60 protein-coding genes, 1 other RNA gene and 2 pseudogenes (2 of these 63 running past the window's edge) are annotated in these 56,930 nt (G+C 40.2%); 39 read left to right on the top strand and 24 right to left on the bottom strand.

Annotation, left to right across the window (positions count from 1 at the left end; genetic code table 11):
* Positions 1–728: the 5' portion of a D-2-hydroxyacid dehydrogenase gene (locus AOC35_RS07100; RefSeq protein ID WP_108646423.1), read on the bottom strand. 238 nt of this gene lie to the left of the window's left edge; the window shows 728 of its 966 coding nt (coding positions 1–728); the start codon lies at positions 726–728; its stop codon lies off the left edge, out of view.
* A 196-nt stretch (positions 729–924) separates the two neighbouring features.
* On the opposite strand from AOC35_RS07100, the gene AOC35_RS07095 reads away from it, so the two are divergent.
* Both AOC35_RS07095 and AOC35_RS07090 read left to right on the top strand, forming a co-directional pair.
* A complete protein-coding gene (locus AOC35_RS07095; protein WP_108646422.1) occupies positions 925–1,164 on the top strand; it encodes a helix-turn-helix domain-containing protein in 240 nt (79 codons plus the stop codon).
* Complete coding sequence (locus AOC35_RS07090) at positions 1,157–1,381, top strand: hypothetical protein (RefSeq protein ID WP_108646421.1); 225 nt, start codon at positions 1,157–1,159, stop codon at positions 1,379–1,381. Before AOC35_RS07095 ends, AOC35_RS07090 begins: the two co-directional genes overlap by 8 nt.
* A gap of 82 nt (positions 1,382–1,463) precedes the next feature.
* Here the strand turns inward: AOC35_RS07090 and AOC35_RS07085 are convergent, their stop codons facing one another.
* Together AOC35_RS07085 and AOC35_RS07080 are read right to left on the bottom strand one after the other, a co-directional pair.
* Entirely contained in the window at positions 1,464–2,417 is a 954-nt protein-coding gene (locus AOC35_RS07085) for a Bug family tripartite tricarboxylate transporter substrate binding protein (RefSeq protein ID WP_159077508.1), read from the bottom strand.
* 32 nt (positions 2,418–2,449) lie between these two features.
* Complete coding sequence (locus AOC35_RS07080) at positions 2,450–2,755, bottom strand: non-heme iron oxygenase ferredoxin subunit (RefSeq protein WP_245898452.1); 306 nt, start codon at positions 2,753–2,755, stop codon at positions 2,450–2,452.
* A gap of 125 nt (positions 2,756–2,880) precedes the next feature.
* Between AOC35_RS07080 and AOC35_RS07075 the strand changes: the two genes are divergently transcribed.
* From AOC35_RS07075 to AOC35_RS07060, 4 genes are read left to right on the top strand one after another with little or no spacing between them, the layout of a single operon-like run.
* A complete protein-coding gene (locus AOC35_RS07075) occupies positions 2,881–4,167 on the top strand; it encodes an aromatic ring-hydroxylating dioxygenase subunit alpha (RefSeq protein ID WP_108646418.1) in 1,287 nt (428 codons plus the stop codon).
* A gap of 3 nt (positions 4,168–4,170) precedes the next feature.
* A complete protein-coding gene (locus tag AOC35_RS07070) occupies positions 4,171–5,292 on the top strand; it encodes a zinc-dependent alcohol dehydrogenase (protein WP_108646417.1) in 1,122 nt (373 codons plus the stop codon).
* 8 nt (positions 5,293–5,300) lie between these two features.
* Positions 5,301–6,293, top strand: coding sequence for a substrate-binding domain-containing protein (locus AOC35_RS07065; RefSeq protein WP_108646416.1), 993 nt, complete (start codon positions 5,301–5,303; stop codon positions 6,291–6,293).
* A 26-nt stretch (positions 6,294–6,319) separates the two neighbouring features.
* Entirely contained in the window at positions 6,320–7,066 is a 747-nt protein-coding gene (locus tag AOC35_RS07060) for an SDR family NAD(P)-dependent oxidoreductase (protein ID WP_108646415.1), read from the top strand.
* On the opposite strand, the gene AOC35_RS07055 is transcribed toward AOC35_RS07060, so the two are convergent.
* A complete protein-coding gene (locus AOC35_RS07055) occupies positions 7,063–8,025 on the bottom strand; it encodes a tripartite tricarboxylate transporter substrate binding protein (RefSeq protein ID WP_108646414.1) in 963 nt (320 codons plus the stop codon). The two genes, AOC35_RS07060 and AOC35_RS07055, sit on opposite strands and share 4 nt — an antisense overlap.
* Before the next feature lie 18 nt (positions 8,026–8,043).
* The gene (locus AOC35_RS07050; RefSeq protein ID WP_108646413.1) at positions 8,044–9,738 is read right to left on the bottom strand and encodes an amidohydrolase; all 1,695 of its coding nucleotides are present in this window, start codon (positions 9,736–9,738) and stop codon (positions 8,044–8,046) included.
* A gap of 336 nt (positions 9,739–10,074) precedes the next feature.
* Here AOC35_RS07050 and AOC35_RS07045 point away from each other — a divergent pair, with 336 nt between their 5' ends.
* Positions 10,075–11,409 (top strand): NAD(P)/FAD-dependent oxidoreductase, encoded by a 1,335-nt coding sequence (locus AOC35_RS07045; protein ID WP_108646412.1) that lies wholly within the window; start codon positions 10,075–10,077, stop codon positions 11,407–11,409.
* A 36-nt stretch (positions 11,410–11,445) separates the two neighbouring features.
* Here the strand turns inward: AOC35_RS07045 and AOC35_RS07040 are convergent, their stop codons facing one another.
* On the bottom strand, positions 11,446–12,447 hold the full coding sequence (locus AOC35_RS07040) for a calcium:cation antiporter (protein WP_108646411.1): 1,002 nt from the start codon (positions 12,445–12,447) through the stop codon (positions 11,446–11,448).
* Positions 12,448–12,611: 164 nt separating this feature from the next.
* On the opposite strand from AOC35_RS07040, the gene AOC35_RS07035 reads away from it, so the two are divergent.
* From AOC35_RS07035 to AOC35_RS07020, 4 genes and pseudogenes are all read left to right on the top strand, one after another.
* Positions 12,612–13,391, top strand: coding sequence for an enoyl-CoA hydratase (locus AOC35_RS07035; RefSeq protein ID WP_108646410.1), 780 nt, complete (start codon positions 12,612–12,614; stop codon positions 13,389–13,391).
* Positions 13,392–13,424: 33 nt separating this feature from the next.
* A pseudogene (locus AOC35_RS07025) lies at positions 13,425–14,485 on the top strand (enoyl-CoA hydratase/isomerase family protein).
* 52 nt (positions 14,486–14,537) lie between these two features.
* Positions 14,538–14,678 carry a hypothetical protein gene (locus tag AOC35_RS15610; RefSeq protein WP_170107034.1) on the top strand — a complete coding sequence of 47 codons (141 nt, stop codon included), beginning with the start codon at positions 14,538–14,540 and terminating at the stop codon, positions 14,676–14,678.
* 2 nt (positions 14,679–14,680) lie between these two features.
* Positions 14,681–15,202, top strand: coding sequence for a hypothetical protein (locus AOC35_RS07020; protein ID WP_159077507.1), 522 nt, complete (start codon positions 14,681–14,683; stop codon positions 15,200–15,202).
* Between the two features lie 96 nt (positions 15,203–15,298).
* On the opposite strand, the gene AOC35_RS15535 is transcribed toward AOC35_RS07020, so the two are convergent.
* Positions 15,299–15,484, bottom strand: a complete 186-nt coding sequence (locus AOC35_RS15535) for a hypothetical protein (RefSeq protein WP_159077506.1) — start codon at positions 15,482–15,484, stop codon at positions 15,299–15,301.
* Between the two features lie 4 nt (positions 15,485–15,488).
* Between AOC35_RS15535 and AOC35_RS07015 the strand changes: the two genes are divergently transcribed.
* The 3 genes from AOC35_RS07015 (at position 15,489) to AOC35_RS07005 (ending at position 17,517) form a co-directional block, all read left to right on the top strand.
* Positions 15,489–15,854 carry a hypothetical protein gene (locus tag AOC35_RS07015; protein ID WP_159077505.1) on the top strand — a complete coding sequence of 122 codons (366 nt, stop codon included), beginning with the start codon at positions 15,489–15,491 and terminating at the stop codon, positions 15,852–15,854.
* Complete coding sequence (locus AOC35_RS07010; protein WP_108646405.1) at positions 15,773–16,258, top strand: transferrin-binding protein-like solute binding protein; 486 nt, start codon at positions 15,773–15,775, stop codon at positions 16,256–16,258. Before AOC35_RS07015 ends, AOC35_RS07010 begins: the two co-directional genes overlap by 82 nt.
* Positions 16,259–16,434: 176 nt before the next feature.
* Complete coding sequence (locus AOC35_RS07005; protein ID WP_159077504.1) at positions 16,435–17,517, top strand: tetratricopeptide repeat protein; 1,083 nt, start codon at positions 16,435–16,437, stop codon at positions 17,515–17,517.
* 7 nt (positions 17,518–17,524) lie between these two features.
* Here the strand turns inward: AOC35_RS07005 and AOC35_RS07000 are convergent, their stop codons facing one another.
* The 5 genes from AOC35_RS07000 to AOC35_RS06980 all read right to left on the bottom strand — a co-directional run bounded on the left by AOC35_RS07000 (position 17,525) and on the right by AOC35_RS06980 (position 21,663).
* On the bottom strand, positions 17,525–18,115 hold the full coding sequence (locus tag AOC35_RS07000; RefSeq protein WP_211307490.1) for a COG3904 family protein: 591 nt from the start codon (positions 18,113–18,115) through the stop codon (positions 17,525–17,527).
* Positions 18,116–18,178: 63 nt separating this feature from the next.
* On the bottom strand, positions 18,179–19,492 hold the full coding sequence (locus AOC35_RS06995) for a type II toxin-antitoxin system HipA family toxin (protein ID WP_108646402.1): 1,314 nt from the start codon (positions 19,490–19,492) through the stop codon (positions 18,179–18,181).
* Complete coding sequence (locus AOC35_RS06990; protein WP_108646401.1) at positions 19,489–19,800, bottom strand: helix-turn-helix domain-containing protein; 312 nt, start codon at positions 19,798–19,800, stop codon at positions 19,489–19,491. Before AOC35_RS06990 ends, AOC35_RS06995 begins: the two co-directional genes overlap by 4 nt.
* A gap of 203 nt (positions 19,801–20,003) precedes the next feature.
* Positions 20,004–21,335 carry a type II toxin-antitoxin system HipA family toxin gene (locus tag AOC35_RS06985; RefSeq protein WP_108646400.1) on the bottom strand — a complete coding sequence of 444 codons (1,332 nt, stop codon included), beginning with the start codon at positions 21,333–21,335 and terminating at the stop codon, positions 20,004–20,006.
* Positions 21,322–21,663 carry a helix-turn-helix transcriptional regulator gene (locus tag AOC35_RS06980; protein WP_245898451.1) on the bottom strand — a complete coding sequence of 114 codons (342 nt, stop codon included), beginning with the start codon at positions 21,661–21,663 and terminating at the stop codon, positions 21,322–21,324. Before AOC35_RS06980 ends, AOC35_RS06985 begins: the two co-directional genes overlap by 14 nt.
* Before the next feature lie 392 nt (positions 21,664–22,055).
* Here AOC35_RS06980 and AOC35_RS06975 point away from each other — a divergent pair, with 392 nt between their 5' ends.
* Entirely contained in the window at positions 22,056–22,562 is a 507-nt protein-coding gene (locus AOC35_RS06975; protein ID WP_245898450.1) for an SRPBCC family protein, read from the top strand.
* A gap of 196 nt (positions 22,563–22,758) precedes the next feature.
* On the opposite strand, the gene AOC35_RS06970 is transcribed toward AOC35_RS06975, so the two are convergent.
* From AOC35_RS06970 to AOC35_RS06955, 4 genes are all read right to left on the bottom strand, one after another.
* Positions 22,759–22,968, bottom strand: coding sequence for a RidA family protein (locus tag AOC35_RS06970; RefSeq protein WP_281259305.1), 210 nt, complete (start codon positions 22,966–22,968; stop codon positions 22,759–22,761).
* 21 nt (positions 22,969–22,989) lie between these two features.
* Positions 22,990–23,142: a hypothetical protein gene (locus AOC35_RS15530; protein WP_159077502.1), complete on the bottom strand. Its 153-nt coding sequence runs from the start codon at positions 23,140–23,142 to the stop codon at positions 22,990–22,992.
* An 85-nt stretch (positions 23,143–23,227) separates the two neighbouring features.
* Positions 23,228–23,542 (bottom strand): helix-turn-helix domain-containing protein, encoded by a 315-nt coding sequence (locus AOC35_RS06960; protein WP_108646397.1) that lies wholly within the window; start codon positions 23,540–23,542, stop codon positions 23,228–23,230.
* Positions 23,526–23,915 carry a type II toxin-antitoxin system RelE/ParE family toxin gene (locus AOC35_RS06955; protein WP_108648756.1) on the bottom strand — a complete coding sequence of 130 codons (390 nt, stop codon included), beginning with the start codon at positions 23,913–23,915 and terminating at the stop codon, positions 23,526–23,528. The genes AOC35_RS06960 and AOC35_RS06955 overlap by 17 nt, the downstream gene beginning before the upstream one ends.
* Positions 23,916–24,193: 278 nt before the next feature.
* Between AOC35_RS06955 and AOC35_RS06950 the strand changes: the two genes are divergently transcribed.
* Positions 24,194–25,657 carry a DUF1254 domain-containing protein gene (locus AOC35_RS06950; protein WP_108646396.1) on the top strand — a complete coding sequence of 488 codons (1,464 nt, stop codon included), beginning with the start codon at positions 24,194–24,196 and terminating at the stop codon, positions 25,655–25,657.
* Between the two features lie 132 nt (positions 25,658–25,789).
* Here AOC35_RS06950 and ssrA read toward each other — a convergent pair.
* From ssrA to ompA, 5 genes and pseudogenes are all read right to left on the bottom strand, one after another.
* Positions 25,790–26,149, bottom strand: a transfer-messenger RNA (tmRNA) gene (gene ssrA, locus AOC35_RS06945).
* Positions 26,150–26,199: 50 nt separating this feature from the next.
* Positions 26,200–26,886 carry an HAD family hydrolase gene (locus tag AOC35_RS06940; protein WP_245898449.1) on the bottom strand — a complete coding sequence of 229 codons (687 nt, stop codon included), beginning with the start codon at positions 26,884–26,886 and terminating at the stop codon, positions 26,200–26,202.
* Positions 26,887–26,923: 37 nt separating this feature from the next.
* Positions 26,924–27,628, bottom strand: a complete 705-nt coding sequence (gene ubiG, locus AOC35_RS06935; protein WP_108646395.1) for a bifunctional 2-polyprenyl-6-hydroxyphenol methylase/3-demethylubiquinol 3-O-methyltransferase UbiG — start codon at positions 27,626–27,628, stop codon at positions 26,924–26,926.
* Positions 27,629–27,764: 136 nt separating this feature from the next.
* Positions 27,765–29,128, bottom strand: a pseudogene (locus AOC35_RS06930) (IS3 family transposase).
* An 84-nt stretch (positions 29,129–29,212) separates the two neighbouring features.
* Entirely contained in the window at positions 29,213–29,848 is a 636-nt protein-coding gene (gene ompA / locus AOC35_RS06925) for an outer membrane protein OmpA (RefSeq protein WP_108646394.1), read from the bottom strand.
* 170 nt (positions 29,849–30,018) lie between these two features.
* On the opposite strand from ompA, the gene gyrA reads away from it, so the two are divergent.
* The 16 genes from gyrA to cysM all read left to right on the top strand — a co-directional run bounded on the left by gyrA (position 30,019) and on the right by cysM (position 47,785).
* The gene (gene gyrA, locus AOC35_RS06920) at positions 30,019–32,730 is read left to right on the top strand and encodes a DNA gyrase subunit A (RefSeq protein WP_108646393.1); all 2,712 of its coding nucleotides are present in this window, start codon (positions 30,019–30,021) and stop codon (positions 32,728–32,730) included.
* A gap of 26 nt (positions 32,731–32,756) precedes the next feature.
* Positions 32,757–33,854, top strand: coding sequence for a 3-phosphoserine/phosphohydroxythreonine transaminase (serC, locus tag AOC35_RS06915; protein WP_108646392.1), 1,098 nt, complete (start codon positions 32,757–32,759; stop codon positions 33,852–33,854).
* On the top strand, positions 33,854–34,966 hold the full coding sequence (pheA, locus tag AOC35_RS06910; protein WP_108646391.1) for a prephenate dehydratase: 1,113 nt from the start codon (positions 33,854–33,856) through the stop codon (positions 34,964–34,966). The genes serC and pheA overlap by 1 nt, the downstream gene beginning before the upstream one ends.
* A gap of 72 nt (positions 34,967–35,038) precedes the next feature.
* A complete protein-coding gene (hisC, locus tag AOC35_RS06905; protein ID WP_108646390.1) occupies positions 35,039–36,166 on the top strand; it encodes a histidinol-phosphate transaminase in 1,128 nt (375 codons plus the stop codon).
* A complete protein-coding gene (locus AOC35_RS06900) occupies positions 36,126–37,079 on the top strand; it encodes a prephenate dehydrogenase (protein ID WP_245898448.1) in 954 nt (317 codons plus the stop codon). Before hisC ends, AOC35_RS06900 begins: the two co-directional genes overlap by 41 nt.
* Positions 37,080–37,083: 4 nt before the next feature.
* The gene (aroA, locus tag AOC35_RS06895; RefSeq protein WP_108646389.1) at positions 37,084–38,421 is read left to right on the top strand and encodes a 3-phosphoshikimate 1-carboxyvinyltransferase; all 1,338 of its coding nucleotides are present in this window, start codon (positions 37,084–37,086) and stop codon (positions 38,419–38,421) included.
* Positions 38,422–38,439: 18 nt separating this feature from the next.
* Positions 38,440–39,123: a (d)CMP kinase gene (gene cmk / locus AOC35_RS06890; RefSeq protein ID WP_108646388.1), complete on the top strand. Its 684-nt coding sequence runs from the start codon at positions 38,440–38,442 to the stop codon at positions 39,121–39,123.
* Positions 39,124–39,262: 139 nt separating this feature from the next.
* Positions 39,263–40,936: a 30S ribosomal protein S1 gene (gene rpsA, locus AOC35_RS06885; RefSeq protein WP_108646387.1), complete on the top strand. Its 1,674-nt coding sequence runs from the start codon at positions 39,263–39,265 to the stop codon at positions 40,934–40,936.
* A 60-nt stretch (positions 40,937–40,996) separates the two neighbouring features.
* Positions 40,997–41,365: an integration host factor subunit beta gene (locus AOC35_RS06880; RefSeq protein WP_108646386.1), complete on the top strand. Its 369-nt coding sequence runs from the start codon at positions 40,997–40,999 to the stop codon at positions 41,363–41,365.
* The gene (locus tag AOC35_RS15920; RefSeq protein ID WP_108646385.1) at positions 41,362–41,595 is read left to right on the top strand and encodes a lipopolysaccharide assembly protein LapA domain-containing protein; all 234 of its coding nucleotides are present in this window, start codon (positions 41,362–41,364) and stop codon (positions 41,593–41,595) included. The genes AOC35_RS06880 and AOC35_RS15920 overlap by 4 nt, the downstream gene beginning before the upstream one ends.
* Positions 41,592–42,794 carry a lipopolysaccharide assembly protein LapB gene (gene lapB, locus AOC35_RS06870; RefSeq protein ID WP_108646384.1) on the top strand — a complete coding sequence of 401 codons (1,203 nt, stop codon included), beginning with the start codon at positions 41,592–41,594 and terminating at the stop codon, positions 42,792–42,794. Before AOC35_RS15920 ends, lapB begins: the two co-directional genes overlap by 4 nt.
* A gap of 74 nt (positions 42,795–42,868) precedes the next feature.
* The gene (locus AOC35_RS06865) at positions 42,869–44,233 is read left to right on the top strand and encodes a UDP-glucose dehydrogenase family protein (protein ID WP_108646383.1); all 1,365 of its coding nucleotides are present in this window, start codon (positions 42,869–42,871) and stop codon (positions 44,231–44,233) included.
* 17 nt (positions 44,234–44,250) lie between these two features.
* Positions 44,251–45,216, top strand: a complete 966-nt coding sequence (rfaE1, locus tag AOC35_RS06860) for a D-glycero-beta-D-manno-heptose-7-phosphate kinase (protein WP_108646382.1) — start codon at positions 44,251–44,253, stop codon at positions 45,214–45,216.
* On the top strand, positions 45,213–46,244 hold the full coding sequence (gene rfaD / locus AOC35_RS06855; RefSeq protein ID WP_108646381.1) for an ADP-glyceromanno-heptose 6-epimerase: 1,032 nt from the start codon (positions 45,213–45,215) through the stop codon (positions 46,242–46,244). Before rfaE1 ends, rfaD begins: the two co-directional genes overlap by 4 nt.
* Before the next feature lie 104 nt (positions 46,245–46,348).
* The gene (locus tag AOC35_RS06850; RefSeq protein ID WP_108646380.1) at positions 46,349–46,747 is read left to right on the top strand and encodes a ComEA family DNA-binding protein; all 399 of its coding nucleotides are present in this window, start codon (positions 46,349–46,351) and stop codon (positions 46,745–46,747) included.
* Positions 46,748–46,837: 90 nt separating this feature from the next.
* Positions 46,838–47,785, top strand: coding sequence for a cysteine synthase CysM (gene cysM / locus AOC35_RS06845; protein WP_108646379.1), 948 nt, complete (start codon positions 46,838–46,840; stop codon positions 47,783–47,785).
* On the opposite strand, the gene AOC35_RS06840 is transcribed toward cysM, so the two are convergent.
* Complete coding sequence (locus AOC35_RS06840) at positions 47,718–48,914, bottom strand: lytic murein transglycosylase (RefSeq protein WP_159077500.1); 1,197 nt, start codon at positions 48,912–48,914, stop codon at positions 47,718–47,720. The genes cysM and AOC35_RS06840 overlap by 68 nt on opposite strands.
* A gap of 110 nt (positions 48,915–49,024) precedes the next feature.
* Here AOC35_RS06840 and AOC35_RS06835 point away from each other — a divergent pair, with 110 nt between their 5' ends.
* The 5 genes from AOC35_RS06835 to AOC35_RS06815 all read left to right on the top strand — a co-directional run bounded on the left by AOC35_RS06835 (position 49,025) and on the right by AOC35_RS06815 (position 55,256).
* Positions 49,025–49,948 (top strand): histone deacetylase family protein, encoded by a 924-nt coding sequence (locus tag AOC35_RS06835; protein ID WP_108646377.1) that lies wholly within the window; start codon positions 49,025–49,027, stop codon positions 49,946–49,948.
* A gap of 37 nt (positions 49,949–49,985) precedes the next feature.
* Positions 49,986–51,647, top strand: coding sequence for an acyl-CoA synthetase (locus tag AOC35_RS06830; protein ID WP_108648753.1), 1,662 nt, complete (start codon positions 49,986–49,988; stop codon positions 51,645–51,647).
* A 76-nt stretch (positions 51,648–51,723) separates the two neighbouring features.
* The gene (locus AOC35_RS06825) at positions 51,724–52,473 is read left to right on the top strand and encodes an electron transfer flavoprotein subunit beta/FixA family protein (RefSeq protein ID WP_108646376.1); all 750 of its coding nucleotides are present in this window, start codon (positions 51,724–51,726) and stop codon (positions 52,471–52,473) included.
* Complete coding sequence (locus AOC35_RS06820) at positions 52,474–53,406, top strand: electron transfer flavoprotein subunit alpha/FixB family protein (protein WP_108646375.1); 933 nt, start codon at positions 52,474–52,476, stop codon at positions 53,404–53,406. It begins immediately after the preceding gene.
* A gap of 62 nt (positions 53,407–53,468) precedes the next feature.
* Positions 53,469–55,256, top strand: a complete 1,788-nt coding sequence (locus AOC35_RS06815) for an acyl-CoA dehydrogenase (RefSeq protein ID WP_108646374.1) — start codon at positions 53,469–53,471, stop codon at positions 55,254–55,256.
* A 19-nt stretch (positions 55,257–55,275) separates the two neighbouring features.
* On the opposite strand, the gene AOC35_RS06810 is transcribed toward AOC35_RS06815, so the two are convergent.
* Both AOC35_RS06810 and AOC35_RS06805 read right to left on the bottom strand, forming a co-directional pair.
* Complete coding sequence (locus AOC35_RS06810) at positions 55,276–55,722, bottom strand: hypothetical protein (protein ID WP_108646373.1); 447 nt, start codon at positions 55,720–55,722, stop codon at positions 55,276–55,278.
* 59 nt (positions 55,723–55,781) lie between these two features.
* Positions 55,782–56,300, bottom strand: coding sequence for an META domain-containing protein (locus tag AOC35_RS06805; RefSeq protein WP_108646372.1), 519 nt, complete (start codon positions 56,298–56,300; stop codon positions 55,782–55,784).
* A 161-nt stretch (positions 56,301–56,461) separates the two neighbouring features.
* Here AOC35_RS06805 and rpsP point away from each other — a divergent pair, with 161 nt between their 5' ends.
* Both rpsP and rimM read left to right on the top strand, forming a co-directional pair.
* Complete coding sequence (rpsP, locus tag AOC35_RS06800; RefSeq protein ID WP_084282568.1) at positions 56,462–56,710, top strand: 30S ribosomal protein S16; 249 nt, start codon at positions 56,462–56,464, stop codon at positions 56,708–56,710.
* 127 nt (positions 56,711–56,837) lie between these two features.
* A protein-coding gene (gene rimM / locus AOC35_RS06795; RefSeq protein ID WP_108646371.1) for a ribosome maturation factor RimM crosses the window boundary here: on the top strand, positions 56,838–56,930 show its beginning. Its footprint extends 456 nt past the window's final position; the window shows 93 of its 549 coding nt (coding positions 1–93); it begins with the start codon at positions 56,838–56,840; its stop codon lies beyond the right edge, outside the window.

Raw genomic sequence — 56,930 nt, 5'->3', positions numbered from 1 at the left:
AGTGCTGCTTCATCCACGACACCACCCCTAGCTAAATTAATTAAAAAGGCACTTTTTTTCATGTTTGTAAGCACCTCTTGGTTGACGAGGTGGTGTGTTTGGGCTGAGTAGGGAGTGAGTAATACCAAATAGTCTGCCGCTTGGACAGCCTGATGTAATTGCTCTTTAGGCAGAATCTGGTTAAACCCCTCAACGGTTCTGACAGCGGAGCTAACCCCAATGACATTCATGCCGAGTGCCTGACATTTCGGTGCTAGTGCACAAGCGATAATGCCTACTCCTAAAATCACTACGGTCTTTCCATGCAGAACACTTGGGGCAATGCTGCGGTTCCATTTTTTCTCAATTTGATTTTTGATACTCCAAGATACATTTCTGGCAAGAGCTAACATCGACATTAAAGCAGCTTCCGATACAGGAACACCGTGGATACCATACATATTGGTGATCAGGACGTCACTTCTTAAGGAAGGACGATCCAAAATACCGTCTACGCCAGATCCTAAGGCTTGAACCCATCTCAGACGCTTGGCATTTTGTAAAACTTCTTCCGACATCATGGGTCCAAAAGTAAGCAGGACTTCTGCTTCCTCGATAAATGGAGTGATTTTCGAGTAATGATCAGCCATCTGAATTTCTAAATTCGGAAAGGCTTCTTGAATGCCAGAAAGATATTGATGCCGAATTTTTTCGGGGAAGGTGAGTAAAAACTGAAGTTTCGTGGACATGAAAGGTATTTAAGCGAGTGCTGTATGTTGTGGAAAAGCGGTGTTGTGCTAGGTCTCTTTTATTGAATCATTTTTATTAGTGAAAGCATAACATTTTAAATATCCCACATCTAATTTATCTATTTTTGAAAATGGTTGCAATTCCTCTAAAAAAGGTATAAATTAATCGATATCGATTAATTTATGATTCAAATCAATGATAATATGCCGCCTTTCAACCATTCTCGGTGCCAAACGCATCAAAGTAGCTGACGTATGTCGTGCAACGGGTATTGCGAGAGCAACTATTGATCGCTATTACTTTGACAAAGTCAATAGTTTCGATCGAGAAGTACTTTCCAAGTTATGTGATTACCTGCGTGTGGAGGTAAGTGATTTGCTTGTCAAAGTCCCTCAGGGAGATTTATTTGAGCATATGGAGCAAATCAATGACTGAGCACGATATGAAGCTATTGATCAGCGCGCAGGCTTTAAAGCGTGTATCCATTCATTATGGCGTAATGTCACAAGGATATATGGTAATTGCTGATGGTCGTGTCTTAGAAACATCCAAAGGGGAAACCCGAGAGTTTAAAACCTTGGACGCTGCCGCCAAACTTTTATTCAAGATGGGTATTGCTGATTTCAGCGTGAAGCTGAAGACATCTGCCTAAGACTAATTAGAACTTTTTCAGAAATTAGGTAATTTTCGCCTCTTTAAAGAGATCGTTGATTTCTTCAACTTGTAATTGCAAGCTATTTAGGTAATACATTGAGTGCGATAGGACCCCAAGTCGTTATTTCATTCTGAAAAAATTTATTAAATTCTGCGGTTGTCATAGGAGTAAATTCCATATCTTCAAACTCCAATTTTTCTTTGGCGGCGGGTGTTTGCATGGATTGATTAATCGCTGTATTTAATTTTTCTACAATACTACTTGGCATTCCTGCTGGTCCTGAGACGCTAAACCAAGTGGTAGAAGTCAGTTTCGGATAACCTAGTTCTTCAAAAGTCGGTATCTTGGGGAAGTTAGCCATTCTTTTTGACGAGGTAACTGCGATTAAGCGAAGCTTGTTTCCCATGACGAGAGTTTTTGCAGAGGTTAGTGTCATGATTCCTGCTGGTAATTGACCTCCCGCAATGTCATTGACGACAGTACCACCGCCCTTGTAACCCACATGAACTAGCGAGATATTATTAATTTCTGCAAAGTATTGACCAATGATATTACCGTGAGTGCCAATTCCCGGAGAGCCATATACCATGCCATTAGGTTGAGTTTTCGCGTAGCTCACAAAACTTTTTAGATCCGTAATAGGTAGGTTTGGATTGACCACCATTGCCAAAGGAGGACCGCCTAAAAAGGCAATATGTGTAAAGTCCTTTATAGGGTCGTATTTATTCGCATATTGAAATGGCGCAATAATATGCGAACCAATTCCGGAGATCACCAGTGTATAACCATCCGGTGCAGATTTTGCCACAAACTCCGATCCAATCGTCCCACCAGCGCCGGGTTTATTTTCAACGATAAAAGTTTGATTGAGTGATTTTGATAGTTGGTTAGCAATAATTCTCGCTAAAGTATCAGAGCTACCGGCTGCTCCATACGGTACGATGATTTTTACAGGCTTATTTGGCCAAGCATTTGGACTCTGTGCAAAGATCGACTGAGTAAAGAAAAGGCATATAAGTAATAAATTTTTCAAATGGATTCTCAAAGTCAAGTTCAGGCTTAAGCTTAGGCCGTGATGCAAACTGAGTTATTCTCAATCGTTACCGGATACGTCTTGAGTCGATCAGTACAGGGGGCAGAAACCACTTCTCCGGTTTTAATATTGAAGGAGCCATTATGAAAGTTACACTCCACAATATCATCCAAAATATAACTCTCTGATAAAGACCCAGGGCCGTGAGTACATAAATCGTCTGTTACAAAAAATTCACCCTCTACATTAAACACAGCAAGCACGAGTCCATTCTTTTCCACTTTGAGGGAATGGCCTATTTCTACGTCTGAAATATTACATAATTCAATTTTATTCAAATGCATCTCACTTCAATATTAAAAAATAAACAAAGCAACAAAAGTATCTAAAAATTATAGTTTAAGATAATGGTTATAAATATTGGGGTAAATATGCATCCCAACGATCATTGACGGAGATAAATTTGTTAAAAAAAGAACAAAACGACTTTCTTACCCAAACAGGTCCTGGCACTCCAATGGGAGATATGTTCAGAAGATATTGGCATCCTGCATTACTTGCTGAAGAGTTGCCTGAGCCAGACTGCCCACCTGTAAGGCTTGAGTTATTGTCAGAGAAAATGTTAGCCTTTCGTGATTCAAGTGGTCGCTTGGGTGTAATTGATGAGTTCTGTGCCCACCGAGGTGTATCTTTGTGGTTTGGTCGAAACGAAGAGAACGGTATTCGTTGTCCTTACCATGGTTGGAAATATGATGTGAATGGTAACTGTATAGAAATTCCGTCTGAACCAGAAGAGAGCAAACTCTGCGACCGCATTAAATTAAAGTCTTATTCACTAGTAGAGCGTGGTGGCGTTATTTGGATCTATATGGGACCTCCTGAGCATCAACCTGAGTTGCCGGAGTATGAATTTGCACTCGCTCCTCCTAAACGTCGATTCATTACTAAGCGGTTGCAAGAAACCAATTGGTTACAAGCTTTAGAAGGCGGCATTGATTCAAGTCACGTCACCTGGCTACATGGTAAAAATTTAAATTCTGATCCACTATTTCAGGGATCGAAAGGCAATCAATATAACTTTGGCGATTTAAAACCAGTTTTTGAAGTGGTTGAATCAGAGGGTGGACTTTATATTGGTGTGCGCAGAAACGCCGAGGATGATCAATACTATTGGCGGATTACGCAGTGGTTACTCCCTGCTTATACGATTATTCCGCCACGTGGGGATCATCCAATCCATGGTCATTTTTGGGTGCCGATTAATGATCATCAAAACTGGGCCTGGAGCTTTGACTATCATCCCAATCGTGATTTGACTGATAAAGAAGTGCAAGCGATGAGCGAAGGGAAGGGCATTCACGTCCGTTATATTCCGGGTACTTATATTCCACTTCAAAATAAATCGAATGATTATTTGATGGACCGGGCTGCTCAAAAAGCTGGTTTAAGCTTTAGTGGGATTGACGGGATTGCGATGCAAGATGCTTCTTTGCAAGAAAGTATGGGCTCTATTCAGGACCGTACCAAAGAAAATTTAACTTCAACAGATAACGGTATCTTGCTAGCGCGAAGACGTTTGTTAAATGCTGGCAAAGCACTACTCGAAAAAGGAGTAGCCCCTCCAGGATCAACGCCGGAATCGCAACGTGTTCGCTCCGCGGCTCTATTGCTGCCTCGTGATCAAAAATTTCAGGAAGCAGCTGCTGATGCTTTGATCGCAGTTCCAGGCAAACCCCACGTGACGGTTTAATCGATGACTACTTTTCAAGCAGCCGTTGCTCTGGCAGCAAACCAGATTGAGATTCAGGAGTTTACAAAACCTGCAATACTTCCTGAGTCAGGATTGCTTAAAGTAGCAGCCACCGGCGTGTGTGGCAGTGATTGGGGTTATTATCAAAATTTACCTGCTAGTCGTGGACCATTGATTTTAGGACATGAAACTGTCGGATATATTGAATCGATGGGCTCTTTAGCAAAAGAAAAATGGCGACTAAAAGAGGGTGATTTAGTGGCTCTCGAAGAGTACATCCCTTGTGGGACTTGTCATGCTTGCCGTAGTGGTGATTTTCGCTTATGTGACGCTACCGATTGGCGACTTGGTGGGATGCGCTACGGTGCTACAGGCCTGAATGTTGCCCCTGGTTTTTGGGGTGGTTATAGTCATTATCAGTACCTGCATCTCAACACTGTTTTTCATCAAGTTCCCGCTGGTTTAAGTGCACGTCATGCAGCATTGGCATTGCCAATTTCGAATGGGATTGAATGGACCTATTTGCAGGGAGGAGCTGGGCCCGGGCAAACTGTCGTTATTCAAGGACCAGGGCAACAGGGTCTCGCTTGCGTAGTTGCGGCGAAGGCGGCAGGAGCAAATCAAATTATCATTACTGGACTAGCTAACGATACGGATCGCAAGCGCTTAGCCCTAGCCAAAAAATTAGGGGCAGATCACACCATTGAACTGGGTGAGACGGATCTTGTCCAAGATGTGAAAGAGCTGACAGGTGGACTGATGGCAGATTTAGTGATTGATTGTGCTTCGGGCGGAACAGACTCTGTGATTTCTGCAGTTGCTTTAGCTAGAAAAAAAGGCATGGTAATCTTAGGTGGTCAAAAAAGAAAAAAGATTCCTGAATTTGATAGTGATCAGATTATTGCTAAATTTTTAACTGTCAAAGGAATGCGTGGTCATAGTTATGAATCAGTAGAGTTAGCTTTGCAACTGATTCATAGTGATAAATACGCGGTCAAAGAAATGAGTACCCATTTACTCGGTTTAAAGGATACTGATTTGGCCCTCAACAGCCTCGTTGGCAACGGCGTTAAAGAACCAATCCATATGGTCATCGACCCCAATCTAGAAACAACCCAATCTTAGGAATAATAATGAATCGTTTGCCTTTAAATTTTGCATGCTGGGATTATGATCGCATGCGTCCCTTAATGGACGGTCGCGTTCAAGTTGACGGTGTTGCTCTCAACTTTTTAAATCTACCAGTTGAAGAAACCTTTTTCAGAATGGCTCGGTATCGGGAGTTTGAAGTATCCGAAATGTCTCTATCTTCTTATTGTATTTCTCTATCGAAGCCAGAAAAACCTTTTATTGCAATCCCAGTTTATCCATCTAGATTTTTTAGACACTCTTGCATTTATGTGAATGCCAATAGTGGGATTAAGACGCCAAAAGACTTGATTGGTAAAAGAATTGCTAGTCCTGAATATCAGATGACAGCCCCGGTCTGGATTCGTGGCATTTTATCCGATCACTACGGTGTTCCTGTCGATGCCCAACCTTATTTATTTGGCGGAGAAGAAGAAACAGGTCGGATTGAGAAAATCAAATTGACCTTGCCAGATAACTTTAAGGTGAGTCCAATTGGCCCAGATCAAACCCTGTCTCAAATGCTGTACGACGGAGAGTTAGATGCCTTGTATACCGCTAGAATGCCTTCGACCTATTTAAAAGGGGATGGTAAAGTTGTGCGTTTATTTGAAAATTATCAAGAAGTAGAGCGTAACTATTTCAATGAAACAGGGATCTTTCCAATCATGCATGTGGTGGTGATTCGTCGTGATGTTTATGAAGCTAATCGTTGGGTTGCTCAGTCACTCATGAAAGCATTTTTGGAAGCCAAAAAGATTGCCTATCATGACTTGTATGAGACAGCCGCCCTCAAAACCATGTTGCCATGGTTAACTGCGCACGTTGAAGATGCAAAAAAACTATTTGGAGATGATTGGTGGTCTTACGGCCTAGAGGGAAATATGAAGGCCTTAGAGACGTTTACGCGCTATCACCATGAGCAAGGTTTGTCGCCAAAAAAACTTGAGGTATCCGATTTATTTGCACCAGAAGCCTTAGAGTTTTTTAAGATCTAAATTGACGAATTGGAAGTTGGGTAAAAATGACAAATTTTTTTGAAGAAAAAGTGGTTTTTATTACGGGTGGTGCTAAAAATTTAGGTCGTGCAATGGCCCTTGAATTTGTAAAGCGAGGTGCACATGTTGCAGTCAACGCTCGAACCCATACTTCTGATTTAGATGAAACTTTAAAAATGATAGAAGACCTTGGGGGTCGCGCCATTGCTTGTGTTGGTGATATCACGAATCGTGTTGAAGTGGATGACATGGTTGAAAAAATCAAGCATGAATATCACCGAATTGATGTATTGATTAATAACGCGGTGACCCATGCGACCCAATCTTTTTTAGATCTTGATTATGCCGAGTGGCAAAGAACGATTTCGGTCACATTAGACGGAAGCTTTCATTGTACGCAAGCCATTGTTCCTTTAATGATTGAGAGCGGTGGCGGTAGTATTATTAATATGGGAGGCATGTTTGGGCATATGCCGGTCCCCAATCGCTCGCCTTCCTCTGCAGCAAAAGCAGGCCTTGCAGGCTTAACGAGAGCCTTAGCCTTAGAGTTTGCGAAATACAATATCAATGTAAATTACTTGGCACCAGGTCCAGCGAATACGGTGAGAGATCCTTCTAAACCTTTTCAGTTTGATTTATCTAGGATTCCGTTTGGTAGGTTTACGGAAGCCTCTGAAGTCGTGAATATGGTGATGCTGTTAAGTGGTAAGGAGGGGCGTTACATTACTGGTCAATCCATGCATGTGAATGGTGGCGTTTTTATGAATAATTAATCAGGTTTGATATTAGCAATTTTCGCAACATTAGCCCATTTTTTTAAGTCTTCTTTTAGGAAGGCTTTTAATTGATTCGGGGTGCCACCCACTGTTTCGATTCCTAGGGCAAGTAACTTCTTTTGTGCATCGCTGGATTCTAATGCCTTATTCATCTCTTGATTGAGTTTGACAATAATTTCATTTGGTGTCCCAGCAGGAACAGCAAAGCCAATCCAAGTATTCACATCAAAGTTTGGAATCACGGTCTCATCTAGCGTTGGTAAATCCGGCAGTAGCGGCGTTCTTTTGGGACCTGCGACGGCAATTGCTTTTAATTTTCCAGATGAGATATGTGGCAATACGGTTGAAGTAATCACAAATAATGAATCAATTTGACCACCAAGCAGGTCTGTTAAAGCTTGAGGCCCTCCTTTATAGGGAACGTGCACAATATTTAAGCCTAACTTACTAACAAATAACTCACCTGCTAAATGGGGTGAGGTCCCAGAGCCACTTGATCCAAAAGTAAGTTTGCCAGGTTTTGACTTTGCTAACTCGACAAATTCGTTAATATTTTTGACGCCTAAGTTTGGGTTAATGACGAGAACATTACTGGCAAAACCAGCTAAGATGATTGGTGAAAAGTCTTTTTCAATATCAAAGGATAGGTTGCTATAAAGGGAAGGGTTAATGGCATTTGCGACGGTCATGACTAGAATGGTGTAACCATCGGCAGGTGACTTGGCAACAGCGCTCGTGCCAATATTCGTGCCGGCTCCAGGTCTGTTTTCGACAATAAATTGTTGGTTCATGGACTCTGATAATTTATTACTGACTACACGTGCTAGGACATCTGCGCCTGAGCCAGGTGTAAATCCTACAATGATTTTTACAGGTTTAATGGGATATTCAATCCCATAGCTGAATGAACTAAAAATGAAGAGTAAAAATAATACGAAGAGTTGATTTTTTTTCATAATCCATTTGATATTCAGTTATTTTTTAAAAGTAAACTTTCCACCTACCATCGTAGCTACTGGATAAAGGTTACGAATTTCATTAAGTGGCACTGTTAAATAATCTTTATTAAGAATTAATAAATCAGCATATTTGCCAGCTTGTAATGAGCCTAAATTATTTTCTTGAAACAAAAACTGGGCATTATTTCTAGTATGAGCAATGAGTGCTTCCTCACGGGTAATGGACTGATAATTAATTTTCTTACCATTTACCATTCTGCCCGTTACAGCAAAATCAAGATTAAAAAAAGGATTCGCAGTGGTAACTGCCGTTGCATCTGAGCCTAGACCCCAATTAATGCCACTATCTTGGACTAATCTGAATGGCGGCATTGTTTTAGAGTGTTCACTATGCACATCCTGCATTAATGCACCTTGAATAATTGGACGGGTATGAAGACCCACTGACATACCTAAACGTTTCATCCGTAGAATTTGTTCTGAGGTGATTTGATCTACGTGAGAAAAACTCCATCTCAAGCCTTTAATCGGGATTTCTTTATTCAATGCTTCATATTCTTTTAGATAGGCATCAATCGCATTTTCCATTTCAACGTGTGCGTTAAGAGAAAGTCCCTTTGCGGCAATGGCTCTTATCAGGCGTCGAACTTGTTCCATATGCTGCTCTTGAACTTGATAATCATTCCTGAGCAAGGTAGTGGATGAAGGACCATACACTGATTCACCCCAGCCGATATTGTCTAAATAGTCATTGCCTTGAAATGGTTTTTGAAGATTCACTTCTAAAAGAGTCTTATCCATCTCTTGCGGAGTTGACGGGGAGCGCATCGTAGTATAGAACGCTCTTACTGTTAGTTTTCCTTGATCTACTAAGGATTGGTAGGCTTGATAATGGCGCTCATCAATACCTCTACCGCCTGCGTCATACCAAGCTGTGATACCTAAACTATTTAAATAGGAAGCATAGGCTTTGACGTTTTCTTGCCATTCTTGAGTGCTAGGTAACGGTAGTTTTTCGGCGATAAAAGCAACACCGCCAGCACCCTCAATTTCACCCGTTAGTTTACCCGCTGCATTTTTGAGGATTTTTCCACCTCGAGGATCTGGAGTATTTTCATTTAAATTTAATTTTTCGATGGCAACTGAATTTAAGAAGGAACGGAGATATACCTCTTGAATCACAATTGGGACAGTTTTAGAAATTTGGTCTAGCTCTGCTAAGTTAAATGCTCTTTGATCATCCAAAAATTGTGTCCGAGACCAACCGCCAATGGTGATGATCCATTCACCAGCTTTTGCTTTAGCAACCGCTTGTTCAATCATTTGAACCGCTTGTTTACGAGACAAAACTCCATCTAAACGCAATTCCATATGCTCAGGTGCGCGAATAAAGTGAGCGTGGTTATCAATTAATCCAGGAATAACTGTTTTTCCCTTGAGATCAATTAATTCAGTTGATTGATTTTTAAGTTTTAATATTTCTTGATTGCTTCCAGTCGCGATAATTTTATCGCCAGAAATTGCAATAGCCTGTACTACTCTAAATTGCTGATCAACTGTAATGATTTTTCCGTGATGAAGAATGAGACTGGCAGAGTTTTGAGCGAGAGCAGAAAAAGTAAGGAACAATAAAAAAATTGAAATAACTTTATTCTTTGTGATTTTTAAAAAACGCAAATAAACATCATGAAACTGATTGATTGATAACATACTTGTCTCCGTCTTTAAGACCTAAATAGGTTCTAGTTTTTTTAAAAGAGCTATAGAAATGACCTTTTAAGAAACCTTAGATTAGCTGGTTTTCGCACCAAAATAGCACACCTTATCTCGATAGTATTCTTTAAAGGGCACTTTTATTCCCTATTTAGGCAGATTACCACAAGGGGCATGGGGTAATATAGAGATTACTACTTATTTACATTTTTAGACTCTTCATTGAATTGGGTGGTTGAGACGAAATCTTAATTGCTGCGTTGAGAGAAAGCTAGCTTTCGGTTCTATCTCAATATCTATTTCGAAATCGAAAAGAGGGGTTGACATCGAATCATGGAAAATGAACATCGGATTGTGATTGTTGGTGGTGGCGCGGGAGGTCTTGAGTTAGCGACCAAACTCGGCGATCGTTATGCTAAAAAGAAAGCCTTGAACTCAGTTAGCATTACTTTAATCGACAAAAATCGAACACATATTTGGAAGCCAAAATTGCATGAAGTGGCTGCGGGAAGTATGGATCTCGCTGATCAGGAGTTGGACTACATTGCGCAGGCGCATTGGCATCACTTTAAATTTCGCTTGGGTGAGTTAGTTGGTATCGATCGAGAGAACAAAGTCATTGAGGTTGCCCCATTTGTCGATGATTCAGGTGAACTCGTTACGCCGTCCCAAAAAGTCCCTTATGATACCTTGATTATCGCAATCGGTAGTTTAACCAATGACTTTAAAACACCCGGAGTCTCCGAGTATGCGCAGCGCTTAGAATCTCTAGCAGATGCAAAACGTTTTCATTTGCGGATGATTAATGCTTGTTTACGAGCTCAGTCGCAGCAGACTCCCTTGGCATCTCATCAATTACAAGTTGCTATTATCGGTGCTGGCGCAACAGGAGTTGAACTGGCAGCTGAATTACATCGAAATACGAGGGCTATTATTTCTTATGGGATGGACCGTGTAGACCCAGAAAAAGACATTAAGGTGATTTTGATCGAAGCAGGGTCCAGAATATTGCCTGCTTTACCGAATCGTATTTCTAGTGCCGCTGAAAAATTGCTGGTTGATTTGGGCGTCAAGGTGATGACTAATTCTCAAGTAAAAAAAATTCTACCCAAGCAAGTATGTCTTGCGAATGGTCAAGAAATTCCAGCAGAACTCATCGTCTGGGCCGCAGGTGTAAAAGCACCTGATTTTCTAAAAGATATTAGTGGCCTAGAAACGAATCATATCAATCAGTTAGTCGTCTTGCCTACCTTGCAAACCTCCCGAGATAATAGTATTTTTGCGATGGGAGACTGCGCCGCTTGTCCATGGACTAAGGATAGTGAAGGAAAGACCCGAACCGTTCCACCAAGAGCCCAAGCAGCCCATCAGCAAGCAGAGCATATTTATGCCCAGATCCAAAAAATCATCGAGGGCAAACCCCTCAAACCTTATGCTTATCGTGACTTTGGCTCACTTGTTTCTTTAGGAGAGTACAGTAGTGTCGGTAGCATGATGGGTGGTTTGATTGGTGGGAGCTTGATGGTGGACGGTTTGATAGCAAAGTTGATGTACATGAGCTTATATAAGATGCACCAATTAGCTTTACATGGTTGGGTAAAAGTAGCGCTCGACTCACTGAGTCGACTGATACACCGTCGCACCCACTCCATTGTAAAGCTGCATTAATCTCGCTTAATTAATGCAGCTTTGTAATTTTTGATTTCAGGGTTCGATGGTTAAGAATAAAAATTCTAAGAAAATAATTAGATGAATAATGCCTTGGAGCCTGGTTACTCGACCAGTCGATAAAGTCAATCCGCCAAGGATTAAAGTCATCAATAAAATGACCCGGTTCAAAGGGTCAAGACCTAGACTTAATGGTAAATCTAACAGGATTACTACCACTGAAAGGACTGGAATCGTTAGCCCAATACTAGCTAGTGCTGAGCCTAAGCCAAGATTTAAACTCTTTTGTAAGTTGTTGTTATAAGCAGCTTTGATTGCTGTAATCCCCTCTGGTAAAAGTACCAGTAAGGCAATAATGACACCGACTACAGAGGTTGGTAGACCTGCATTAGCTATTTCAGTCTCAATAAAAGGACTGAGTTTTTTTGCTAAAACAACCACGAGTACCAAGGCAATCGGCAAAATAAGGGCATTGATCAGTACTTTTTTATTACTTGGTATGTCGTGATGCTCCTCAATGACTTCGGGGTCAATAAAAAAAGCTTTATGGCTGACCGTTTGAAAGAGTAAAAACGAAACATATAAAACCAGAGAGGTAAATCCCATGAACGAAAGCTGTTTAGCACTAAAAGAGAGTTCTCCACCGCCTTGCGTCAAGGATGGAAATATAAAAATAGAAATGGACAAACCAATTAAAACACCAAATGCACCCTTAACACCATCGCTTTGAAAACTTAAAACATTCTTTTTCAAACTCGCTGCAATAATGCTGATTCCAACAATACCGTTCACGACAATCATGATCGTACTAAAGACGGCATCCCTAGCAATAAACTCAGAATTAGCTGCTTTAGATAGCATCATCGATACAATCAGAGCAACTTCAATGACCGTGACAGCTCCAGCTAAAATGAGAGTTCCAAACGGCTCACCTGTTTTATGGGCAATGACTTCTGCGCAATGAACAGCCAGTAGTACGAAGAATATCAAGCTAACTGCCATCAGTATGAGCCCGAGTGAGCTATTTAAAAATTCCATTTGTAATCTTTCGTTTGTTTCGATGAGTTATTGATTAAATTATCAAAATTAATAAATTTGATGTTAGCAGAATAATAATTCATTTAACTAACATCAAAAAATTGTCATAATTAGACTCTAACGCGCAAAATACTACAATGATTCAATTCACCTGGAGAAAAAACATGGAATATCAAAATATTATTGTTGAAAAACGAATTAATAAGGTTGCTTTGATAACACTAAATCGTCCGCAAGCGCTCAACGCCTTGTCCCCAGAATTGACGGTGGAATTAGGACATGCTTTAGAACTATTAGAAAGTGATGATGAAGTGGCTGTAGTAATTTTAACTGGTAGCGAAAAAGCATTTGCTGCAGGGGCGGATATCAAGGCAATGAAAGACTGGACTTATATGGATGTATTTAAGGCTGATTTTATTACTAAGACTTGGGAAAATGTTGCGCACTTTAGAAAGCCTACTATCGCTGCAGTTGCTGGCTATGCTTTAGGCGGGGGCTGTGAACTCGCAATGATGTGTGACATGATATTGGCAGCAGACAATGCAAAATTTGGTCAGCCTGAAATAACGATTGGTACAATCCCTGGCGCTGGTGGAACACAACGCTTGACTCGTTTTATTGGCAAATCAAAGGCAATGGAAATGGTTTTAACTGGTCGGATGATGGACGCTGTAGAGGCTGAGCGCTCAGGGTTAGTTAGTCGGATTGTGCCAGTTGCAGATTTGATTGCTGAGGCGATTAAAATTGCTGAAAAGATAGCTTCTTTTTCATTGCCAATGGTGATGATGGCTAAAGAGTCAGTCAACCGTGCTTATGAAGTTTCTTTGGCAGAGGGGATGCATTACGAGAGAAGAATGTTCCATTCAACCTTTGGCACCGAAGATCAAATTGAAGGAATGACAGCATTCGTTGAAAAACGTAAGCCTGTATTTAAGAATAAATAAATACAAAATAAATTTCTAAAGAGGATTTAACGGATGTCGGATGTATTGATAGAAAAGCGCAATGGGCTAGGACTGATTACTCTTAATCGTCCGCAAGCACTCAATGCCATCAATTTAGAGATGGTAAGAACCATGTTTGCCACTTTAAAAAACTGGGAACAAGATGATGAGGTTAAATTGGTCTTAGTTAAAGGTACGGGTGAAAAAGCTTTTTGTGCTGGAGGAGATATTCGTACTGTCTATGAAGGCTTAAAGGCAGGAAGCAATGATCATCTGAGCTTTTTTGCCGAAGAGTTTGAACTGAATCAATATATCTATCGATATGCAAAGCCCTATATCGCTCTCATGACCGGTTATGTAATGGGGGGGGAATGGGGATTTCCCAAGGGGCCTCGTTTCGTATTGTTACCCCGAAGTCTAAAATTTCGATGCCGGAAGTTGGCATCGGTTATTTCCCGGATGTCGGTGGTAGTTATTTTCTATCGCGTTGTCCAAGTGTAGTTGGACTTTACCTTGGCATTACTGGTGTCATTGCATCTGGAGAGGATGCGGTTTATGCCAATTTGGCTGATTGGGTTTTAGAGGACGAAAAAATCGCTGAATTTATTTTAGGATTGGAAAAGTTGTTTCAGGCTTCAAGCAAGGATTCCTCATTCGAATTGCTAACAAATTATTTGAAACAGTTGGGTGCTCGAGAAAATAGTTTTAATTCCAATTTGGAAAAAACCGAGGTAATGATTCAAAAACATTTTGCACCTCAAAGTATTCAGGAAATTCTTGATTCTTTAGCCTCTGAGAAAGATACAGCTTTTATAGAGTGGGTAGGAAAAACCGTCTCTAAAATGCAAAAGCAATCGCCACTTTCGATGGTTTCGACCCAACGACTTCTGCAATTAGGGCGTAATAAATCTTTGGCAGAATGTTTTGTAATGGAATATGCCTTGCTTGAACAGTGGATGGTTCACGGTGATTTCATGGAAGGTGTTCGTGCTTTACTGATTGACAAAGATAATCTACCCAAGTGGCGTTATCGCCTTGAACAAGTTACTACCGAAACTATCGACCAATTATTTATTAATGTCCCACAGTCTTAGAGAAGGCCTGAAATATGGTAACTTCATCAAACTTTTTTTCATCCTGTTATTGATGATGAATTGCACCGGATGCGCTGTAGTAGCCGTTGCTGATGCTGCAGTGATAGTGGTAGCCACTGGTGTGAAGGTGGTTGCTAAGACTGTCGAAACTGCGGTAGATGTAGTCACCCCATCAAGTAAGAAAGATAAATAAAATTGACCAAATTCCTTAAATCCTTAGCCTTAGCTTGCCTCATTGTTTCCTTGAATGGGTGGGCACAGTCTAGCGAGTTAGAAAACCCTCAAAAACTGTATCTAGTGTTAAACGGGGTTTCCAAACACTTCAATGTTGATTCCAAATACGATAATGCCCCCTTGAATGAAAAAAATTGGGGAATAGGAATCGAATATCAATTTCCGTCTAAGCCGGATGATCGCTTACATTGGATGTTAAATTTGGGCCAGTTCCGTGACTCTTTTAACACGAATGCATTTTATGCTGGTGGTGCGGGACTTTATGATCTCTACAGGAAAAATACTTGGTATGTTCAAACTGGTGTGCAGTTAGCATTTTTTAATAGTCCAAGTTATAACGGTGGCACTCCTTTTGTTGCCCCATTGCCTATCATCAGTCTGGGTACCGATGAAATTGCTGCAAACATTACTGTCATTCCAAGGTTGAATCAGATTATGGATGCTGGCGTGGTTTTCATGCAATTCAAATTAAAAATCAATTAAAAATCAATTAAAAAATAATTAGTAAAAAAATAGATTGGCAAAACTATTCTAGAGCTTTAAGACTACTTTTAAGGAGTAGAAAATCAACTCTATGATTTATACAAATTGCAAATGATGAAGATGAAGCGGTTTATATTTGTTTTTTTTTCCATTTTTACCATTATTACTCGCTTCTTGCGCTGGTGGGGCGTCGGTAACAACCTGGTCAAATGGTGGAGCAGTAACTCCAAGTCCCACCCCCACCCCTCCTGTTCCTAGTCCAACCCCGGTTAATCCTGGCACTTTTGTGACGGCTGTTTATACTTCCTTCTCTGCTGGGGTCGCAGGTACTATTGCAGCACCTGCTGATGGTGGAAGTGCCATTCTTAGTCTTGATCCTAATACCCAAGCAATCACTCAAGCCTCCTTTATTTCGGGGGATGCAATTCCTAACATTGCTGCTTTTACTACTACGCCAACAGGCTCTTCGCCTGCAGACACGATTGCCGTTTTTGATGGGCACTTTACTAGTTTTTTAAGTAATCAAGGGAACGATATTGTTGCGTTAGCTCCCACGCCTAGCGCAGTAGGTTGGAATTACAAACCTTTGGAGTCTGGGCGAGTGGTGCAGGACCTGGTAGTATTTCTGCTGTATCTTACGGTACTTCTGTAACCCCGAATGCGAATGTTCCTCAAACTGGCACTGCAACTTACAGCGGTTTTGCTGCTGGTATTTTTATGCATACGATTATCAGTTATGTGACTGCTAACGTTACTGCCCAAGTTGATTTTGCCAATGGGTCAATTGCCTTTAGTACCTCAAATACAGCTATTAGTAATTCAGTTACTACACCAAATTTGTTAGCTGATTCTGGCTTAGACATTAACGGTACTCTTAAAATTCAAGCTGCCACGAACTCATTTACTGGGCCTGTTGGAAATTCAAACTCTAGTAATTTACAAGGTACTGCAACAGGAAAGTTCTATGGACCAGCGGCCCAAGAGCTTGGTGGTGTCTTTGCAATCAAAAATAGTTCTGGATTTGCTTACGTCGGAGCGTTTGGTGCAAAGAAGTAAATAAAAATGAAGGTAAAGAGGGAGTTTCTTGATTGTAAGCTCGTCTTTTTAAAAAAAAGAGTTCTTTTTACTTTTTGCTTTTTTTTGGTCTTCTACAACTCCCAATTTCTGCACAAACAATTTTTGATTCCAAAGAAAAAAGTACTACTATTTATCAAGCTCGCTTTGAATCTGCCTTGAATAAATTTTCAAATGGTGAACTGCATCAAGCTATTGAAGAATTAAACTTATTACTTGAGGATACTCAAAGCCCCCGAGTGAAGCTTGAGTTAGCCAAGTTATTATATTTGGATGGACAAAATAAAGCCTCAGAAAAACTGTTCGAAGAGGTCTTATCGGTTGATCCCCCGTTTATGGTCAGGGAAAGAGTAGGAAATTATTTAGAAGAAATTAAAACTGCCAACGGTCGCTTTGATTATGCTTTTGGAATTACTTCGGATAGCAATCCCCGCGCTATCACCAGTGATCGAAGCATTGTAATAGGTGGTCTCAATTACACCTATAACCCTGGTTATGATCTAACGAATAATTATGGTTTAAGTTATAGTGTGTTGACCTCTAAGGGTCTTGATGCTCAAAATCGTTGGATTGTTGGTCTAACTGCAGTAGGTGCGAAATTTGAAAATACGGCATTTGATCGAACTGATTTAACTCCCTATTTATCCTATCGAATATTAGATGAACCAAAGACTTTTATTAAAGCATCCTTCGAAAATTATTGGATGGGGGGGCAGAAATTATTTGATTATCCGAATCTCGATATAAGAACAATTTATGAATTTCCAGATACATCTTATTTGTCGACTGATATTAAGTCGGGGCAAATGACTTATTCAGATTATGATTATTTAAGCGGACAATTTTCTCAAGCAACATTTACATATGGGAAAAGTATCAATGATTTTTTGATGATTGGTCTCGATTTAGGTTTAGACAGGAATCACGCCATGGTCCAAAGTTATTTATTTCAAAGTCAATTGATGAACCTATTCGGCAATATTTTATTGCCAGAGTGGTTTCTGAAGGGACAACTAAAATTCACCATACAAAATAGAGTTTTTGATGATATCGATCCTTATTTTGGGGATATTAGGGTAGATAAAAAAAATGGAGTTTACCTAACATTGATGAAAACTAATCTAAAAATCTTGGGACTTGCACCTGCCTTTGAACTAGGTTTTGAAGTGAATAACTCTAATTTTGCTTTGTATTCCTATAGTCGTTACATTGCGAATTTAACTTTCAGAAAACTCTATTAGATTTTTTTTAATTGATTTTAAACTCTATAGCTTGACGTTCAGTAATGTAGGTCATGTTCGTTGATTTAGCGCTATTTGCATATTCTAAGAGCCTCGGATCTATTCCCATACTTTCTAGATATCTAGTTAAGCTTTGATTTATTTTTTGTTGTTGCTCTACATCGATTATTTGCGTCTTACTATAGTAATGATGTAGTCCCAAGTGACCCGTTGCAGGAATTTTCCTTTTTACTCCACCAAAAAAAGCGTAAGCGCATGAGGATAAACAATCTGCTGAACTGAACTCAGTGTTACCAATAATGGTATTGAACTTTGCTTCTCGAATTCGTTTACCAATCATGAGTCCACTATCTAGCATTCCTCCTTTACTGGAAAATAAAATATAAGTTCCAGCAGGGAAGTTTTGGGAAAATTCAGTAAATTGCTTTGGCGTGTCTTTGGTAATTACTCCTACGGCAATAATCATTTTTTGACACTTTGGTTCCAAGTCATCAAAACATCTAGTATCTGTAGAAAGCTCCATTGCAAAGCTTGGTACAAAAGCCATTGTTAAAACAATATACAAAACAGAGATTAGGAAAGTTTTAAATTTAAGCATGAAATAAATAGGTGGATACACTGTTTTAATAACATATATATTTTATAAGCTCTCAAAGCATACTCAATGGGATATTTGGCGAGTCAGACTTACACCACCCTGTAATCTCGCCAAGATGCAATTTCTAACAGATAAAGGTGCTTCATTTAATATTGCAGGCCAAACTTGTTGGGCTTGCATAACAGTTTCTTTTGCTATTTTGAGTAATTGATTTTTCCTTTTCATTTTAGCTAGCTCAAATAAGTGATTAAGGTCACTCCAGCCAAAATTAACGAGCTTTGTATCAATCGCTCTATTTAAACCGTAATGATATTTGGGTACTTCATCGAAAAAAGACGATACGCATACTGGGTCATAAGCAGGGGATAATTGAAGCTCTCTGCCATTGGGGTAAATTACGGCCCAATTTTTTAAGTGTGCATCCGTATTCCCCATTAATAAATAGGCTACGAATCGTTTTACAAACTCATCACAATCTTTGACTGGCTGAGATGACAATTGGTCTAAAATTAAAAGCATCGCACTGTAGTCCTGCAAAAGATCTTTACCGTATTTATGTTGCGGGGCATATTGGAGAATTTGAGCAAAATCTTCCATGTGAATTCGCTTACCATTTTCTCCTCGATCAAAACGTTGAACTGCAAGGATGTGAGGAAAGGGGACAAGGTCAGGTAAATCTACTTCACTTGAACTAATGATTTTAGCGTTCGCACACTTAATACCCAAAGCCTTTAGTAAAGCATAGCCGGTAGCTTCGTTTTCAACGAGATCTGGATGAACTTGGCTAGGCAACTTTAAAATATAAGAACCAGCTAAACCATGACGATGAATAACATATCTTCGTCCCTCTTGAATTGCTGAAAATTTAACAACTACTCCTGGGATAGCTGCGCCATCTTCTAGGGGGGATTCCACAAAACCCGGATCAATCGAATCCTTACTCATCGTGGCGTGCCAAAGAAGCATATTATCTGGAATTGTTTCAAGCCTAGATAAAGGTGCAACTTCAATTGCTCCCATTAAATCATGACCCGCGGCAGCTAATAGTTCGAACTGATCGTCGGTGCCACATTGACGTTCTCTAGCTAAACGTTGCAAGTTAAGACCTTCAGGTAATAGATTCTGAAAAAAGACTGGAAGCTTTGCATCATTACGCACCAGTCGAATATCCTTCTCAGAGCGTAAAATCGCTTCGCTATCCCCTTTCTTGAAGGCCTGATAAGCTTGTGACACAACTAGTCGATTCGGGTGATTAATATAGTTTTCATCAAAAGAAATACGCACTAAGTCCCCAAAAGAAGAGATATATCCAATTGGGATTTTCTGCAAATCTGGACTGTGTAAATACAAACGTAAGACTCGAAGAGACAAACTCATCCAGGTCCTTTACCAAGAAGGGTATCTATGATTGAGAGGGGTGCATCAACTCCGGGTGCTTGCCCAACATACTTACCACCGGATTGAATAAATTGTTCTAGGGACTGTTTTAGCTCCTTAGGCACGAGAACTAGATCAAGACCAAGCGAGCGAGCCATGAGTAAGATAGTTGAAAGACGTGGGTCTATTTGCTCTAATTCGGTACGTACGATGGTCATTCTACTCAACCCAGACTCTTCAGCTAGAGTTGTTTGCGAATACTTTTTAGTTTCACGAGCTAAAACTAACTGTTGTATCAAATTGATCATATTAATACTCAAAATAACTTAATTGAGTATCAATATACTCTTATTTTGGGTTTATTTAAAGTGTTTTGACGACTTTATTTCCGTTTAATCTAGTATATTTATCGTGATTTTGATCAATTTCGCGGGCTTTTAGCTTTGGCTTTGCAAGTGACTCTTAGCGCATCTAGATTTTTAATATTAATTCCAAGTAAATTTACGCAGAATTAACTAGCCAAGTAAAGACGGTGTCCTGCTGCAACACGCTTTCGATCCTCAATTTGAACCCCCCATTGTTCACCCAATGTTGACCATTTAGAGAAGGCCTCAACGGTCGAATCGATGATGATAGCTGGGTGATGAATGTCAAACTTTTTGCCGACTGTTATTAACTCATCTCGCGTGAAATCATCTCCTCGATTTGCTACCGTCATTTGATGCTGTCTGGTATATCCAGTTCCTGCTGAGTAGGTTAAGTCATAGGCTGGTGCTAACTCCCAACCAGAAGATTTATTTTTCATTAAGAAAGAAATATTTTTTACATGGTCATCTTGATTGCGACCAACTACATTGAAGATCATTCTTCGATAAGCCTGCTCCATTGCGGGGTACCCCAGATGTAATGCTTGGATTTGCCTGAGCCATGCCTCATAGCTATATGCTCCTGGCAAGTTGTAATCAACATGTGTCATACCTGCTAGGCTATGCATGTGGTGCTTAGTCATTTGTTGACGGTCAAAGCGTCTTGTCATGAAGTGAAACAGCTCACCATCTTCCAAATAACTTACGTCTTCCATGTCGAGGCCGAGTTGCTTTGCCAATAACGCATAGGTATATTCAATACGGTTAAATGGTTTTGCTTTGTTATCCCGCTCACTAGCAGAGTTAACGCCATCAAATTTAATCATCCAATGTTCTTCGCCTGAGTGGTATTTTGCAAAGCCAGATCGAACTTTGTTTTTTTCACGATCCCATAAAATCAGTGCTTTAGGTCTTGCCCCGCCAGCCGATCCACCGACACGCATAATTTCGTGAATTGCTTCTCCAGTTTCTCCCTCAATTAAACGCCTAGCGGATTCCACTAAGCTTTGAATTTCTAGTGCTTGTTCTTCTTCCGGGCTTTTACGCTGAAGGTGTGGTGCATACTCAAGGGCTCCCATTGCTCGGTTACCAACATAAAGTAAACGCTGTACGGGACTCATTGACTTCTCTAGCTCTCCGCGCTCTTCAAAATATTTTTTTATGATTAAGTTGCCGAAAGTATCCGGCAAAGAGTCAGCCAGAACCCCTGGTAAACCCTTAAAGGCTTCTTGACGTTGTAAGTCAGGAAACTCGAAGGTACGAGACTCAATTGGTAAAAACTTGGGGGAAATGGCTAAGCCTCCTTTTCGAATGTATTCGCTATCATAGGAAAAGCCAATACGACCGTTCTCAAACTCCATCACTGTTCCGACCATTTCGTCCCACAAGCGAATATTAGCTTTTACAAGAACCCTAGGGCCAACTCTACGTGTTCGTGGTTTTGGCGAAGGTGAAGAAGAGTTTTTAGTGTCCGACATTGATTAGGGGTGCTTTTTTAGGAGAAGTGGATCGGTAGGCGCGAACTCTTGGTTGCCCACGACTTGATAGGGCCTCTCCTCCGGGAAGTGTATCTGGAAGTGCGGTATTTAAAACGCCTAAGAGTTGGAGGGCTCGTAATACTTTGATCACTGAGGTGAACCTCACGTCTCGACCCGCTTCCAGCTCCATAATCGTTTTACGATTAAGTCCCGTTTTCTCTGCGAGAGCTTCAGTTGTTATATTGCGTTCAAGTCTTCTGGAGCGCAACCTAGCACCGAACTCGCTCATATTTTCAAAGTCTGTTAAAAAGTCACCGATAGCGGACATATTAGCCTATTAATTATTCATAAAGTCCAATATAGCATACTTAATGAGATATTTAAATATATTTTCATTATGTCCTTTATTGTAATCATATTAATTAAAATTATTTAATTATGTCCGATTAAATGGATTTAATGAGTTTTTAATTTTTTCTTTGTTATCAAATAGTGCGAAGAAATACGATAGTTAAAAAATAGGCAAAGTATTTAACTAGTGGAATGTGGGGGGACTTGTGAAACGATTTGTTGGTAATATTTGAGACTTATGATAAGTTAAAGTATTAGCAGAAAAGTTTAGTCGAGCTCTACTTCAAAGGAGTTTCTCTTAGTTTTTCATAGGAATTGATAAATAAATGACTATCTAAGCATAAATTCAAATAACTATTGGAAAAAATCATGAACTCCATCACACCATTTCAAATCACCCGAGAATTTCAGGCGCCAAGAACTTTACTTTGGGCAGTTCAAACGCAAGCCGAGCACCTTAAAAATTGGCTTAGTCCACAGGGGTTTCGTACAATTCATGTAGAGATTGACTTTAGGGTGGGTGGTCGTTATTTTTACGGCATTGAAGGGCCACATGGAATGCAAATGTGGGGTTTGCAAGAATATAAAGAAATCGACCCCGAGCTCAAATTAGTTCACTTACAAAGTTTTTCTAATAAAGATGGAGGATTAAGTCATCATCCGATGGCGCCTACCTGGCCAGCGTATATGTATGTAACTTCTACATTTCAAGATAGTTCAAGTGGTGGTACGATTTACACGATTTCGTGGGAGCCACATGAAAGTGATGAAGTGGGTATTGCAACTTTTGACGGAGCCCGTGCAGGTATGCAAATAGGTTTTGACGGTACTTTTGCTAAGCTTGATCAATATCTAATTGAATTGCAGGGACGATAGGCCAAATAGAAAAGGGCCTGAAGCCTCTAATTCACTTACCTAATGGAGAAACCACCGGGAATCAAACCCCCGATGGCAAATCATCTACATAAAACTCTAAATACTTAGAGAAGTCAAAACCCCAAGAATAGATTCCTCGAAATTAATTCCTAAGGCTAGCCAACGAATATATGAACTGTTTTAGATATGACCGGAGTTAAATAGAGGCATAGCCCTCAATTTCTATCAAAAATCTTGGATCGGCCAACGCTGAAACTACAACAAGCGTTGAAGCTGGACAATGACCTTGAAGATATTTTGCTCTGATTTCTACAAAATTTTTGGTTTGTTGAGGACTTGTTACATACGAATTAATTTTAATAAGATTTTTTATTGACATGTCTGACTCTTCAAGTATGGCGAGTATGTTCCCCCATACAACGTCACATTACTCAATCAACGAGTCTGGGCCTGTACCGTCAGATTTGATTGCAACTTCTCCAGCGATAACTAGGAATTTGGAAGCTTCAGTAACTAGAACACCATGAGAATAGGTTCCATTAGGTGCCGAAATTGTTTTAGGATTTAATAATTGAATCATATTTTCCTTTGCATTAATTTGAATATCTTCTGCAAGAAATCTCCTTATTTTTCCCTCTAACCAGAAGGTTACACTTAGTGTTATTTTATTTGACACTACCCAAAGTGCTTAAGTGTTTTATAACAACAGGAGGGCGATTAGGAAATTGAGCAACTAACTCTAATTCCCCCCCCATGCTTTCAACATAATGGCGCAATGTGGAAAGCAGCATGTCGCTACGTTTTTCAAGTCGTGAAATAGTATCTTGCCCAACCCCTAATAACTCCGCTAATTCTTTCTGAGTTTTTTCTGAAGCATGACGAAGGTCTTTTAAGGTAGCTAACTCCATTGCGCGATTTTCAATTGCGCTACGGCGTTGTTTTGGCATGGCAGCCAAGATGTCATCAAGTTTTTTTGCCATTTTTGAGCTCCTTTATGTTCACTTCATTGATTAAGGTTATATGTTCCTTATACCTTGCGTCAGCTATATCTATTAACCAAGTATAAAAACGTTTCTGGTTAACGCTACTTTTATCTCCAGCTACGAGAAAAATAGCCTGCCTAAGTGGATCGAATGCAAAGGCAACTCGCCATACCTCACCCATCCAATTGAATCTCAACTCTTTCATATTCGGATATGAACTGCCTTTAAGCGTGTCGACAGTGGGCCGTCCAAGGTTTGGTCCAAACTCTCGTAATAAGATTGCATGTGCTAGCAGTTCATTCTGTAAACGTTCATCTTCTTTACCTAGTTCTTGATCAAAGGCTTTATGAAAAAGTATGGTCCAATTCATTCTAATTATGCTTTTAAATACATATGGTGTCAAATACATATTCATAACGCTTAAAGCATGCTTCAGGTTGACCTCAGAAAAAAACACCATCACTTTTAGGTATAAATGTCAAAAGCTGGTTATGAAAAAGCTATCGCAATAGTAAGAATGAGCAGACCTAGCTGTAAGCGGTTTAATTGAATGAGTTTTGTTATTTCAAATCTTTAGAGATAGAATTCACCCGGTAATAAAAATACTTTAAAGTAAATTTAATTTAATATTCGATAGGAAAAAAAATCATGCCATCTCATAAGAATTTTCTAAGCCTGATTTGTGTTTTGATGATTGGTCTTTTGGCCTTGATTGGGTGTTCAAAAAAAGAAGAACCTAAAGTTGAAGCTCCAGTTCCAAAAGATTACTCCATGGTAAAAGGTATTACTAAAGATGCGTATATTTATGGATTTCCGATAGTCGACAACTATCGTATCTTATATTCTTTTTTTGTAAATAAAGAAGATTCTCAGTATAAAGGTGAGTGGAATAACATTATTAATACAGATCGTGTTGCTACACCTGAAGATACCGCAATGCAAACGCCAAATTCTGACACTCCTTACTCTCATCTCGGACTAGATCTAAGAACAGAGCCAATTGTTATCACTGTTCCAAAGATGGAAGCAAAGCGGTATTGGAGTATCCAATTTATTGATCTGTATACCCATAATTTTGCCTATGTTGGTACTAGGACTACTGGCAATGATGGTGGTCATTTCATGATTGCTGGGCCTGATTGGAAAGGTGAAACTCCTAAAGGTATTACAAGGGTTATTCAGTCAGAAACTCAATTAGGCCTTGGCTTTTTTAGAACCCAATTAATGAATTCAGCTGATCTTCCAAATGTGAAGAAGATACAAGCTGCTTACAAGGCAGAACCCCTATCTAAATTTCTTGGTGAGGCAACTACAATTCCAGCTCCAAATCCAGCCCCACCAATTGACTTTTTAAAACCAATTAGTCGAGATGATCAAAAGACTTCGCCTGAATTTTATAACCTCCTGAATTTTGTTCTGAAGTTTTGTCCAATAAATTCAACTGAGACTGAACTCATTCAAAATTTTGCAAAAATTAAAGTAGGTGCAGATCAAAAAATTGATTTTGCAACAATGGATTCTGATCTCAAAAAAGCCTATACCGATGGTATGTTAGAAGCTTGGGTATCCTATGAAGACTTTATCAAAACCAAAGTAAATACTGGTGAAGTAGTATCTGGACAAGTTTTTGGCACTCGTGAACATCTACAAAATAACTATATGTTCCGGATGACTGGTGCTCAAATGGGTATCTGGGGAAATTCAAAAGATGAGGCTATCTATCCAGTTTATAAACTGGACTCTGATGGTAAATCTTTAGATGCCTCACACAAGAATTACACCATTCGCTTTGAGAAAGGTCAGTTGCCACCAGCTAACGCATTCTGGTCTATGACGATGTATAACTTGCCTGAAAGCCTGTTAGTTGCAAATAAATTGAATCGCTATTTAATCAACTCACCAATGCTACCAAATCTCAAAAAAGATCCTGATGGTGGTATCACTATTTATGTTCAAAAAGATAGTCCAGGTGCTTCTAAAGAATCTAATTGGCTTCCAGCACCCAATGGTCCATTTGCGACGTTCTTACGAATCTACTGGCCAAAGCCTGAAGCTTTGAATGGCACTTGGAAAAGGCCTGAGTTAGTGGCTACAGAAATTAAAAAACCTTAAGTATAAATATGAACAGCCAAATTTTAGATTCGTATGTTCTATGATTACTCTATGTGATTCTAGTTTCAATTTTATAGAATAAGGTTCAGAAAGCAAAAAACCCCTTTTTACAGGGGTTTCGTGCTTGATGCTTGGTGGAACCGGCGGGAATCGAACCCGCGTCCGCAAATCCTCTACAAAGAGTTCTACATACTTAGTTATATCATTTGATTTAATTCATGTAACGCGGATTAACACGCTTTACAGGAACGATTCCCTTTAGTTCTAGCTCCATTAACAGTGACCTTTAATGGCACGATCCGATATAAATGACCTCGAATGGTATTTCTACCCCAACCTATCGGCAAACTGGTACGAGGGCCACAGCCCTTAGGCTGCTAGTGCGTAACGTTCGTCGTTAGCAGTTATTACAATTCCCATTGATTTACGAGATAACGGGTCCTCGGTATGCCCTCCGTGCTTCGCAATCCACGTCGAAACCAAGTCGGTCCCAATGATGCTCTTTCATGCTTTCACAGAATAGATGATTATTCTAGTCCTTTTTACTTAAAAAGGATATCCTCAATTTCAGAAGGGTTTTGAACGAGGTAAGTTGCACCCCAGCTATGGGCTGGCGATTCTTCACCACAATAGCCGTAAGCAGCAGCAATCGTATGCATTCCAGCAGCGTGACCTGCTTGAATATCCCTTAGGTCATCGCCAACGTAGATAGATTTACTTGGATCAATCTTTAGCATTTGCGCACATAAAAGGATAGGGGCAGGGTGGGGTTTGGGGTACGCAGTTGTATCGCCACTCACAATTGCCGGAGTTCTTTCATCAAGTCGCATACTTTTAACCAATGGATGCGTAAAGCGTTCTTGTTTATTGGTTACAATCCCCCAAGGGATGCGGTGATGGTCTAATTGATCGAGTAGGGCTTCTATCCCTTGAAAAAGCTCTGTATGAACATGAATAGCTTGTTCATAGTTATTTAAAAACTCATCACGAATAGACAAAAAACGAGGATCATCTACCTCAATTCCCAAAGCGACCTTGATTAAACCTCTCGCTCCCATGGAAGCCATGGGTCTTAATAGCTCCAAAGGTTTTGGACTTAAACCTCTAGTTATCAATAATTGATTTGCAGCAGCGGCAAGATCCGGAGCTGTATCAGCTAGCGTGCCATCTAAGTCGAACAGAACACTTTCATAGGAGGGAGTTCGAACAGATTTTAAAGGAGTAGTCAAAGGTATACCTTTAGATTGGGTCAATATTTGAAAAAAATTAAAGAGGTTTTCTGACTGCAATCATGTAATTGACATCCACACCGGGACCCAGATAATAATGATCTGTAATTGGATTAAAGTGAAGACCTGTCATATCTAGCAACTCTAGGCCCGCGTCTCGGGTAAAGTTCGTTAACTCTGAAGGTTTGATGAATTTTGCGTAATCATGGGTTCCCTTAGGCAAAATATTCAGAATATATTCTGCGCCGATAATCGCCATTAGATAAGACTTTAAATTACGGTTTAAGGTACTAAAAAATAGCATACCGCCTGGCTTGGCCATTTTTGCTGCAGCTTGGACAATCGATTTTGGATCAGGTACGTGTTCAAGCATTTCCATACAAGTTACTATGTCAAACGATTCTGGACTTTTTGCAGCCATTTCTTCGGCACTGATCAATTCATACTGAATCGACGTTTGTGTTTCTAAAGCGTGTAATTTGGCCACTTTTAAAGCTTTACTGGATAAATCAATACCAGTTGTATCGGCGCCACACTTCGCTAATGATTCGGATAATATTCCTCCACCACAGCCAATATCGATAATCTTCATCTTTGCAACTGCTGTTTTACTCTGAATCCAATTTAGGCGCAGCGGATTAATAGCATGGAGTGGCTTAAACTCACTCGTTTCGTCCCACCAACGACTGGCGAGTTCACTAAATTTGTCTAGCTCTGCTTGATCTTTGTTTTCAGTAGTCATTTTTAAAGGCTTATATTGTTCAGTAAGAGCAATTATCCAACAAATTGAAATAATCTTTTTATTCTGTTACAAATTATCGGGGTATAAAAAAAGCCCGGATAAAAATGAACTGACCCATAAAAGTTGGACAGTTTAATTAAGATAGCAGAAGGGATTGATTTCGGTAATTAACCGGACTCAATCCCTTTAATTTTTGCTTGATTCGATCATGATTGTAATAGTGGATATATTCTTTTAATCCTTTCTTAAATAAATCAACATTTTCAAACTTCTCTTGGTAGTAAAACTCTGTCTTCATAATGCCAAACCAGTTTTCCATAACCGCGTTATCCAGGCAGTTACCCTTTCTCGACATGCTTTGTGTGATACCGTTATTCGCAAGTTCTCTTTGATAATGACGCATTTGGTATTGCCACCCTTGATCCGAGTGGATGATGGGTTTTTCTTCAGGTTTAAGTTCCCTTATTGCTTGGTTGAGCATGTTCATCACCATACTTATATTGGGTCGCTGTGCGATCTCATAGGAGATAATCTCTCGGTTATAAAGGTCGAGGATGGGTGAGAGGTATACCTTCTCACCTTTAATATTGAACTCGGTGACATCCGTGACCCACTTTTGATGGGGCTTGTTGGCTTCAAAGTTACGATTGAGAAGGTTCGGAGCTGCTTTTCCCACTGTTCCTTTATAAGATTGATAACGCTTCGGCCGAACTAGGGATTTGAGGCCCATCTGTACCATTAATTTTTGTACTGTCTTAGGGTTTAAGTAGCAGTTCTGATGACCTAGTTCTTCCTGTACGCGTCGGTATCCATACCTACCCTTGTGTTTATCGAAGATAGCTCTAATCTGCTGCTTCGTAGTTTGATAAGGCTCGGGCTTACTACTGGCTTTCAGCCAGTAGTAATAAACACTCCTAGGCAAGTGTGAGACATCTAACAAGATCGTTAATGGATAATCTTGCCTTAACTCAGTAATTACTTGGACTTGGTCTTGTTTGCCAAGGCCTTTTGCTGAGCTAAGGCTTCTAGCTTTTTTAGATAAGCATTCTCCGCTTCCACGTAATGAACTCTTTGTAGTAACTCTTCATGGGAGAGTTCATTAATCGGCTTCTTGAGAAGAGTTTGGATATCCTTAGAGGTTCGTTTCACAGGTCGTCGTCCTTTCGGCTTAGGCTCTAGAGTCGTTTCACCACCTTGATTGTAAAGCCGTAGCCAAACTCCTATCAAGCTAGGTGACGGTATATTAAAGTAAGCAGAAGTTTCTTGGTTAGACCAAGAGTTTTCAAAATGCTTTTTAAGAACATTCAACTTAAATTCAACACTGTAATTGGTATGACGCTTGGCTAGACTTTCCGTTCCATGCAGTTCATATAGCTTGACCCAGTTGGCTATATAGCGAGGATTAACGCCATATAGTTGAGTTAAAGTCATATAACCAACTTTTCCTTCTAAATATTACAGAACAATCTTTAATTTAAACTCAGATGAATACTTTGACATAAAACTAAACCCCCAGAAGTTAGACATTTCGTCCAACTTTTGGGGGTCAGTTCAAAACGGGCTTTTTAGAAAGAGCTAATTAAATTAATTCTTCTTTGTACCTACAACTTCTACGATAGCGCGGCGGTTTAATGCACGGCCAGCAGCAGTTTTGTTGTCAGCAACTGGCTCTGAGAAAGCTTTACCTTCGGTGTAAACACGGCTAGCTTCTACGCCGTTTTTAACCAAATATGCTTTAACAGCTTCAGCACGCTTGAGTGATAATTTTTTGTTATAAGCAAGGCTTCCAATGTTATCAGTGTGACCGATAACGATAATTACTTCAACAGTAACTGCTTTTAGCTTAGATGTTAAGTCGTTTAATTTAGCAGCGCCTTCTGGTTTGATTACTGACTTATCAAAGTCAAATAATGCATCAGCTAACAATGTAACCTTAGTGCTTGAAACTACTGGTGCAGGTGCTGCTGGTGCTGGTGCTGCTGCAGGAGCAGGAGCTGCTTTTGGTGCAGGTTTGATCGCGCCATCACAATCAGGAGCTGCAGTTGCAGGAGTCCAGAAGTTGTCTCTCCAGCATAGTGAAGCATCTCCACCTGAACGGGCATTTGTTGTACCTGAGCCAGAAGCCCAGTTATCGATGTTTTGAGCTTGTGCAAAGCCTGAAACAGCTAATAAAGTTGCTGTAATAGCGGCTAATTTCACATTGCGAGTAGTTTTGTTCATTTTTTATCTTCCTCTTAAATTCATTGAATTAAGTATTGTGGTTAACTTTTGTTTAATATTACTCATAAATTATAACAACAAGACTATTGTAATTTGTCGCTTTATTACAAATCAAATATATATCAATAAAATTTCTGAAGTGTTGTTATTTCGCATGGTAAAATAATTTCATGGAATATGCTGCTAAAGAAACACTACCCGTATCACTAGAAGACGAAATGCGGCGGTCCTATTTGGACTACGCAATGAGCGTAATTGTAGGGCGAGCGCTGCCTGACGCACGTGATGGTTTGAAACCAGTTCACCGCAGAGTTCTCTTTGCTATGCACGAGCTCAACAATGACTGGAATCGCGCTTACAAGAAATCTGCCCGTATTGTCGGTGACGTCATCGGTAAATATCATCCCCATGGTGATTCAGCTGTTTACGACACGATTGTGCGTATGGCTCAAAACTTCTCCCTTCGCTACATGCTTGTGGATGGTCAGGGTAACTTCGGATCTGTCGATGGTGATAGTGCAGCGGCAATGCGTTACACAGAAATTCGTCTATCCAAAATTGCACATGAATTATTAGCTGATATTGATAAAGATACAGTTAATTATGGGCCTAATTATGACGGCAGTGAGCATGAACCGCTAATTTTACCGGCTAAAATCCCCAATCTTTTGATAAATGGATCCTCTGGTATCGCTGTGGGAATGGCAACGAATATACCTCCCCATAACATTGACGAAGTCATTAATGGTGCTTTGCATTTGTTGGCAAACCCTGAATGTACAATCGATGAGCTAATTGATTTTATTCCAGCGCCAGATTTTCCAACAGCCGGAATTATTTATGGTATCCAAGGAGTACGAGATGGTTATCGTACTGGTCGTGGCAGAGTAATTATGCGTGCTAAGACCCATTTTGAGGATATGGAAAAGGGACAAAGACAATCAATTATTGTTGATGAACTGCCATACCAAGTAAATAAAAAGAACTTACTGGAAAGAATCGCTGAATTAGTAACTGAGAAGAAGATTGAGGGAATCTCTGATATTCGGGATGAGTCCGATAAGTCCGGAATGAGGGTAGTAATTGAACTCAAACGTGGCGAAGTGCCCGAAGTTGTTCTAAATAACCTCTATAAAAACACCCAATTACAAGATAATTTTGGTATGAATATGGTTGCTCTAGTTGACAACCAACCAAGACTATTGAATTTGAAGCAATTACTTGAATGTTTCTTAAGGCATCGTCGGGAAGTTGTTACTCGTAGAACAATTTTTGAATTACGCAAGGCTCGTGATCGTGGTCATGTCTTAGAAGGTCTAGCAGTTGCGTTAGCAAATATTGATGAATTTATTGCCCTAATTAAGGCAGCAGCATCACCACCTGACGCAAAACGTGAGCTATTGGCCCGTGTTTGGGACTCTGAAGTTGTTCGTGAAATGTTGGTCAGAGCTGGAGAAAATGTTCAAGGTGGTATTGGGGCGTATCGTCCTGATCGTCTACCTCCAACACTTGGTTTACAGCCTGATGGTTTGTATCGTTTGTCAGATGATCAAGCTCAAGAAATTTTGCAGATGCGATTACAGCGTTTAACTGGCTTGGAACAGGATAAGATTGTTCAGGAATATAAAGTGGTTATGGATCAAATTACCGATCTACTGGATTTATTAGCTAAACCAGACCGCGTTACAACTGTAATCCATCAAGAATTACTTGAATCAAAAGCTGAATTTGGACAAGAGGGTAGTGATACTGGACGTCGCTCTGTAATTGAAATGAACGCTACTGAGTTATTTACAGAGGATTTAATTACTCCACAAGACTTAGTTGTTACTCTTTCCTATACTGGTTATTTTAAGAGTCAGCCACTATCAGAGTATCGTGCTCAAAAAAGAGGTGGTAGAGGTAAAAAAGCGACTACTACTAAGGACGAAGATTGGATTCAAACACTTTTCGTTGCCAATACACATGACACAATCCTTTGTTTTTCTGATAGAGGCCGACTGTATTGGTTAAAAGTATGGGAAGTTCCTCAAGGAAGCAGTAACTCCAGAGGTAAGCCAATTGTCAACATGTTCCCATTAATTGAGGGTGAAAAAATCACTACAATTTTGCCAATTAAAGGTTATGTTGATAATCAATATGTGTTTATGGCGACCAAGAACGGTATTGTCAAGAAAACGGCTTTAAGTGATTTTTCTAATCCTAGAAAAGGTGGAATTATTGCAGTCGACCTAGATGATGGTGATGTTTTGGTTGGCGCTGCCATCACCGATGGTAAACATGATGTAATGCTGTTCTCAGATGCAGGCAAAGCAGTACGTTTCGATGAGAATGATGTACGCCCTATGGGACGAACTGCTCGTGGTGTTAAAGGAATGAATTTAGATGGTGGTCACTTAGTGATTGCAATGCTGGTATCTGCCAGTGAAACTGAAGGTACCCAATCCGAAACATCCGTTAAAGCTCCATCAAGCGTTTTAACTGCTACTGAAAATGGTTTTGGTAAAAGAACGCCAATTGCTGAATATACCAGACATGGTAGAAATACGAAGGGGATGATTGCAATCCAAACATCTGATCGTAATGGTAAGTTAGTTGCTGCCTCATTAGTTTCTACTGAAGACCAAATCATGTTGATTACTACGGGTGGTATTTTAGTAAGGACTCGGGTTTCAGAAATACGCGAAATGGGTAGATCAACTCAGGGTGTGAAGTTAATCAATGTGGATGAAGGTACTGTGCTTTCTGGTTTGCAAAGAATCTCTGAAAGTATGGATGAGGATGACTTAAATTCTGAAGATGATGCCATTGTTGGACAAGCTGAATTGAATGATGAAAATAATCCTCCATCAGATACGAATGATGAGAACCCTACCGAATAAGCAGCTTTCCAATCTAGTTAAAACTTATGCTTTTTGACCACCGTATTTACAATTTTGCACCTGGTCCTGCAACACTTCCTGAAGATGTGTTGCAACGTGCTTCAAAAGATATTCTGAACTGGCAACAACTGGGTACCGGAGTGATGGAAGTCAGTCATCGAGGTAAGCCCTTTATGGCTTGCTACCAAGAAGCAATGACTGATTTGCGCGATTTGATGCAGATTCCAGAAAATTATGAAATTCTCTTTCTCCAAGGTGGTGGAATTGGTGAGAATGCTGCTATCCCGATGAATTTGATGAACCTTGCAAAAAATGGTCCTCAAGCAGATTTTGTAGTTACAGGTACTTGGTCACAAAAATCAATCTCTGAAGCTTCTAAATACGGCTTAGCTAGACTTGCAGCGAGTAGTAAAGAACAGGGTTTCAACACGATTCCAAACAATGCGACATGGGATATTTCTGAAGATTCAGCATACTTGCATATTTGTGATAACGAGACTGTTGGTGGACTTGAATATGGTTATGTTCCAGACACTAAGGGAATTCCTTTAGTTGCTGACATCTCAAGTAATATTCTTTCTAAAGTGATTGACGTATCTAAGTACGGTGTACTTTTTGGTGGAATTCAAAAAAATATTGGACCCGCAGGAATGACGATTGTCATTGTTCGTAAAGATTTAATTGGTCATGCTATGCCGATTACTCCAACAGTGTGGGATTGGAAAATTCAAGCTGCCAATGATTCGATGATTAACACTCCCCCAACCTTTGCAATCTACCTTGCCGGCCAGGTTTTTAAATGGCTGAAACAGCAAGGTGGAGTAAGTGCAATTGAATCGATCAATCGTAAAAAATCAGATTTACTTTATCAAATTTTGGATAATAGTTCATTGTTCGATGCAAGGGTAGACCCTGTTTATCGTTCAAAAATGAACGTTACTTTTTATCTAAAAGATGAATCCTTAATGGATGTTTTCCTAAAAGGCGCTGAAGATAACGGCATGATTGGTCTGAAGGGGCACAAAAGCGTAGGTGGCATTAGAGCCAGTATTTACAATGCTATGCCACTTCTAGGAGTAGAGAAGTTAGCCAATTACATGCTCGAATTTGAAAGAAAAGCCTGATGAGTGATGATTTAAAAGATCAAGAAGAAAAGCGTCTGTTGCCACTTCGTCAACAAATTGACGCGGTTGATCAACAAATCATTCAACTCTTATCTGAGAGAGCGAAAATAGCACTAGCGGTTGGTGCCGTGAAGCATGAATATGGTTCACCGGTTTTCCGACCTGAAAGAGAAAAACAGGTTCTCGAAAAATTAGCTCAGCGCAACCCAGGCCCTTTAAAAACTAAAGGTTTACAAGCGATTTGGCAAGAGGTAATGTCAGCTTGTAGAGATATTGAAGGATCAATCTCGGTGGCTTATTTGGGACCTGCTGGTACTTTTTCTGAAGAAGCAACTTTACAGTTTTTTGGTAAATCAATTCAGCTAGTGCCTTGTTCTTCTTTAGATGAAGTGTTTGCTCAAGTTGAAAATGAAACGGTTCAATATGGTGTCTTACCGATCGAAAATTCTTCTGAGGGGGCCATTTCTAGAACCTTAGATTTATTACTAGAATCAAATTTAATTATTAGTGGTGAAATTGCCATTCCGATCAAGCATTCACTCCTAAGCTTATCCGGGACGCTAGAAGGTATAACGGAGGTCAGTGCTCATGCACAGGCGCTTGCGCAGTGTCAGCAGTGGTTAACGGTGAACACTCCACAATTGCAGCGTCAAGCAGTCAGTAGTAACGCTCAGGCTGCTAAACAGGCTGCCTCAAATCCTGAACAAGCTGCTATTGCTAGTTCTTCTGCAGCTAACCAATATGGCTTAAAGGTTGTTCAGCAGGGGATTCAAGATGATGCGCACAATCGCACACGATTTATTGTGGTGGGCAAGCAAGCTTGTTTGCCAAGTGGCTCAGATCAAACTTCATTAATTTTATCGGTTGCCAATCAACCTGGTGCGGTTTATCAAATGTTAGCCCCTTTAGCTAAACACGGCGTTTCCATGACGAGATTTGAATCGAGACCCGCCAGAAAAGGGACTTGGGAATATCATTTTTATGTCGATATTGATGGGCATCAACATGATGCCAAAGTGGCTGAGGCGCTGAAAGAGCTTTTACATGCGACAGCCTTTTTTAAATGCCTTGGATCTTACCCCAAAAGTAATCCTTTGATAAAAAATGCTTGATTAATTACTGTGCTTACTAATTAAGTATTACAGATAGAATATTTACTAACCTAATATTGATAGTTATTGCTCATGTCAGAAAACTCTAAAACCACTCTAGGTCTTAAACAAGTCCAAGCTATAGCTCCTTACATTGGCGGTAGACCAATCAGTGAAGTTGCTCGTGAGTATGGTCTTGATGAAAACAAGATTATCAAACTCGCCTCTAATGAAAATCCTTTAGGGTTGCCTGAGTCTGCGAAAAATGCCATGTTAGCAGTGATGAATGACTTGGGAAGATATCCCGACTCGAATGGCTATGAATTAAAAAAAGTTATTTCAGAAAAGCTCCAAGTGCCTGAGCATTGGCTAACACTAGGTAATGGTAGTAATGATATTTTGGAGTTGGTTACACGGTCAGTTGCGCAAAGCGGTGACGAAATTATTTTTTCAAAACATGCTTTTGCTGTTTATCCATTAGCAACTCAAGCAGTAGGGGCGAAAGCGATTGAAATTGATGCAAAACCTGCTGATTTAGGTCATGATCTCAACGCGATGTTGTCTGCAATCAATCAACACACAAAATTAATTTTTGTGGCAAATCCAAATAACCCTACGGGTAGCTTTTTATCCGGTGAGGAAATCCAAGCATTTTTAACGAAGGTACCTAGTCATATCGTCGTCGTGATTGATGAGGCGTATAACGAGTATTTATTGCCTGAGCAACAATATGATGCGATTGCCTTTGTACGTCAATATCCGAATGTCTTGGTATCAAGAAGCTTTTCTAAGGCCTATGGTTTAGCTGGTTTACGCTTAGGTTTTAGTGTTGCACAGTCTGATTTAACTGATTTATTGAATCGTATTCGACAGCCATTTAATGTGAACTCATTAGCCATGGCCGCAGCGATTGCAGCGTTCAACGATGCGCCATTTTTAGCGCAAGGTGCAGCGATTAACCGAGCTGGATATATACAACTAACCCAAGCCTTTGAAGAAATGGGCTTACATTATTTACCATCCGCGGGTAATTTCGTTTTAGTTCAAGTTGGCGAGGATGATCAAGCCGGAAGTAGAGTCAATCTTGCGCTATTAAAAGCAGGGATCATTGTTCGTCCAGTGGGTAACTACGGATTACCAAAATGGCTCAGAATTTCGATTGGCTTGCCGGAAGAAAATAGTGCTTTTATTGCAGCATTGCAACAAATTCTCGGTAAGTAATTCATTACTATTCGAACCAAAGTCTATGACTTCACCAACTCATCATCTTTTGACTAATACCTTCCAAACGGTCGGTATTATTGGCGTTGGCTTGATTGGTGGCTCCTTAGGTTTAGCTTTAAAGCACCATCAAATATCTAGTAAAGTATTAGGTTGTGGTCGGTCCCGACCCAACATGGAGGAAGCTCTGAGGCTCGGAGCTATCAGCGAAATTGCAAGTCTTCAAGAGCTCGGTGAACAAGCTGATTTAATCATTCTATGCGTACCGGTTGCTCAAACAAAATCGGTACTAATGCAATTAGTGCCGTTTCTTCGTAAAGAGACCCTCTTGATTGATGTGGGTAGTACAAAATCAGATGTCATAGCCATTGCTAAGGAGGTACTTGGTGAGCAAGTGGGTCAGTTCATACCGTGTCATCCGATTGCTGGGGGAGCCCAACATGGAGCCTCGGCAGCGAAGTTTGATTTATTTGAACAACGCCAATTAATTATTTGCCCACTTCTCGAAAATACCCCACAAGCGATCTTGTTGATTAAACAAATGTGGCAACAGTTAGGATCAGTAGTGTTTCAGATGTCGGCTTTGATGCATGACCATATTTTTGCAGCAGTTTCTCACTTACCACATCTACTCTCTTATGCTCTCATGCTTCAAGTGGCTAATTCAGAGGATGCTCAAGCTAAATTTGCGCATGCAGGTGCTGGATTCCGAGACTTCACGAGGATTGCTGGATCTAGCCCAGAAATGTGGCGAGATATTTCCTTTGCAAACTCGGAAGCGATTCTTAGCCAACTCGATGAGTACGTAAATATTTTGCAACACTTTAAAAAACTGATTCAAGACGGAAATAGCGAGCAATTAGAAAAATTACTGATGATTGCCAGTCAATCAAGAAATAACTGGAAAGGTTAACTTCATGAGTAGTTCTTCACTTCATCTAGAGCCGATTACTTCAGCTCGTGGCCAAATTACTCTACCTGGGTCCAAAAGTATTTCTAATCGCGTATTACTTTTAAGTGCCCTGGCAAGTGGTACAACCAGCTTACATGGCTTATTGGACGCTGATGATACAAGAGTGATGCAGTCTGCTCTGACAGCTCTTGGTGTGCACTTAGAAAATCAAACACGTGACAATGAGTCAATACTTCTTGTTCAAGGTTGTAATGGTCAGTTTGTAAACAATACAGCGGATTTATTCATGGGGAATGCAGGTACAGCGATTCGCCCATTGACAGCTGCGCTGGCAATTCTTGGTGGCGACTATCATTTACATGGCGTCCCAAGAATGCACGAACGTCCGATTGGGGACTTGGTCGACGGCCTCAAAGGAATTGGCGCAAAAATTGACTATCTAGGACAGACAAACTATCCACCGATTCAAATTGGCTCTGGTCATTTGCTGTTAGATCAAGCGGTAAAGGTGCGAGGGGATGTTTCCAGTCAATTTTTAACAGCTTTGTTAATGGCCTTGCCTTTAACTGCCCATCCTAGAGATATTTGTATTGAGGTAGTGGGTGAGTTGATTTCAAAACCGTATATCGAAATCACCCTCCGTCTCATGGAAAAATTTGGCATCAAGGTGATTAATAATAATTGGCAGTCTTTCGTAATACCTGCTTTTAAGCATTCTCAATCTGCAGTTTATATCTCTCCGGGCGAATTTTGGGTTGAGGGTGATGCATCCTCAGCTTCTTATTTTTTAGCCGCAGGTGCTTTGGGTGGCGGTCCACTGATGATTAAGGGTGTTGGTAGAGAGAGTATTCAAGGGGATGTGGCCTTTGCGAATGCGCTCGCTATGATGGGAGCGAATGTTACGCAAGGAAATAATTGGATAGAGGTAAGAGGAGTTGACGAAGCGGGATTACAGGCAATCGATATCGATTGCACTCCGATACCTGATGCAGCCATGACCTTAGCCGTTTTAGGCTTATTTGCCAAAGGTACGACTCGCCTAACTGGCATTGCGAGCTGGCGGGTCAAAGAGACTGATCGAATTGCGGCAATGGAATGTGAGTTAAAAAAATTTGGGGCCACAGTTTCTTCGGGTGATAATTTTATTGAAGTTAGCCCACCTGAAACTTGGACTTCTCCAATTGGTGGGGTAGATACTTACGATGATCACCGTATGGCGATGTGTTTTTCACTGGCAGCATTTGGCCCCGTTCCTCTGGAAATTAATGATCCGGCATGTGTCAGTAAAACATTCCCTCATTATTTTGATGAGTTACGTTCCGTTATCGCAGTTTCGAAATAATCGTAAGGATTTGCTTCCATGGTTTCTGATTCAACTTTTCCTGTCATTGCGATTGATGGACCAACCGCATCTGGGAAGGGGACTGTAGCGCAATTGGTGGCCAATCATTTAGGTTTTCATTACTTAGACAGCGGCGCGTTATATCGGATTGTTGGTTTTGCTAGCTTACAGAAAAATATTCCTCTAGATCAAGGGCTTGCACTTGCAAAAATGACACAGTCCCTACAAATCGAGTTCAAGGGAAATAATATTTTTCTTGATAATCAAGAAATTACAGAGTTGATTCGCACAGAAGAGATGGGTTTACGTGCCTCTGCGGTTGGTGCAATTCCAGAAGTTCGACTTGCTTTATTGTCTTTGCAAAAGAGTTTTTTAAAGGCTCCGGGTTTAGTTGCGGACGGTCGTGATATGGCTACAGTTATCTTTCCAGAGGCAATTTTGAAGGTATTTTTAACTGCTTCTGCCATAATTCGTGCAGAAAGAAGATTTAAACAATTGAAAAACAAAGGAATATCTGCTAATATTGACACTCTTTTAGGTGACTTATTGGCACGTGATGAACGCGACACTCAGCGTAAAGACGCTCCGTTATGTCAGGCAATTGATGCCCATCTACTAGATACGAGTAATATGGATGTTGAAAAAGCGGTGCAAAAAGTACTCTTTTGGTACCAAAAAGTAAGTAAAGAAGGTAGTATTTGAAGTTGTAGTTTGTAGTAAAGAGTAGCCCCTTGTTGAATCCCGGCGCGCCTTTTTTTAAATAGAAAGGTTCTTTAAAGCGTCTCAATCAGGGTTTATAAACCTAACCCCGTTGGCACTGCCAACTAGATGAGTAAAAACCATGTCTGAATCATTTGCAGCCCTATTTGAAGAATCATTAGCCCGTTCGAATATGAAAACTGGGCAAGTTATTTCTGCCGAAGTTGTCAGAATTGACCATAATTTCGTTGTAGTAAACGCTGGATTAAAGTCTGAGGCTTTTATCCCTGTTGAAGAATTCCATAATGATCAAGGTGAACTTGATGTGCAACCGGGAGATTTCGTTTCTGTTGCAATCGACGCCTTAGAAAATGGTTATGGCGATACAATTTTATCCCGTGACAAAGCAAAACGCCTCGCTTCTTGGATGAATTTAGAAAAAGCCCTCGAGCAAGGTGAGATTGTCACTGGTGCGGTGACTGGTAAAGTAAAAGGTGGTTTAACTGTAATGGTTAACGGTATCCGTGCTTTCTTACCAGGTTCATTACTAGATACAAGACCAGTTAAAGATACGTCTCCATTTGAAGGTAAAACAATGGAGTTCAAGGTCATTAAATTAGACCGTAAGAGAAACAACGTTGTTCTATCTCGTCGTGCCGTTGTAGAAGCAAGTCAGGGCGAAGAGCGTCTCAAGTTAATGGACAACCTCAAAGAAGGTACAGTTGTTCAAGGTATTATTAAAAATATTACTGACTACGGTGCATTCGTTGATCTAGGTGGTATTGATGGATTACTCCATATTACTGATTTGGCATGGAGAAGAGTACGTCACCCAAGCGAAGTATTAACAGTTGGTCAAGAAGTTACAGCGAAAATCTTACGTTACGATCAAGATAAAAACCGTGTTTCACTCGGTATCAAGCAATTAGGCGATGATCCATGGGTTGGTATTGCTAGACGTTACCCACCAAGCACACGTTTGTTCGGTAAAGTAACCAACTTAACTGATTACGGTGCATTCGTTGAAATTGAAACAGGTATTGAAGGTTTAGTACACGTTTCTGAAATGGACTGGACTAACAAAAATATTGCCCCAGGAAAAGCGGTTCAATTAGGTTTAGATGTTGAAGTAATGGTGCTTGACATTGATGAAGATAAGCGTCGTATTAGCTTAGGTATGAAGCAATGTAAAACAAATCCATGGGAAGAGTTCTCACGTAACCACAATAAGGGTGACAAGATCTCAGGCGCAATTAAATCAATTACCGATTTTGGTGTATTCATTGGTTTAGATGGTGGCATCGATGGTTTAGTTCACTTGTCAGATATTTCATGGCAAGAAACTGGTGAAGAAGCTGTTAAAAAATTCAAGAAGGGTGATGAAATTGACACCGTTGTTCTTGCAATTGATGTCGAAAAAGAACGTATTTCTTTAGGTATCAAGCAGATTTCTGGCGATCCTTTTACAAACTACACTTCAGCAAATGATAAAGGTGCTTTAGTAACTGGCACAATTAAATCAGTGGATGCTAAAGGTGCTGTTGTGCATTTGGCTGACGAAGTTGAAGCGTATTTACGTGCTTCAGAAATCTCAACAGAACGAGTTGAAGATGCCCGTAATTTGTTAAAAGAAGGTGAAAGCGTTTCTGCAATGATTATTAACGTGGATCGTAAATCACGTAGTATCAATCTTTCTATTAAAGCGAAAGATAATGCTGATCAACAACAAGCGATGAGCAAGTTGCAAAATGATTCAAGCGCTGGTACGACTAATCTTGGTGCATTATTGAAGGCTAAGTTAGATAATCAAGGTTGATAAGGAAGGTACTACTGGGATACCAGTAGTACCTTGATCATTATTTGGGAGGAAGGGACTATGCTTAATCAAAATAAAACTTATTCGCAAGATGTTGTCCTAGATAGTTCAATTACAAGATCAGAGTTGATTGAATTATTAGCATTAAAATTTCCGCAATTGTTGCCAAAAGATGTCGAGTTGGTTGTGAAAACCTTACTTGATTCAATGACTAACGCCCTAGTCCAGGGAAAGAGAATTGAACTTCGTGGTGTTGGTAGCTTTGTATTGCACCATCGTCCTGCTCGGGTTGGACGTAATCCAAAATCTGGAGCACAAGTGATGATTCCAGAAAAAAAGATACCTCACTTCAAGCCAGGTAAAGAACTTCGTGAGAGGGTAGATTACAATGCGTCCGTTTCCACCGTCCCATCCACTTCAAGTGAATGACCGTATTCATTAAATTCTGTTGGAATATTTTAGTTATTGGCAGTAGATGGCTTTTCTTTGTCTTTTTCTTTCTTTTAGCTTTAATGAATTCTCAAGAAGTTAATTTTTATTGGTTTATCAACCATTCGGTGAAAATCCCATTGATGTTTATTATCTTGGGTGCATTTTTAATGGGTATGATCTTAGCTGGGTTTGCATTTTATCGATTAAACGGGAAGAGGTCTAAATGATTTCTGTTGCCAATTATTGGCTCGTAATCCTGCCAGTTTTATTTGGTATAGGATGGCTGGCATCTAATTGGGAACGTCGACTCCAAGACGCTGTTGATAACGAAGAGCAAATTAAGAAACAAAAATCTACCTTTAAAGGCCTCAATTTATTATTGAATGAGCAACCGGATAAAGCTATCGATGCTTTAGTTGAAGTGGTTAAGCTTGATCCAGAAACGACCGAGTTGCACTTTGCTTTAGGTAGTTTATTTCGAAGAAGAGGTGAAACCGAAAGAGCAATCAGAATCCATCAACATTTGGTTGGTCGTATTGATTTAAATATGCGTGATCGTAATCATGCAGCCTACGAACTTGGCCGTGATTTTTTAAGAGCCGGTATGCTTGACCGGGCAGAGGCAAGTTTGAATCAGGTAAGCGATGGAGCCTTTAATATTCCCGCTAAAGTTGCCCTCCTTGAAATGTACCAAATCGAGAAAGACTGGCGTAAGGCAATTATTGCTGCGAACGAACTTCAGTTAATCGAAGGAAAAAATTACCAAGATCAAATTGCTCATTTTTATTGTGAGATAGCACAGGAATCAATCCGTAGAAAAGATTTCAAAATTGCAGAGGAAGCAGTTCAACAATCTTTAAGTACGGTGGAAAATCATATTCGAGCAATCACGCTAAAAGGCGAGTTGAGGATGCTGGCAGCTCGACCCAAGGAAGCCATATTAGTCTGGATTGAGATCGAAAAACATCATGCCTCTTACTTGCATTTAATTGCTGATAAATGGATGAGTGCCCATGCAGAAATTGGCCAAGAAAAAATAGGCTTACAGCATTTAAAAGATCAATTAGCAGAGCAAGCCGGCGGTGAATTATTAGATATTGTTTATCGTAATTGTTTGAAAATTGAAGGTGCTGAAGTTGCTGAGCGGTTAATGTCAGATATCATGCTTACGACACCAAGTTTGGTCGCAATGACTAAACGTCTTGAATCTCAATGGATCTTAGCAAAAGATGCTAATAATCAACCACTTGAACAAGATATTAAGGCTTCCCTCGACTTACTAAAGCTGAGAACAAGTACTTTAGTTCGTTATACTTGTAGTAGCTGTGGATTTAGAGCTAAGCGTTTTTATTGGCAGTGTCCTGGCTGTAATCACTGGGATGTTTATTCCCCAAAACGCAGCGAAGGCATGAGCTTCTCAAATTGATGATCTGCTTTTACGCTGTTGGTGATTCCGTTAAAAATGAAGCAATAGATGTTTAAAAAGTTAAAAGGACAGAAGTGAATATCACAATTATTGGTAGCGGTTATGTTGGACTGGTTACTGGAGCATGTTTAGCAGAATTGGGTAATCATGTATTTTGCTTAGATGTCGATCAAGCAAAGATTGATATCTTAAATAGTGGCGGAGTCCCTATTTATGAGCCAGGGTTAAAAGAGATGATTAGCCGTAACGTGGAAGCCGGTAGGATTCAATTTTCTACGGATATAAAAGCGAGTGTTGAGCATGGTGAGATTCAGTTTATCGCTGTTGGTACTCCACCAGATGAGGACGGCTCAGCTGATCTTAAATATGTTTTGGCTGCGGCCAAAAACATTGCAAAATACATGACAAGTTTCAAAGTTGTGATTGATAAATCGACAGTGCCAGTTGGAACAGCCCTAAGAGTTAGTCATCTGATTCGAACTGAACTAGATGCGAAGGGCTTAGTCGATCTCAACTTTTCAGTGATTTCTAATCCAGAGTTTTTAAAAGAAGGTGCTGCGGTTGAAGATTTCATGCGCCCTGATCGGATTGTAGTTGGTTCGGATGAGGATGAAGCTGGTTTATATGCAAGAGAGCTAGTTCGTAAATTGTATGCACCGTTCAATCGTCACCATGAACGAACTTACTATATGGATGTGAAAAGTGCGGAACTGACAAAGTATGCTGCTAATGCCATGTTAGCAACGCGGATTTCGTTCATGAACGAGTTAGCGAATTTGGCGGATATCGTAGGAGCAGATATTGAGGCTGTTCGTCAAGGTATTGGCTCTGACTCTCGAATTGGTTATGGGTTTTTATATGCTGGAACGGGTTATGGGGGCTCTTGTTTCCCTAAAGATGTGCAGGCCTTGTCTAATACGGCCAACGAGCATCAACTAGACTTGCGGATTTTACGGGCGGTAGAGGATGTAAATAATCTCCAAAAAGGGATCTTAGTAAATAAGATTATTAAACAGTTTGGAGAAGATTTAAATGGTAGGACCTTTGCTATTTGGGGATTAGCATTTAAACCTAATACCGATGATATGCGTGAAGCACCGAGTCGGGTCATTATTAGTGAATTAGTAAGAAGGGGGGCAATGATTGTTGCACATGATCCCGTTGCGAGTGAGGAAGCGATGCGTTCTTTAAGGCTCGACTTTGTAGACGCGCCAGAGTTATTAAATCGGATAACGATGGTAGAAAAACCGATGTTAGCGATCCCTGATGCTGATGCATTAATTATTGTGACAGAATGGAAGGCCTTTAGAAGTCCAGATTTTGAATTGTTAAAGCAACAGTTAAAAACACCAATTATTTTTGATGGTCGTAATTTATTTGAACCTTCTGTTATGTCAGAGCATGGTTTTAATTACCAAGGTATTGGTCGTCACAATTAACTAGATAAAGATACAAGATGCGCAATAGAGATTTCATTACACAAAAAGTAGCCATCGATGCAGATGGAGTGGATGGGTTTCAGAAAACTCGTTTACTAGTCGTTGGTGATGTGATGCTTGATCGCTATTGGTTTGGTGATACAGAGCGAATTTCTCCTGAAGCGCCTGTGCCCATTGTCCAAATCAAAAAAATTGAAGAGCGTTTGGGTGGTGCCGCAAACGTAGCAAGAAATGGCGCATCTCTAGGTGCAAAGATTGCAATTTTAGGACTTATTGGTCATGATGAAGCAGGTCGTCAGGTAGAAAAGATGCTTTCTGAGCAAGCGATTCAAAGTCATTTACAAATTGATGAAACGGTACCAACGATTGTAAAGTTGCGAGTAGTAGCTCGTCAGCAACAACTTATTCGTCTTGACTTTGAGGAGGATCCTGCAAATGATGTCTTGCTTTCAAAGTTAGCAATTTTTGAGGAATTATTACCTAATGTTCAAGCTGTCATTTTTTCTGATTATGGTAAAGGTGCTCTCAAACATATTCCTCAGATGATTCAACTCGCCAAGGCGGCAGATAAAATTATCTTAGTTGATCCGAAGGGAAGTGACTATTCTAAATATGCTGGAGTTACAGTCATTACGCCGAATCGAAGTGAATTAAAACAGGTTATCGGTCGCTGGCAAACTGAGTCTGAATTGGCTCAAAAGGCTGAAAATTTAAGAAGTGATTTAGGTTTAGAGGCAATTCTGTTAACTCGATCTGAAGAGGGGATGACTCTTTTTAGGAAAAATAGCATTATTGATGTTGCTGCACAGGCAAGAGAAGTCTTTGATGTCTCTGGTGCAGGGGACACTGTCATTAGTACCCTCGCAGTTGCTTTGGCAGCAGGTTGGAGTTGGGAAACAGCGATGGCCTTAGCAAATCGTGCAGGCGGAATAGTCGTTGGTAAATTAGGCACAGCAACTGTTTCTTGGAAGGAGTTAATGTGAGATTTATTGTGACTGGAGCAGCGGGTTTCGTCGGCTCAAATATTATCGCGGGGCTCAATGCTCGAGGAATCAAAGACATCATCGCAGTGGATGATTTAACGCAAGCTTACAAATATCGCAATATGGCGGATTTAGAGATTTCAGATTACTTTGATCGGTATGATTTTTTAGATCGATTGAAATCTGGCTCACTTGGTAAAATTCAAGCAGTTTTTCATGAAGGTGCTTGTTCAGACACAATGGAGTCTGATGGGCATTATATGATGGAGAATAACTATCGATATACACTGGATTTACTCGATATTTGTACGGAGCAAAAAATTGCTCTGCTGTATGCCTCTTCAGCAGCCACTTATGGTGGATCAGAAATTTTTATTGAAGAACGTCAGTACGAAAAACCGCTTAATGTTTATGGCTATTCGAAATTTTTATTTGATCAGATTCTAAGACAACGTATCGCTGAGAAAAAACTAACTTCCCAAGTAGTTGGTTTTCGATATTTTAATGTGTATGGACCGAGAGAATCACACAAAGGGAGAATGGCCTCCGTTGCTTTCCATCACTTTAATCAATTTCAAAATGGTAAAACTGTGAAGTTATTTGGACCATATGATGGCTATAACGCAGGGGAACAGTCTAGGGATTTTGTTTATATTGATGATGTTGTTAAAGTTAACTTCTTTTTCTTAGATAATCCCCATCTCTCAGGCATCTTTAATTTAGGTTCTGGGCGTGCTCAACCATTTAATGATGTTGCCCGTGCGGTTGTAAATCATATGGATTACCATCTCTTAGGGGCATCCTTTAAAGAAAAAAATCTAACTGATTTAGTTGCCGAAAAAAGGATTGAATACATTGATTTTCCTGAAGATCTGAAAGGTAAGTATCAATCCTTTACTCAGGCAAATCTAGATTTATTAAGATCTGTTGGATATCAAGAAAACTTCCACTCGGTTGAGCAGGGCGTGAGTAAATATATCCAATGGCTATTTAAAAACGCTAATTTTTTATCTACCCCTACTTCATAAATAAACTTTGTAAGTAAATTTTTTCTATACGTCAACCTATAACTACCTATAGCGTTGGCTCAAATTCATAGTAATGTTGCTATGAGTTTTTGATAGGAGTAGTTATGAAATTTACGAATCGAAATTTATTTATTGCGAATAGTCACCAAAGTGTTAAAAAGATTTTAATTAGCATTGGTTTGACCTTAGCCATCGCAATGGTGCCCCATGTCTTTGCTGAAAGCATCAATACCGTCTCTCAAGAGGTGTTACAGAACATAAAGGGGGTTGGTGCTAGTAAAGCAAAAAAAATCATTTCTGAAAGACAACAAGGTGGTAATTTTCAAAGTGCCAGTGACTTAAGGCAGCGAGTAAAAGGCGTTGGTGAAAAAACACTGAGTAAGATGGACCAAGCTGGAATTACCTTTACAGAGGCGGCCCAAGTTCGTGATGCGAAGGAAGCTGAACCGGCAATTGCTAACTCTGAAAAAAGAATTCGAAGTAGAAGTCGTAAAACAGAATAATTTGAATTAAACCATTCAGGCGTTTAGATAAGATCATTTCAAATCAGAGTTAAAATTGATTCATCTAAATGTCTGAAGGTTGCTAAGTCTATGGCCGAATTGAATTCTCAAAATAATCCCGCTGAAAATGAGCCTGTTTATTACCCAACGATTGCTGAAATTGTTGGCAAAACGCCATTGATTCGTCTGCAACGAATACCAGGTGTTGGTAATCAAATCAGAAACAATATTATTTTAGGAAAATTAGAGGGTAATAACCCCGCTGGATCCGTCAAAGATCGTCCAGCTTTATCGATGATTAAAAAGGCTCAAGAGAGGGGGGATATTGCTCCAGGAGATACACTCATTGAAGCTACGAGTGGCAATACCGGAATCGCCTTAGCGATGGTTGCAGCGATTTTAGGTTACAAAATGGTTTTAGTGATGCCAGACAATCAAAGTTTGGAGCGACGTCAGAGTATGACCGCATATGGTGCCGAGTTGATTTTGACGCCATCCTCAGGGGGGATGGAGTACGCACGTGATTATGCTAAACAATTACAAAAAGAAGGGCGCGGCATTGTTTTAGACCAATTTTCTAACCGTGATAATCCTCTAGCGCATATCGAAGGTACTGGCCCCGAAATTTGGGAAGATACGAAGGGAAGAATCACCCACTTTGTATCCTCAATGGGCACTACCGGAACTATTACTGGCGTATCAACATTTTTAAAAGCACAAAATCCGCATATTCAAATTATTGGTGTGCAACCAACAGAAGGGTCACAGATTCCAGGTATTCGGAAATGGGCTCCTGATTATTTACCTAAAATTTTCGAGGCCAATCGGGTTGATAGTTTGGAATATGTCAATCAAATGGAAGCGGAAGAAATGTGCCGTAGATTAGCTAGAGAAGAGGGGATTTTCTGTGGTGTCTCTGCTGCGGGAACATTAGTGGCAGCCCTTCGGATTGCCGAGAGAATCGAGAATGCTACTGTTGTTTTTGTCGTTTGTGACCGGGGCGATCGTTATTTGTCGACGGGGGTTTTTCCTGCTTAAATGAATTCAGTGTCTCTCCACGGGCAGGATTTTTTTGCTCAGGATTGAAGTTGCTGGCAACCTGATAACCAAATTCAGTGACAGCCATTGCATAAAAAAAACTGCGGTTATATTGTGTAATGACTTCAAAATTCTTTAATCCTATCCAATAGGTAACGGACTCAATGCCTTTTGAATCGATGATGGGAAGGTCAACAATAAGCGCTAAATCATCGGCTCGAGTTGAGCTAGGTATCGTCTCAATGATTTTCATTGTTTTTAATTGAGCGAGTGTCCATTTTGGATTTGGATCACCATCAGCAATACGGCGAATCGTATCTAGAGTATCTGAGCTTGTTTTAACTGGAATTAAAATGGGTTGATTCGTTACCCAGCCATGCTGTACTAAAAAATTAGCAATGCTTGCCATCGCATCTGAGGCACTATTCCTCAGATCAACCAAACCATCTTTATCTCCATCCTTTGCAAATTTAAGTAAGCTAGTTGGCATAAATTGTGGCATACCAATTGCACCAGCAAATGAACTGGATTGGGTTAAGCACGCTTTAAACTGAATGGGGTTATCAATTTGACCAGACGGACTACAAAATGTGATTAAGTCAGCTAGCTGTTCTTTAAACATTTGGGATCGTGCAACACGATTCGAGGTGTCGGGGTAATCAAATGCAAGTGTTACCAAAACATCTCGCACAGGGAAACGTCCCATATTTTTCCCATAGATCGTTTCAATGCCTAAGATGCCGACAATTAATGCTGCTGGGACACCAGTTACATTTTCTAAATGGATTAATTCTTCTTGGTTAGCTAACCAAAATTGTTGACCAGCCTTGATTCGAAACGGATCTAGGGCATTTTGCTGGTATTTAAGCCAGTTTTTTTTTGCCCTTGCACCAACTGTTGGGGCTATGTATTGTTTTGCGGTCAGTTGCGGGATTACATCAACAAATGCTTCCCTTAACTTATCGAGTGATAAGTTTCTTTTTAAACTGATTTCAATCAAAAACAAATCTAGTACTTCGGATTGCGATAGTTTGACGGAGGCCTCCAAGGACTCACTAGAGTTTTTCTTTTTTAACTCTTCCGATTCTTGGGCGCTGGCATTAGTACAAATCCCGAGAAGGGAAAACATTACGAAGAAAAATGTCGTAATGAGGTTAAATTTTTTAGAAATTATCATGAGTGATTAAAGTTTCAGTAATAATAGAACGATCAAATAACTCTTAAATACAAATTTCAATTATGCCTACCGGATTCATTTCTCATCCCGATTGTATCAAGCATGAAATGGGAAATTATCATCCAGAATCTCCAGAACGACTGAGTGCCATCGAAGATCAGTTGCTACTGAGTCGAATTAACGATTATGTCGTTAAGCTGAGTGCACCTTTGGCAACAGAAGAAGAGCTAAACTTAGTGCATTCAAAACAACACATTGAGTTTATCAAAAGTATTCGTCCATTAAGTGGATATGCAGAAATTGACGGCGATACTTTTTTGAACCCTGATACCTGGAATGCATCATTAAGAGCTGCTGGTGCAGGAATCATTGCTGTAGACGCTATTATGAACAAAGAACTGGTGAATGCTTTTTGTTCGGTTAGGCCCCCTGGGCACCATGCTGAACCTGATAAGGCCATGGGGTTTTGTTTTTTTAATAATGTAGCAATTGCTGCTCAGTATGTGGTTAAAAAATATGGTGTTCAAAGAGTTGCGATTATTGACTTTGATGTTCATCATGGCAATGGCACAGAGCGTGCTGTGATGAATGATGATCATTTTTTGATGTGTAGTTTCTTTCAGAACCCATTATTCCCTTTTTCTGGCACCCTTAATCCAGCTGATAATATGGTTAATATCCCCGTTCCAGCATTTACGAGTGGAACTGAAATACGCCAGTTGGTTGAGGAACAATGGTTGCCAAGGTTACATACATTTCAGCCCGAGTTTATTTTTATCTCAGCAGGTTTTGACGCCCATCGAGAAGATGAATTAGGCCAAATGAGTCTCGTTGAGTCGGACTATGCTTGGCTCACGAAACAAATTGTTCAAATTGCAAAACAATATGCGCAGGGCAGAATTGTCAGTTGTTTAGAAGGTGGTTATAACTTATCAGCATTATCAAGGAGTGTAGTTGCTCATATCAAAGAGCTTGCTGAAATTTAATTTTAAAGTTTGTGATTTGTTGAAAGGTTCAGAGATGATGAATACAATTTTTGAAAAGGATTTAGATAAAAATCCTGCTAACTTTGCAGCGATGTCCCCACTCAATTTTATTGAGCGCACAGCGAGTATTTATCAGAAGCACTTAGCCATTGTGCATGGCTCTCTTCAGCAGAATTGGCAGACAACTTATACTCGTTGTAGGCAGTTAGCGAGTGCACTGTCTAAGATTGGAATTAAAAAGGGAGATACAGTTGCGGTCATGTTGCCCAATACGCCCCCAATGGTAGAGGCTCATTTTGGTGTGCCGATGACAGGCGCAATTCTGAATTGCTTAAATACTCGACTTGACCCGGAGTCCATTGCTTTTATGCTCAACCATGGAGAGGCGAAAGTCGTCATTATCGATCCTGAATTTAGTCACACAATGGTTCGAGCCATTGAAATTGCTGCTCGCGAACCATCTTCTAAAGTCCGAGATTTAATGGTGATTGATGTTGAGGATATTTTATATACTGGTAATGGTGTGAAAGTAGGTCAGACATCTTATGAAGAATTTTTGAGCACTGGCGACGCTAATTTTGCTTGGCAATATCCGAATGATGAGTGGGATTCTATTTGTTTAAATTACACCTCAGGCACAACGGGCAATCCTAAGGGGGTGGTTTATTCTCACCGCGGTGCAGCCACCAATGCGATATCTAATATTTTAGAATGGGATATGCCACGTCATCCTGTCTATTTGTGGACTTTACCTATGTTTCATTGTAATGGGTGGTGTTTCCCTTGGACGATTGCTGCACGAGCTGGGGTCAATGTTTGTTTGCGAAAAGTTGATGCCATCAATATCTTTAACGCGATGAAAACGTTGGGAGTGACTCATTATTGTGCAGCCCCGATTGTCCATAGCTTACTAGTTAATGCTTCGGATGAATTAAGAAAGGACGTACCAAGAGGCGTGAAGGCCATGGTCGCGGGAGCTGCGCCTCCTGCTTCGATGATTGAGGGGATGGAAGAAATGGGTTTTGATCTCACTCATGTCTATGGTCTGACAGAAACTTATGGTCCAGCAGCTGTCTGTGTAAAGCATCAAGATTGGGATGGTCTGCCGATCGGCGATCGTGCCGCACTGAATGCCCGACAAGGAGTTCGTTATCACATGCAACAAGAAATGAATGTAATTGATCCTGAGACCCTCATCCCTGTGCCTGCGGATGGACAAACCATGGGTGAAATCGTCTTTAAGGGCAATATTGCCATGAAAGGTTATTTAAAAAACCCAACCGCTACTGCTGAAGCCTTTCATGGGGGGTGGTTTCATACGGGAGATTTAGCTGTGATTCATCCGGATGGCTACATAAAAATCAAAGATCGCAGCAAAGACATCATTATTTCTGGCGGAGAAAACATCTCCTCTATAGAGGTCGAGGATATTCTTTATCGTCACCCAGCTGTCTTAGCTGCTGCGGTGGTTGCGAAGCCAGATGCCAAATGGGGAGAAACACCTTGCGCCTTTTTAGAGTTAAAACAAAATTCCAATGTGACAGAGCAAGAGATTATTAATTACTGTAAATTACACCTTGCTGGATTTAAAGTGCCAAGAGCAGTCGTTTTTGGAGAGTTACCAAAAACTTCAACTGGAAAAATTCAAAAGTTTGAATTACGTAAACTTGCCGGCTCAATAAAAGCCTTCAATGTATAGTGGTTAATAGTTTTGTTTTACTTTTTTGTAAAATAGAAGTCAGTAAGCATTTAATTAAATTTTTTGGGTTCGATAAATGAAGATATTAGTTGCTGTAAAACGCGTGATTGACTACAACGTCAAGATTAGAGTTAAGTCAGACCAATCCGGTGTTGAAACCGCTAACGTCAAAATGAGCATGAATCCTTTTGATGAGATAGCAGTTGAGGAAGCTGTTCGTTTAAAAGAAGCTGGTGTTGCCACAGAAGTGATAGCGGTTTCTATTGGACCAACAACATGTCAAGAAACCCTCCGGACTGCCATGGCAATCGGCGCTGATCGTGGCATTTTGGTCGAAACGAACGAAGAGATTCAGCCTTTAGCTGTCGCAAAAATTCTTAAAGCAATTGTAGATAAAGAGCAACCTCAAATAATCATTTTAGGTAAGCAGGCAATTGATGACGATAGTAATCAAACTGGTCAAATGTTAGCGGCATTAATGAATGCAGCCCAGGCAACGTTTGCCTCTAAAGTGCTTGTACAAGATGGTAGCCTATCTGTTACCCGTGAAATTGACGGTGGTTTGGAAACACTTGCATTGAAACTACCTGCAGTAATAACGACTGACCTAAGATTGAATGAACCAAGATATGTAACCTTGCCGAATATCATGAAAGCCAAGAAAAAACCTCTTGAAGTCATGAAGCCTGAAGATTTAGGGGTTGACTTTACGCCACGTCTTAAAACTCTCAAAGTGGTTGAGCCTGCAGCAAGATCTGCAGGTGTAATGGTTCCAGATATTAAAACTTTGGTCGAAAAACTTAAAAATGAAGCAAAGGTAATCTAAATGGTCGCATTAGTCATAGCAGAGCATCAAAATAACTCTATCCAAGCAGGTACTTTAAATGTCGTTACGGCAGCTACTCAGTTATCGAGTGAAGTACATGTTTTAGTGGTTGGTAGTCAAGCTGGAGAGGCCGCTGTTGCTGCGGCAAAAATAAAAGGTGTCAGTAAGGTTTTATTGGCTCAGGCAGATTATTTTGCGAATCAACTTGCCGAGCCTTTAAGTGCCCAGGTGGTTGCTATTGCGCAAAATTACAGCCATATTCTGACAAATGCCACACCTTTTGGTAAGAATATTTTGCCAAGAATTGCAGCTTTGTTGGATGTCGCTCAAATTTCTGAAGTAACTCATATTGTTTCTAGCGATACTTTCGAAAGACCTATTTATGCTGGTAACGCAATTGCTACAGTGCAAGCTACCGATGCAATTAAAGTAATGACGGTCAGAGCAACATCTTTTGAACCTTCCACCTTGGATGGCCAGGCGATTGTAGAAGAGGTAGTTGCTGTCGCAAATCCTGAGTTATCTAATTTTACAAGTAATGAAACAGTTAAATCAGATCGTCCTGAATTGACCGCTGCGAAAATTATTGTCTCTGGTGGCCGTGGCTTGGGCTCTGCAGAAAATTATCATTCTGTGATGGAACCCTTAGCTGATAGGCTAGGCGCTGCTTTAGGCGCATCAAGAGCTGCTGTAGACGCAGGTTATGTGCCTAACGATTACCAAGTCGGTCAAACAGGGAAAATTGTTGCTCCACAACTTTACGTTGCGGTTGGTATCTCTGGCGCTATTCAACACCTTGCAGGGATGAAAGATTCAAAAGTAATCGTTGCCATTAATAAAGATCCAGATGCTCCTATCTTTGGTGTTGCAGATTATGGTTTAGTAGCGGATCTTTTTTCAGCAGTACCAGAGTTGCTGCAAGAACTTGGATAATTTTTTAGAGTAGAAGTATTTGTTGTTAGTTTGTTCGTTGATTCATTCTTTAAGGAGAAAAAATGTCTTACCAAGCCCCATTAAAGGAAATGGCATTTGTGATGAATCAACTTGCTGGATTATCGGATGTTTGCAAATTACCTGCTTATCTAGAAAGTGAATTAGATTCTGAGATGGCTCATGCCATCTTGGAGGAGAGTTCTAAGTTTGCTCAAGAAGTCTTAGATCCACTCAATTGGCCAGCCGATTGTGAACCAGGTTCGTTCCAGGATAATCAAGTTTTTACTGCGAAGGGTTTTAAGGAAGCTTATCAATTATTCACTTCTGGTGGCTGGCAAGGTGTCTTTCATTCACAAAAATATGGTGGACAGGGCTTACCGAAACTAGTCGCAACTGCCTGTACTGAAATGATGAATTCTGCGAATTTATCTTTTGCACTCTGCCCATTATTAACCGATGGGGCAATTGAAGCCTTAATGACTGCGGCGAGCGATTCAGTAAAAAATCAATTTTTACCAAATATGATTTCGGGTAAGTGGACTGGCACGATGAATTTAACTGAGCCCCAGGCAGGGTCAGATTTATCCTTAGTTAGAACCAAGGCTTTGCCACAGACTGATGGTACATATCAGATTTTTGGCACAAAAATTTATATTACTTATGGCGAACATGATCTCGCCGAAAATATTATTCACCTTGTCTTAGCTAGAACGCCTGATGCACCAGAGGGAGTTAAGGGCATTTCCTTATTTGTTGTGCCCAAATTTCTAGTCAATCAAGATGGTACTCTTGGAAAACGCAATGATGTTCATTGTGTCTCGATTGAGCATAAGCTTGGAATCAAAGCAAGTCCTACAGCTGTCTTGCAATATGGGGATAATGGCGGCGCTATTGGTTATTTAGTAGGTCAAGAAAACCGTGGCCTCGAGTACATGTTTATTATGATGAATGCAGCAAGGTTTAATGTTGGCATGCAAGGCGTTTCCGTATCCGAGAGGGCTTATCAAAGGGCGGTACAGTATGCAAAAGACCGTTTACAAAGTAGAGACTTGGCGGGTTCGTCTGGACCAGTTGCGATTATTCATCATCCTGATGTGAAACGCATGCTCCTCACTATGAGAGCGTATACCCAGGCAAGCCGGAGTTTGGCTTATGTGGGCGCTGCATCTCAAGATTTGGCTCATCATGCCATGAATGAAGAAGAAAAGCAGTGGTCCCAGGCCTTTTTTGAGTATCTAGTTCCCATCATTAAGGGATTTTCTACTGAAATATCTGTTGAAGTTGCTAGTCTTGGGATTCAGGTACATGGGGGAATGGGCTATATTGAAGAAACGGGAGCTGCCCAATATTTACGTGATGCCAGAATATTACCGATATACGAGGGTACTACAGCGATTCAAGCGAATGATTTAGTTGGTAGAAAAACCCTCAAAGATGGCGGAAGGGTGGCAAAGTGTATTGCTAGAGAAATTGAAGCGACTGAGCAACTGTTGGCACTAAATGCATCGGCAGCAGCCTTAAGTATGTTGACCCATTTAAAGGCCGCTAGAGGCGCCTTTGAAGAGGTTGTTGATTATGTTGTGACCAATACCAAAGAGGATATCAAGGCTGTGTTTGGTGGGAGTGTGACCTATTTAAAATTAGCTGGATTGACATTATCTGGTTGGCAAATGGCTAGATCATTATTGATTGCCCAGGACTTACAAAAGGATGATCCAGAATTCTATCGTGCCAAAATTACTACTGCTCTATTCTTCGCCGAGCATCTGTTGACGCAAGTACCAGGTCTTGCGATTGCAGTAACTCAAGGTGGTAAAAATATCAATACGATGGCAGCTGAACAGTTCTAAAGCGATTGGGAGCTATCTCTTACTGAGAAATTTTTCTTGCAGCCTCAATTTGCATATTGAAATATTGTTCAAAAGCAATCGCTAAGCCAGACATCAGGAAAAATGCCCCAACCATTAGGGCGAAAATTACACATAGAATGATTAACCAGCCTGATTGGTTTTTTGTTTCGGTGTCAGCATTAAATTGTGCATCGAACTTTTCATCGAGTCGAAGTCCAAAAGCAAAGGTAGCTAACCAACTCGCCAAAATGGAAGCCTCTCCTAAAATGACTGCAATCCATCCCATTAAGGATTCTTTTTCAGTCTGAGCTAACTCAAACCAGCCCCAAATACCAAACAGTAAGCAGGCGATTTGTAAGTAGAACCACTTGCTTTTAAAGCCGTATAAATAAACCCAATGTAGGCCTGTGCCAGGTAAAAAAGTGCTGATAGAGCAATTTATTAATTTTGATTTGAAGTAAGTCATATCTGTAATGATAATGCTTAGCTTGCAATTTTGTATTTCCCTCTCAAGAGTGGTAATTTTTATTCCTTTTTATCTCTGGCAAAAACCAAGACATCACCACTTTTGCCAAATAACAATAATTGATTTTGATTTTGTTGCCACGAACGGTAGTCTTCTAAAACATTTAAAAAATCTTGTTCTAGTTGATTGCGCTGGTTTTCAAGACACATTTTACGAGTGCTACCGATCGGCCCAAGTTCAATAGCGCCTTTGCTATCTTCTTTTAGATTTGAGAAAAAATTATTGCAACCAGTCGAGCCGGAAAGCATTTTTTTAGATGCGTCAAAAACAATGAAGATGTGATCAGAATTACTTGCTTGCGGAATCACTCTAAACTTGATTTGGCCATTTTGCGGGGGAAGATTCCAGCGGACTAATGTCCAACGTCCATTTAAATCATTTAAAGGTGGGGAAGAGCAGACATTACAGTCAGGTAGGATCGAAGCGCAAGAAACCAATAAGAATAAGCCTAAAAAGCTGATATATCGGTAGAAAATACCTAAAAAAGGCTTTTTTGATGAAGAAGTGTTTGTCGTCATATTGGTTTTACGCTAAAATAGTAGGTTTTCCGGATTAGTAATTTTACTGAATTCATTTTGCAACTGAAATATTGCGAAAGCAAATGAAGTTTACAGTTCAGTATTGTTTAGCTTGTCCTGGTATCCGATTAATTTTTTGATTTATTTTTAAGGAAATACTTATGGTCGTTATTCGACTTGCTCGTGGTGGTTCTAAAAAGCGTCCCTTTTACAGTGTAGTAGTAACGGACAAGCGTAATCGTCGTGACTCTAATTTTGTCGAGCGTTTAGGCTACTATAACCCTCGTGCTATTTCAACTGAACAAGGTTTCCGTGTTGCTCAAGATCGTTTAACTTATTGGACAGGTGTTGGTGCTGAAATGTCTCCAACCGTTAAACGTTTAATCAAGCAACATAAAACTGTAGCTTAATTTTTATCTTAGTTTGCATAATCATGGGGCCTTTCAAAGGCCTCCTCGATTTACTCAGGTCAACGGACTTTGTTCTTCATATGACCTGCTGCAGTAAATCTGCTACAACTAATTTACTCATCGTCAATTGAATCCCCAATCGAAAGATATCCTACCAGCTGATTTGGTTGAACTCGGCACGGTGATTGACGCTTACGGTATTAAGGGCGCTTTAAAAGTC

This window comes from Polynucleobacter rarus, from assembly GCF_003072505.1.
GTDB lineage: Bacteria > Pseudomonadota > Gammaproteobacteria > Burkholderiales > Burkholderiaceae > Polynucleobacter > Polynucleobacter rarus.
This window is presented reverse-complemented; position numbering and strand designations above follow the sequence as displayed.

What these genes read in the sequence shown, in the direction of transcription:
- AOC35_RS07045 (WP_108646412.1), top strand. Translation starts at nt 10,075, where the DNA reads ATGGAAAATGAACATCGGATTGTGATTGTTGGTGGTGGCGCGGGAGGT.
- rpsP (WP_084282568.1), top strand. Translation starts at nt 56,462, where the DNA reads ATGGTCGTTATTCGACTTGCTCGTGGTGGTTCTAAAAAGCGTCCCTTT.
- AOC35_RS07095 (WP_108646422.1), top strand. Translation starts at nt 925, where the DNA reads ATGATAATATGCCGCCTTTCAACCATTCTCGGTGCCAAACGCATCAAA.
- AOC35_RS06815 (WP_108646374.1), top strand. Translation starts at nt 53,469, where the DNA reads ATGTCTTACCAAGCCCCATTAAAGGAAATGGCATTTGTGATGAATCAA.
- rfaE1 (WP_108646382.1), top strand. Translation starts at nt 44,251, where the DNA reads ATGCGCAATAGAGATTTCATTACACAAAAAGTAGCCATCGATGCAGAT.
- AOC35_RS15920 (WP_108646385.1), top strand. Translation starts at nt 41,362, where the DNA reads ATGACCGTATTCATTAAATTCTGTTGGAATATTTTAGTTATTGGCAGT.
- AOC35_RS07055 (WP_108646414.1), bottom strand. Translation starts at nt 8,025, where the DNA reads ATGAAAAAAAATCAACTCTTCGTATTATTTTTACTCTTCATTTTTAGT.
- AOC35_RS06980 (WP_245898451.1), bottom strand. Translation starts at nt 21,663, where the DNA reads ATGTCCGCTATCGGTGACTTTTTAACAGACTTTGAAAATATGAGCGAG.
- AOC35_RS07070 (WP_108646417.1), top strand. Translation starts at nt 4,171, where the DNA reads ATGACTACTTTTCAAGCAGCCGTTGCTCTGGCAGCAAACCAGATTGAG.
- AOC35_RS06835 (WP_108646377.1), top strand. Translation starts at nt 49,025, where the DNA reads ATGCCTACCGGATTCATTTCTCATCCCGATTGTATCAAGCATGAAATG.
- AOC35_RS07090 (WP_108646421.1), top strand. Translation starts at nt 1,157, where the DNA reads ATGACTGAGCACGATATGAAGCTATTGATCAGCGCGCAGGCTTTAAAG.
- AOC35_RS06960 (WP_108646397.1), bottom strand. Translation starts at nt 23,542, where the DNA reads ATGGCAAAAAAACTTGATGACATCTTGGCTGCCATGCCAAAACAACGC.
- AOC35_RS06975 (WP_245898450.1), top strand. Translation starts at nt 22,056, where the DNA reads ATGAACTCCATCACACCATTTCAAATCACCCGAGAATTTCAGGCGCCA.
- cmk (WP_108646388.1), top strand. Translation starts at nt 38,440, where the DNA reads ATGGTTTCTGATTCAACTTTTCCTGTCATTGCGATTGATGGACCAACC.
- AOC35_RS06995 (WP_108646402.1), bottom strand. Translation starts at nt 19,492, where the DNA reads ATGAGTTTGTCTCTTCGAGTCTTACGTTTGTATTTACACAGTCCAGAT.
- hisC (WP_108646390.1), top strand. Translation starts at nt 35,039, where the DNA reads ATGTCAGAAAACTCTAAAACCACTCTAGGTCTTAAACAAGTCCAAGCT.
- ompA (WP_108646394.1), bottom strand. Translation starts at nt 29,848, where the DNA reads ATGAACAAAACTACTCGCAATGTGAAATTAGCCGCTATTACAGCAACT.
- AOC35_RS06805 (WP_108646372.1), bottom strand. Translation starts at nt 56,300, where the DNA reads ATGACGACAAACACTTCTTCATCAAAAAAGCCTTTTTTAGGTATTTTC.
- AOC35_RS15530 (WP_159077502.1), bottom strand. Translation starts at nt 23,142, where the DNA reads ATGATTCAATTATTAAATCCTAAAACAATTTCGGCACCTAATGGAACC.
- AOC35_RS06990 (WP_108646401.1), bottom strand. Translation starts at nt 19,800, where the DNA reads ATGATCAATTTGATACAACAGTTAGTTTTAGCTCGTGAAACTAAAAAG.
- AOC35_RS07060 (WP_108646415.1), top strand. Translation starts at nt 6,320, where the DNA reads ATGACAAATTTTTTTGAAGAAAAAGTGGTTTTTATTACGGGTGGTGCT.
- cysM (WP_108646379.1), top strand. Translation starts at nt 46,838, where the DNA reads ATGGCCGAATTGAATTCTCAAAATAATCCCGCTGAAAATGAGCCTGTT.
- AOC35_RS07040 (WP_108646411.1), bottom strand. Translation starts at nt 12,447, where the DNA reads ATGGAATTTTTAAATAGCTCACTCGGGCTCATACTGATGGCAGTTAGC.
- pheA (WP_108646391.1), top strand. Translation starts at nt 33,854, where the DNA reads ATGAGTGATGATTTAAAAGATCAAGAAGAAAAGCGTCTGTTGCCACTT.
- AOC35_RS15610 (WP_170107034.1), top strand. Translation starts at nt 14,538, where the DNA reads ATGATGAATTGCACCGGATGCGCTGTAGTAGCCGTTGCTGATGCTGCA.
- AOC35_RS06850 (WP_108646380.1), top strand. Translation starts at nt 46,349, where the DNA reads ATGAAATTTACGAATCGAAATTTATTTATTGCGAATAGTCACCAAAGT.
- AOC35_RS06825 (WP_108646376.1), top strand. Translation starts at nt 51,724, where the DNA reads ATGAAGATATTAGTTGCTGTAAAACGCGTGATTGACTACAACGTCAAG.
- AOC35_RS06950 (WP_108646396.1), top strand. Translation starts at nt 24,194, where the DNA reads ATGCCATCTCATAAGAATTTTCTAAGCCTGATTTGTGTTTTGATGATT.
- AOC35_RS07000 (WP_211307490.1), bottom strand. Translation starts at nt 18,115, where the DNA reads ATGCTTAAATTTAAAACTTTCCTAATCTCTGTTTTGTATATTGTTTTA.
- AOC35_RS06880 (WP_108646386.1), top strand. Translation starts at nt 40,997, where the DNA reads ATGCTTAATCAAAATAAAACTTATTCGCAAGATGTTGTCCTAGATAGT.
- AOC35_RS07050 (WP_108646413.1), bottom strand. Translation starts at nt 9,738, where the DNA reads ATGTTATCAATCAATCAGTTTCATGATGTTTATTTGCGTTTTTTAAAA.
- lapB (WP_108646384.1), top strand. Translation starts at nt 41,592, where the DNA reads ATGATTTCTGTTGCCAATTATTGGCTCGTAATCCTGCCAGTTTTATTT.
- AOC35_RS07065 (WP_108646416.1), top strand. Translation starts at nt 5,301, where the DNA reads ATGAATCGTTTGCCTTTAAATTTTGCATGCTGGGATTATGATCGCATG.
- serC (WP_108646392.1), top strand. Translation starts at nt 32,757, where the DNA reads ATGCTTTTTGACCACCGTATTTACAATTTTGCACCTGGTCCTGCAACA.
- gyrA (WP_108646393.1), top strand. Translation starts at nt 30,019, where the DNA reads ATGGAATATGCTGCTAAAGAAACACTACCCGTATCACTAGAAGACGAA.
- AOC35_RS06830 (WP_108648753.1), top strand. Translation starts at nt 49,986, where the DNA reads ATGAATACAATTTTTGAAAAGGATTTAGATAAAAATCCTGCTAACTTT.
- AOC35_RS06985 (WP_108646400.1), bottom strand. Translation starts at nt 21,335, where the DNA reads ATGTCGGACACTAAAAACTCTTCTTCACCTTCGCCAAAACCACGAACA.
- ubiG (WP_108646395.1), bottom strand. Translation starts at nt 27,628, where the DNA reads ATGACTACTGAAAACAAAGATCAAGCAGAGCTAGACAAATTTAGTGAA.
- AOC35_RS06820 (WP_108646375.1), top strand. Translation starts at nt 52,474, where the DNA reads ATGGTCGCATTAGTCATAGCAGAGCATCAAAATAACTCTATCCAAGCA.
- aroA (WP_108646389.1), top strand. Translation starts at nt 37,084, where the DNA reads ATGAGTAGTTCTTCACTTCATCTAGAGCCGATTACTTCAGCTCGTGGC.
- AOC35_RS06955 (WP_108648756.1), bottom strand. Translation starts at nt 23,915, where the DNA reads ATGAATTGGACCATACTTTTTCATAAAGCCTTTGATCAAGAACTAGGT.
- AOC35_RS07035 (WP_108646410.1), top strand. Translation starts at nt 12,612, where the DNA reads ATGGAATATCAAAATATTATTGTTGAAAAACGAATTAATAAGGTTGCT.
- rpsA (WP_108646387.1), top strand. Translation starts at nt 39,263, where the DNA reads ATGTCTGAATCATTTGCAGCCCTATTTGAAGAATCATTAGCCCGTTCG.
- AOC35_RS06840 (WP_159077500.1), bottom strand. Translation starts at nt 48,914, where the DNA reads ATGTTTTCCCTTCTCGGGATTTGTACTAATGCCAGCGCCCAAGAATCG.
- AOC35_RS06810 (WP_108646373.1), bottom strand. Translation starts at nt 55,722, where the DNA reads ATGACTTACTTCAAATCAAAATTAATAAATTGCTCTATCAGCACTTTT.